The sequence below is a fragment of the Desulfurellaceae bacterium genome (genome assembly GCA_021296095.1).
Taxonomy (GTDB): domain Bacteria; phylum Desulfobacterota; class Binatia; order Bin18; family Bin18; genus JAAXHF01.
Genome location: JAGWBB010000012.1, coordinates 1 through 54,508, shown reverse-complemented (window position 1 = coordinate 54,508; position 54,508 = coordinate 1). Strand labels below are relative to the sequence as shown.

The 54,508-nt window shown below is 62.3% G+C and carries 59 protein-coding genes and 2 pseudogenes; 41 read left to right on the top strand and 20 right to left on the bottom strand.

The window, feature by feature from the left end; all coding sequences use genetic code 11:
* Positions 1 to 448 precede the first annotated feature (448 nt).
* Positions 449 to 646 (top strand): annotated as a pseudogene (locus tag J4F42_04595) (DUF433 domain-containing protein).
* Positions 647 to 678: 32 nt separating this feature from the next.
* Here J4F42_04595 and J4F42_04590 read toward each other — a convergent pair.
* On the bottom strand, positions 679 to 885 hold the full coding sequence (locus J4F42_04590; protein ID MCE2484765.1) for a hypothetical protein: 207 nt from the start codon (positions 883 to 885) through the stop codon (positions 679 to 681).
* A 299-nt stretch (positions 886 to 1,184) separates the two neighbouring features.
* Between J4F42_04590 and J4F42_04585 the strand changes: the two genes are divergently transcribed.
* The 3 genes and pseudogenes from J4F42_04585 (at position 1,185) to J4F42_04575 (ending at position 2,831) form a co-directional block, all read left to right on the top strand.
* Positions 1,185 to 1,607 (top strand): nuclear transport factor 2 family protein, encoded by a 423-nt coding sequence (locus J4F42_04585; GenBank protein MCE2484764.1) that lies wholly within the window; start codon positions 1,185 to 1,187, stop codon positions 1,605 to 1,607.
* Between the two features lie 154 nt (positions 1,608 to 1,761).
* Complete coding sequence (locus tag J4F42_04580; GenBank protein MCE2484763.1) at positions 1,762 to 2,247, top strand: helix-turn-helix domain-containing protein; 486 nt, start codon at positions 1,762 to 1,764, stop codon at positions 2,245 to 2,247.
* Positions 2,205 to 2,831 (top strand): annotated as a pseudogene (locus J4F42_04575) (IS630 family transposase). The gene J4F42_04580 and the pseudogene J4F42_04575 overlap by 43 nt, the downstream one beginning before the upstream one ends.
* Before the next feature lie 272 nt (positions 2,832 to 3,103).
* Here J4F42_04575 and J4F42_04570 read toward each other — a convergent pair.
* From J4F42_04570 to J4F42_04550, 5 genes are all read right to left on the bottom strand, one after another.
* On the bottom strand, positions 3,104 to 4,837 hold the full coding sequence (locus J4F42_04570) for an amidohydrolase family protein (GenBank protein ID MCE2484762.1): 1,734 nt from the start codon (positions 4,835 to 4,837) through the stop codon (positions 3,104 to 3,106).
* A gap of 91 nt (positions 4,838 to 4,928) precedes the next feature.
* Complete coding sequence (locus J4F42_04565) at positions 4,929 to 5,387, bottom strand: hypothetical protein (GenBank protein ID MCE2484761.1); 459 nt, start codon at positions 5,385 to 5,387, stop codon at positions 4,929 to 4,931.
* Positions 5,388 to 5,433: 46 nt separating this feature from the next.
* Complete coding sequence (locus tag J4F42_04560; protein MCE2484760.1) at positions 5,434 to 6,516, bottom strand: serine protease; 1,083 nt, start codon at positions 6,514 to 6,516, stop codon at positions 5,434 to 5,436.
* A 47-nt stretch (positions 6,517 to 6,563) separates the two neighbouring features.
* Positions 6,564 to 7,508: a metallophosphoesterase gene (locus J4F42_04555; GenBank protein ID MCE2484759.1), complete on the bottom strand. Its 945-nt coding sequence runs from the start codon at positions 7,506 to 7,508 to the stop codon at positions 6,564 to 6,566.
* A gap of 52 nt (positions 7,509 to 7,560) precedes the next feature.
* The gene (locus J4F42_04550) at positions 7,561 to 8,073 is read right to left on the bottom strand and encodes an OsmC family protein (protein MCE2484758.1); all 513 of its coding nucleotides are present in this window, start codon (positions 8,071 to 8,073) and stop codon (positions 7,561 to 7,563) included.
* A 133-nt stretch (positions 8,074 to 8,206) separates the two neighbouring features.
* Here J4F42_04550 and J4F42_04545 point away from each other — a divergent pair, with 133 nt between their 5' ends.
* Genes J4F42_04545 through J4F42_04535 form a run of 3 tightly spaced genes read left to right on the top strand, consistent with a single transcriptional unit; the run spans position 8,207 to position 11,415 of the window.
* Positions 8,207 to 9,400 (top strand): CDP-alcohol phosphatidyltransferase family protein, encoded by a 1,194-nt coding sequence (locus J4F42_04545; GenBank protein ID MCE2484757.1) that lies wholly within the window; start codon positions 8,207 to 8,209, stop codon positions 9,398 to 9,400.
* 33 nt (positions 9,401 to 9,433) lie between these two features.
* Positions 9,434 to 10,387: a hypothetical protein gene (locus J4F42_04540; protein ID MCE2484756.1), complete on the top strand. Its 954-nt coding sequence runs from the start codon at positions 9,434 to 9,436 to the stop codon at positions 10,385 to 10,387.
* A gap of 23 nt (positions 10,388 to 10,410) precedes the next feature.
* Complete coding sequence (locus J4F42_04535) at positions 10,411 to 11,415, top strand: hypothetical protein (GenBank protein MCE2484755.1); 1,005 nt, start codon at positions 10,411 to 10,413, stop codon at positions 11,413 to 11,415.
* On the opposite strand, the gene J4F42_04530 is transcribed toward J4F42_04535, so the two are convergent.
* Positions 11,362 to 12,501 carry a fatty acid desaturase gene (locus J4F42_04530; GenBank protein ID MCE2484754.1) on the bottom strand — a complete coding sequence of 380 codons (1,140 nt, stop codon included), beginning with the start codon at positions 12,499 to 12,501 and terminating at the stop codon, positions 11,362 to 11,364. The genes J4F42_04535 and J4F42_04530 overlap by 54 nt on opposite strands.
* Before the next feature lie 192 nt (positions 12,502 to 12,693).
* Between J4F42_04530 and J4F42_04525 the strand changes: the two genes are divergently transcribed.
* From J4F42_04525 to J4F42_04500, 6 genes are all read left to right on the top strand, one after another.
* Positions 12,694 to 13,707: an NAD-dependent epimerase/dehydratase family protein gene (locus tag J4F42_04525; protein ID MCE2484753.1), complete on the top strand. Its 1,014-nt coding sequence runs from the start codon at positions 12,694 to 12,696 to the stop codon at positions 13,705 to 13,707.
* Between the two features lie 91 nt (positions 13,708 to 13,798).
* Entirely contained in the window at positions 13,799 to 14,995 is a 1,197-nt protein-coding gene (locus J4F42_04520) for a pyridoxal phosphate-dependent aminotransferase family protein (protein ID MCE2484752.1), read from the top strand.
* A 17-nt stretch (positions 14,996 to 15,012) separates the two neighbouring features.
* Positions 15,013 to 16,152 carry a hypothetical protein gene (locus J4F42_04515; GenBank protein ID MCE2484751.1) on the top strand — a complete coding sequence of 380 codons (1,140 nt, stop codon included), beginning with the start codon at positions 15,013 to 15,015 and terminating at the stop codon, positions 16,150 to 16,152.
* Between the two features lie 9 nt (positions 16,153 to 16,161).
* On the top strand, positions 16,162 to 16,476 hold the full coding sequence (locus J4F42_04510) for a DUF3179 domain-containing protein (GenBank protein ID MCE2484750.1): 315 nt from the start codon (positions 16,162 to 16,164) through the stop codon (positions 16,474 to 16,476).
* A 21-nt stretch (positions 16,477 to 16,497) separates the two neighbouring features.
* Complete coding sequence (locus tag J4F42_04505) at positions 16,498 to 17,115, top strand: DUF3179 domain-containing protein (protein MCE2484749.1); 618 nt, start codon at positions 16,498 to 16,500, stop codon at positions 17,113 to 17,115.
* A gap of 26 nt (positions 17,116 to 17,141) precedes the next feature.
* A complete protein-coding gene (locus tag J4F42_04500; protein MCE2484748.1) occupies positions 17,142 to 17,615 on the top strand; it encodes a VOC family protein in 474 nt (157 codons plus the stop codon).
* Between the two features lie 17 nt (positions 17,616 to 17,632).
* Here J4F42_04500 and J4F42_04495 read toward each other — a convergent pair whose 3' ends face one another.
* Together J4F42_04495 and J4F42_04490 are read right to left on the bottom strand one after the other, a co-directional pair.
* A complete protein-coding gene (locus J4F42_04495) occupies positions 17,633 to 18,010 on the bottom strand; it encodes an AhpC/TSA family protein (GenBank protein ID MCE2484747.1) in 378 nt (125 codons plus the stop codon).
* 18 nt (positions 18,011 to 18,028) lie between these two features.
* Positions 18,029 to 18,301: a redoxin domain-containing protein gene (locus J4F42_04490; protein ID MCE2484746.1), complete on the bottom strand. Its 273-nt coding sequence runs from the start codon at positions 18,299 to 18,301 to the stop codon at positions 18,029 to 18,031.
* Positions 18,302 to 18,509: 208 nt separating this feature from the next.
* Between J4F42_04490 and J4F42_04485 the strand changes: the two genes are divergently transcribed.
* Both J4F42_04485 and J4F42_04480 read left to right on the top strand, forming a co-directional pair.
* Complete coding sequence (locus J4F42_04485) at positions 18,510 to 20,234, top strand: PQQ-dependent dehydrogenase, methanol/ethanol family (protein ID MCE2484745.1); 1,725 nt, start codon at positions 18,510 to 18,512, stop codon at positions 20,232 to 20,234.
* A 114-nt stretch (positions 20,235 to 20,348) separates the two neighbouring features.
* On the top strand, positions 20,349 to 20,945 hold the full coding sequence (locus J4F42_04480) for an N-acetyltransferase (GenBank protein ID MCE2484744.1): 597 nt from the start codon (positions 20,349 to 20,351) through the stop codon (positions 20,943 to 20,945).
* Between the two features lie 171 nt (positions 20,946 to 21,116).
* Here the strand turns inward: J4F42_04480 and J4F42_04475 are convergent, their stop codons facing one another.
* Entirely contained in the window at positions 21,117 to 22,232 is a 1,116-nt protein-coding gene (locus J4F42_04475) for a glycerol dehydrogenase (GenBank protein MCE2484743.1), read from the bottom strand.
* Between the two features lie 91 nt (positions 22,233 to 22,323).
* On the opposite strand from J4F42_04475, the gene J4F42_04470 reads away from it, so the two are divergent.
* The 13 genes from J4F42_04470 to larC all read left to right on the top strand — a co-directional run bounded on the left by J4F42_04470 (position 22,324) and on the right by larC (position 33,223).
* On the top strand, positions 22,324 to 23,163 hold the full coding sequence (locus tag J4F42_04470) for a hypothetical protein (GenBank protein MCE2484742.1): 840 nt from the start codon (positions 22,324 to 22,326) through the stop codon (positions 23,161 to 23,163).
* Positions 23,164 to 23,300: 137 nt separating this feature from the next.
* Positions 23,301 to 23,885: a hypothetical protein gene (locus J4F42_04465; protein MCE2484741.1), complete on the top strand. Its 585-nt coding sequence runs from the start codon at positions 23,301 to 23,303 to the stop codon at positions 23,883 to 23,885.
* Between the two features lie 48 nt (positions 23,886 to 23,933).
* Complete coding sequence (locus J4F42_04460) at positions 23,934 to 24,767, top strand: hypothetical protein (protein MCE2484740.1); 834 nt, start codon at positions 23,934 to 23,936, stop codon at positions 24,765 to 24,767.
* A gap of 51 nt (positions 24,768 to 24,818) precedes the next feature.
* Positions 24,819 to 25,622, top strand: coding sequence for a hypothetical protein (locus J4F42_04455; protein ID MCE2484739.1), 804 nt, complete (start codon positions 24,819 to 24,821; stop codon positions 25,620 to 25,622).
* A 7-nt stretch (positions 25,623 to 25,629) separates the two neighbouring features.
* Complete coding sequence (locus tag J4F42_04450; protein MCE2484738.1) at positions 25,630 to 25,911, top strand: hypothetical protein; 282 nt, start codon at positions 25,630 to 25,632, stop codon at positions 25,909 to 25,911.
* Positions 25,904 to 27,160, top strand: a complete 1,257-nt coding sequence (locus J4F42_04445) for a hypothetical protein (GenBank protein ID MCE2484737.1) — start codon at positions 25,904 to 25,906, stop codon at positions 27,158 to 27,160. Before J4F42_04450 ends, J4F42_04445 begins: the two co-directional genes overlap by 8 nt.
* A 23-nt stretch (positions 27,161 to 27,183) precedes the next feature.
* Positions 27,184 to 27,741, top strand: a complete 558-nt coding sequence (locus J4F42_04440) for a hypothetical protein (GenBank protein MCE2484736.1) — start codon at positions 27,184 to 27,186, stop codon at positions 27,739 to 27,741.
* 49 nt (positions 27,742 to 27,790) lie between these two features.
* Positions 27,791 to 29,497, top strand: coding sequence for a multicopper oxidase domain-containing protein (locus J4F42_04435; protein MCE2484735.1), 1,707 nt, complete (start codon positions 27,791 to 27,793; stop codon positions 29,495 to 29,497).
* 3 nt (positions 29,498 to 29,500) lie between these two features.
* On the top strand, positions 29,501 to 30,268 hold the full coding sequence (locus J4F42_04430; protein ID MCE2484734.1) for a hypothetical protein: 768 nt from the start codon (positions 29,501 to 29,503) through the stop codon (positions 30,266 to 30,268).
* Positions 30,269 to 30,307: 39 nt separating this feature from the next.
* On the top strand, positions 30,308 to 31,168 hold the full coding sequence (locus tag J4F42_04425; protein ID MCE2484733.1) for an LLM class F420-dependent oxidoreductase: 861 nt from the start codon (positions 30,308 to 30,310) through the stop codon (positions 31,166 to 31,168).
* 146 nt (positions 31,169 to 31,314) lie between these two features.
* A complete protein-coding gene (locus tag J4F42_04420; protein ID MCE2484732.1) occupies positions 31,315 to 31,629 on the top strand; it encodes an NIPSNAP family protein in 315 nt (104 codons plus the stop codon).
* Between the two features lie 71 nt (positions 31,630 to 31,700).
* Complete coding sequence (locus J4F42_04415) at positions 31,701 to 32,063, top strand: copper-binding protein (protein ID MCE2484731.1); 363 nt, start codon at positions 31,701 to 31,703, stop codon at positions 32,061 to 32,063.
* Positions 32,060 to 33,223: a nickel pincer cofactor biosynthesis protein LarC gene (gene larC / locus J4F42_04410; protein ID MCE2484730.1), complete on the top strand. Its 1,164-nt coding sequence runs from the start codon at positions 32,060 to 32,062 to the stop codon at positions 33,221 to 33,223. Before J4F42_04415 ends, larC begins: the two co-directional genes overlap by 4 nt.
* Positions 33,224 to 33,478: 255 nt before the next feature.
* On the opposite strand, the gene J4F42_04405 is transcribed toward larC, so the two are convergent.
* Genes J4F42_04405 through J4F42_04395 form a run of 3 tightly spaced genes read right to left on the bottom strand, consistent with a single transcriptional unit; the run spans position 33,479 to position 35,897 of the window.
* A complete protein-coding gene (locus tag J4F42_04405) occupies positions 33,479 to 33,754 on the bottom strand; it encodes a redoxin domain-containing protein (GenBank protein MCE2484729.1) in 276 nt (91 codons plus the stop codon).
* Positions 33,755 to 33,790: 36 nt separating this feature from the next.
* A complete protein-coding gene (locus tag J4F42_04400; protein MCE2484728.1) occupies positions 33,791 to 33,928 on the bottom strand; it encodes a redoxin domain-containing protein in 138 nt (45 codons plus the stop codon).
* Positions 33,929 to 33,977: 49 nt separating this feature from the next.
* A complete protein-coding gene (locus tag J4F42_04395; protein MCE2484727.1) occupies positions 33,978 to 35,897 on the bottom strand; it encodes a SurA N-terminal domain-containing protein in 1,920 nt (639 codons plus the stop codon).
* Positions 35,898 to 36,120: 223 nt separating this feature from the next.
* On the opposite strand from J4F42_04395, the gene J4F42_04390 reads away from it, so the two are divergent.
* From J4F42_04390 to rodA, 5 genes are read left to right on the top strand one after another with little or no spacing between them, the layout of a single operon-like run.
* On the top strand, positions 36,121 to 37,149 hold the full coding sequence (locus tag J4F42_04390) for a rod shape-determining protein (GenBank protein ID MCE2484726.1): 1,029 nt from the start codon (positions 36,121 to 36,123) through the stop codon (positions 37,147 to 37,149).
* A gap of 47 nt (positions 37,150 to 37,196) precedes the next feature.
* Complete coding sequence (gene mreC / locus J4F42_04385) at positions 37,197 to 38,030, top strand: rod shape-determining protein MreC (protein ID MCE2484725.1); 834 nt, start codon at positions 37,197 to 37,199, stop codon at positions 38,028 to 38,030.
* A 34-nt stretch (positions 38,031 to 38,064) separates the two neighbouring features.
* Positions 38,065 to 38,520 carry a rod shape-determining protein MreD gene (gene mreD, locus J4F42_04380; protein ID MCE2484724.1) on the top strand — a complete coding sequence of 152 codons (456 nt, stop codon included), beginning with the start codon at positions 38,065 to 38,067 and terminating at the stop codon, positions 38,518 to 38,520.
* Between the two features lie 48 nt (positions 38,521 to 38,568).
* Positions 38,569 to 40,392 (top strand): penicillin-binding protein 2, encoded by a 1,824-nt coding sequence (gene mrdA, locus J4F42_04375; GenBank protein MCE2484723.1) that lies wholly within the window; start codon positions 38,569 to 38,571, stop codon positions 40,390 to 40,392.
* Entirely contained in the window at positions 40,361 to 41,461 is a 1,101-nt protein-coding gene (gene rodA / locus J4F42_04370) for a rod shape-determining protein RodA (protein MCE2484722.1), read from the top strand. The genes mrdA and rodA overlap by 32 nt, the downstream gene beginning before the upstream one ends.
* On the opposite strand, the gene trxA is transcribed toward rodA, so the two are convergent.
* The gene (trxA, locus tag J4F42_04365) at positions 41,462 to 41,785 is read right to left on the bottom strand and encodes a thioredoxin (GenBank protein ID MCE2484721.1); all 324 of its coding nucleotides are present in this window, start codon (positions 41,783 to 41,785) and stop codon (positions 41,462 to 41,464) included. It abuts the gene before it with no gap.
* A gap of 211 nt (positions 41,786 to 41,996) precedes the next feature.
* On the opposite strand from trxA, the gene J4F42_04360 reads away from it, so the two are divergent.
* The 4 genes from J4F42_04360 to J4F42_04345 all read left to right on the top strand — a co-directional run bounded on the left by J4F42_04360 (position 41,997) and on the right by J4F42_04345 (position 45,717).
* Positions 41,997 to 42,512 carry a hypothetical protein gene (locus J4F42_04360; protein MCE2484720.1) on the top strand — a complete coding sequence of 172 codons (516 nt, stop codon included), beginning with the start codon at positions 41,997 to 41,999 and terminating at the stop codon, positions 42,510 to 42,512.
* A gap of 49 nt (positions 42,513 to 42,561) precedes the next feature.
* Positions 42,562 to 43,566: an NAD-dependent epimerase/dehydratase family protein gene (locus J4F42_04355; GenBank protein ID MCE2484719.1), complete on the top strand. Its 1,005-nt coding sequence runs from the start codon at positions 42,562 to 42,564 to the stop codon at positions 43,564 to 43,566.
* Between the two features lie 10 nt (positions 43,567 to 43,576).
* Positions 43,577 to 44,803, top strand: a complete 1,227-nt coding sequence (locus J4F42_04350; protein ID MCE2484718.1) for a glycosyltransferase — start codon at positions 43,577 to 43,579, stop codon at positions 44,801 to 44,803.
* Between the two features lie 158 nt (positions 44,804 to 44,961).
* Entirely contained in the window at positions 44,962 to 45,717 is a 756-nt protein-coding gene (locus J4F42_04345) for a hypothetical protein (GenBank protein MCE2484717.1), read from the top strand.
* A 37-nt stretch (positions 45,718 to 45,754) separates the two neighbouring features.
* Here the strand turns inward: J4F42_04345 and J4F42_04340 are convergent, their stop codons facing one another.
* A complete protein-coding gene (locus J4F42_04340; GenBank protein ID MCE2484716.1) occupies positions 45,755 to 46,534 on the bottom strand; it encodes a tetratricopeptide repeat protein in 780 nt (259 codons plus the stop codon).
* 149 nt (positions 46,535 to 46,683) lie between these two features.
* On the opposite strand from J4F42_04340, the gene J4F42_04335 reads away from it, so the two are divergent.
* Positions 46,684 to 46,902 (top strand): hypothetical protein, encoded by a 219-nt coding sequence (locus tag J4F42_04335; GenBank protein ID MCE2484715.1) that lies wholly within the window; start codon positions 46,684 to 46,686, stop codon positions 46,900 to 46,902.
* Complete coding sequence (locus J4F42_04330) at positions 46,880 to 47,095, top strand: hypothetical protein (protein MCE2484714.1); 216 nt, start codon at positions 46,880 to 46,882, stop codon at positions 47,093 to 47,095. Before J4F42_04335 ends, J4F42_04330 begins: the two co-directional genes overlap by 23 nt.
* Positions 47,096 to 47,118: 23 nt before the next feature.
* On the opposite strand, the gene J4F42_04325 is transcribed toward J4F42_04330, so the two are convergent.
* Positions 47,119 to 48,573 (bottom strand): FAD-binding oxidoreductase, encoded by a 1,455-nt coding sequence (locus J4F42_04325; GenBank protein MCE2484713.1) that lies wholly within the window; start codon positions 48,571 to 48,573, stop codon positions 47,119 to 47,121.
* 75 nt (positions 48,574 to 48,648) lie between these two features.
* Here J4F42_04325 and hpt point away from each other — a divergent pair, with 75 nt between their 5' ends.
* Positions 48,649 to 49,212, top strand: a complete 564-nt coding sequence (gene hpt / locus J4F42_04320) for a hypoxanthine phosphoribosyltransferase (protein ID MCE2484712.1) — start codon at positions 48,649 to 48,651, stop codon at positions 49,210 to 49,212.
* 21 nt (positions 49,213 to 49,233) lie between these two features.
* Here hpt and J4F42_04315 read toward each other — a convergent pair whose 3' ends face one another.
* The 4 genes from J4F42_04315 to J4F42_04300 all read right to left on the bottom strand — a co-directional run bounded on the left by J4F42_04315 (position 49,234) and on the right by J4F42_04300 (position 53,790).
* Positions 49,234 to 49,695 (bottom strand): nitroreductase family deazaflavin-dependent oxidoreductase, encoded by a 462-nt coding sequence (locus J4F42_04315; GenBank protein ID MCE2484711.1) that lies wholly within the window; start codon positions 49,693 to 49,695, stop codon positions 49,234 to 49,236.
* A 13-nt stretch (positions 49,696 to 49,708) separates the two neighbouring features.
* The gene (locus J4F42_04310) at positions 49,709 to 50,431 is read right to left on the bottom strand and encodes an alpha/beta hydrolase (protein ID MCE2484710.1); all 723 of its coding nucleotides are present in this window, start codon (positions 50,429 to 50,431) and stop codon (positions 49,709 to 49,711) included.
* A gap of 75 nt (positions 50,432 to 50,506) precedes the next feature.
* Positions 50,507 to 50,776 carry a YgiT-type zinc finger protein gene (locus tag J4F42_04305; protein ID MCE2484709.1) on the bottom strand — a complete coding sequence of 90 codons (270 nt, stop codon included), beginning with the start codon at positions 50,774 to 50,776 and terminating at the stop codon, positions 50,507 to 50,509.
* Between the two features lie 182 nt (positions 50,777 to 50,958).
* A complete protein-coding gene (locus tag J4F42_04300) occupies positions 50,959 to 53,790 on the bottom strand; it encodes a vitamin B12-dependent ribonucleotide reductase (protein ID MCE2484708.1) in 2,832 nt (943 codons plus the stop codon).
* Positions 53,791 to 53,939: 149 nt separating this feature from the next.
* On the opposite strand from J4F42_04300, the gene J4F42_04295 reads away from it, so the two are divergent.
* A complete protein-coding gene (locus J4F42_04295; protein MCE2484707.1) occupies positions 53,940 to 54,413 on the top strand; it encodes a DUF721 domain-containing protein in 474 nt (157 codons plus the stop codon).
* Positions 54,414 to 54,508 lie beyond the last annotated feature (95 nt).

The following is a 54,508-nucleotide window of genomic DNA, read 5'->3' as shown; positions in this document are numbered from 1 at the left end:
GTGCGTACGTTGCCATGATCGCACTCCCTTCTCGACCCTGCTTGGGTCGGCAGGTCCTTCGTGGCTGTATGCTATCCACCCGGTTTCGCTGACATTCGCTTGAGACAACCAGAGCCAGGAGGGGAAAGACGAGGTAGAGGAAAAGCCCTCCGGCCGGTTTCGCTGGGCCGGGGAGGCGGCAAACACACCGTGGGAAGGTGCAGTTTGGGAGGAAATGAGGGGAAATCACGGGGAAAAGGCTGGAGCGAGGAACCCAGGACCAAGGCGCTCCGTCCGCTCTCTCAAAGGTAACACTTTGGGCGTACTCGGACGCAGCTGACGGAGCGGCCGCGCACGGGCGCAGGAAAATCCGCGCCTTCCAGCGCCACGGTCCCACCACCACGAAGGAACTTGCGGTCAGGCGGTCTCCTCCGCTATGCAGAGGAGGAGGTGAGCCTGCCCGGCCGTCGAACGCGAGCCGGGCACGTGTGGCGGGGCCTGGGTCTTTCGCGACACCCGGGTGCCGGTCACCGCGCTGTTCGAGAATCTCAAAGACGGGGCGACGCTGGACCAGTTCCTCGCGTGGTTCCCCGGCGTGGCGAGCTGGCAAGCCGCCGCCGTCCTGGAGCATGCGGCCCAGTCGCTGACGGCTTCCGGCCCGGCATGAAAGTCCTGTTTGACCAGGGCACGCCGGTTCCCCTACGGCGGAGTCTGTCCGGGCACACCGTCGACACGGCCTTCGAGCTGGGGTGGGCAACGCTCCGCAATGGGGACCTGCTGGATCGTGCCGAAGCCGAGGGCTACGACCTGCTCATCACCACGGACCAACAGCTGCGTCATCAACAGAATCTGTTCGGGCGGCGCTTGGCCCATCCTGGTGCTGCGCTCGACGTCCTGGCCCCGCATCCAGGCCCATGTCACCACGATTCGCGAGACGATCAGCCGGATGCAGCCGGGGGAGTACCAGGAGATAGCGGTCTGACCGCGCCCCTGCTCGGGTCCGCAGGGGTGGTGTGCAGTGGTAGTTGACAGAGTGGTAGTTGACAGATGGGACCTTCTCGGACGTAAGATGTGGAGCGGGCACTGTTCGAGCAACCGCTTGATAGTAGAAAGAGAAAGGCGTACGCATGAAAAAAGGACCGAGAGTTGGCGCTGTGCTCTTCAGTTTCTTCTTTCTCACCACACCAACGGCAGGGAGTCTCCCCATGACCCCTATAGACGTCGCTCAGGCGTATTACCGCGCCTTGTATGGTAAAGAGTTTGAGAAGGTGCGGGCAGTAGCTGCGCCGGATATGGTGTTTGAAGACCCGACAGCTCTTGCTGGGAGTGGTCTCTCCTCTCACCTGGATTCGCTCGCTTCCTTTTTAGACTATATGGCGCCCTCTCTCAGGGAGGACACCACGGTCCGTATCGTGAAGAGTTTTGCGTCGAACGACCGCGTGGTGCTGTATGTTGAAATCACAGGCACCGCGCCCGCCCAGTATTTTGGCGGTCCCGAAAATGAGACGGTGGAGATCAAAGCCGAAGGACTCACCGTGTTGCAGATCCAAAAGGGGCGGGTGATTCGCCATACCGATTACTTTGATTATCCCTCTTTGAACGCCTTTGTCGCTGCCCAACTTCGGTGACAACACCGCCGCGACCAGCGGTCGGGCCAAGGTGGACACTTTGCGCGTTCTCAGACGCAAGGTCTGGATCGGAGGGGAGCGAGATCAGGAAAATCAGGGACTTATATTATTTCTGTTTGACAGGTATCCATTAGGAGGGGCACGATGGCGGGCTATGAACAAAGCCCTCCCTGTGATTACCGAAAGCCCCCAGCAACTCCAAAGGCGGGTGAGAGCGGAGCCCGAGGCCCGCAAGCGCCAACGCTTACAAGCGCTGTATCTGCTGGCGAGTGGCCAAGCGGCATCCCGCGTCGCTCTGGCTGCCCTCCTCGCTGTCCATCGCCATACCATCCGGGCGTGGTTAACCCAGTATGAAGCGGGCGGGCTTCGCGCGCTGCTGACCATCAAGACAGCGCCCGGGAAACGGAGCACTCTCCCCCCGGCGGTCCTGGCACACCTCCACCAGCGCTTAGCGCAGCCTCGGGGCTTTACCAGCTACGGCGAGATTCAGCGCTATCTGGCCCAGGAGCACCACGTGCACCTCTGCTACAGTACCGTCCACGGGCTGGTCCGCTATAAGCTGGGCGCCAAGCCCAAAGCACCGCGGCGGGCGCATCCCAAAAAAACGCTGCTGAGGTCGCCCGCTTCCGCCGGACCCTAGCGCAGCACCTCCGCCACCGGGTGCGCCAGGCCCGGCGCGCCGGCTATACGCAGTGCCGGGTGTGGGCCCAGGATGAAAGTCGGTGTGGCTTGCTGCCTATCGTGCGCCGCCGGATCACCGCCCGGGGCCTGCAGCCCGTGGTCCCGGCTGCCTATCGGTTCGAGAGTCTCTATCTGTATGGGGCCGTGGAACCGACGACGGGCCAGAGCTTCTTTCTGGAGTTGCCCGCGCTGACCAGCTCTCTCTTTCAGCTCTTCCTGGAGCAGTTGGCTGCCACGGCGCCGGCCCACTTCCATCTCCTCGTCCTCGATAATGGCGCCTTTCACAAGGCCCGTTCCCTGCGCCTGCCCCCCAATGTCGGCCTCCTCTTCCTCCCGCCCTATGCCCCGGAGTTGAATCCGATCGAACGCCTCTGGCGCGATCTCAAAGATTGGCTCGCCCCTCGGCAGCCCACCTCCTTAGATGCCTTATCGACCTTCCTGACGACCCGCCTCCGGCACTACACCGCCGCTCGGGTCCGCTCCCTGACCGGCTTCCCCTACTTCGTCGCGGCTGCTCACCTCGCTAATGGATACTCCTCATGAAGAATCCGTATTACGGGCTCGGTCGCCTGGCCGCCACCTGAGCGGTTTTAGGCAAAACGGCCGGGCGGCCGAAGAATGTTCAGTGTGGGGCTTCGGGGCGGTCTGGCGGATGAGGCAGCCCTCCTCAATGCACTGCGCTCGGGCAGAGTGCGGGCGACGGGAGGCGATACGGCTCAGGCTGTAGTGTGATAGAGCGGCCAGCCGCCCTCGGCTGGCCGGATGAGGAACGGGCCGCAGGGCTGCGGCCCCAGGCCCAGAGTGTAGTGTCGGGCTTAAGCGTGGCCGTGGCGCAGCAACTTACCCGAGGTGTTGCCCGTGCACTGGCCGTCTTCAAAGGTGGTCTGGCCGTTGACGATAATCGCCCGGTAGCCTTTGGCCCGCTGTACGCGCCGCCACTCGCCACCCGGGAAGTCGTAGGTGATTTCCCCAATCCAGTCCGGCTCAATGTCCAGCTCGTCCAGGTTGTAGACCACCACGTCAGCCGCAGCGCCCTCGCGCAGCGTGCCGCGGTCGCGGAAGCCGGCCGCGTGGGCGGGCAGGGCCGACAGCCGATAGTGGGCTTCTTCGAGGCTGACCTTCTGCTCGTCGCGGACCAGCCAGCGCAGAAAATCGGTCGTGAAGGCGCCGCCGGTGAAGAACTTGGTGTGCGCTCCACCGTCGGACGCGCCGGGAACGGTGAACCGGGAATCGTTAATCATCTCGGCCGTGTAGTCGGCGTTAAAGCCGCGGTTGGGGCCCAGGAATTCGACGTTCAGGTCGCCGGCGATCGACAGGTCGAGCATGGTGTCAATCGGATTTTTGCCCTGCTCCTGGGCGATCTGGCCGATTGATTTGCCGACGTACTGCTCCAGATCGGTCTGGTTGTTGGCGCTCTGGACGATCAGGGTCGGGATGGCGCCGCCAACGCCGGCCTGAATGACTTGCAGCTTGCGGTCGGCCTCTTCGGTTTCGCGCTTGACCGCCTCACGCAGGGCCGGGTTTTTCATTTTGGCCAGCTTTTCCTGCTTGGTGCCGGTCGTCAGCTCCCGCCAGGCCGGGCTGGCATCGTACAGGTTCCAGTGCTCCAGGGTGAAGGCAAAGCCGGTCCGGTGGGTTCCGGTCTGGCCGAAGATCGGCAGACCCTGCTCCCGGCAGCGCTCCAGCCAGTCCAGGCTGCGGCGGTGGACCTTGGGGTCTTTGCGGGCCGCGACAATGACGTTATGCAGGATCGGGCGCTGGGCGACCTCGGCCAGTTTTTCCAGAAAGTTGAGGTCTTGTTTGATGGTGCCGGTCGATTGGGTGATCTGGATAAAGCCCTCGTCGCGTCGGCGCAGCACCTCGGCCAGGTTCAGAATGTCGGCGTCATCCATGATATCGGTGACCATCGGCGAGCCGTCGTAATCGGCCTGGGTCGAGTCCGGACCCAGACGCTGGATGGAAAAGCCGCACAGGCCGGCATCCATGCCCTGGTCGAGCAGCCGCTGCATTTCCTGACGCTCGGCTGCGGTCGCCGGGCGGCTCTTGGCCGCGTCAAGGCCCATGACGTAGGTCATCAGCGAGGCGGTCGGCATGTACTGGATGCAGTTCACGCCCTTGGCGGAGCGGTCGAGCGAGTCGAGATACTCCGGAATGGTCTCCCAGTCCCAGTCCATGCCGGCTTTCATCGCGTCATACGGAATGGCTTCGGTGCGGGTCATGGTCAGCATCGAGCGTTCCCGGAAATCGGGCTTGACCGGCGCAAAGCCGAAGCCGCAGTTGCCCAGCACGACCGAGGTCACCCCGTGCCAGCCCGAGATTGTGCAGTACGGGTCCCAACGGATCTGGGCGTCGTAATGGGTGTGCAGATCGACAAAACCGGGCGCGACGATCAGGCCGTCGGCGTCGATCACCCGTTTGGCCGACCCCGGCGCCTGCCCACCGATCTGGGCGATTTTTCCGTCCTTGATCCACACGTCGGCCCGGTAGCGCGGCACCCGGGTGCCGTCAACAACAGTGCCGTCCTTGAGCTGGATATCGTATGTCGCCATGTATACTCCCTCCTCCGATTGTTGCGTCGTGATTGAATCGCTTCCCTGTATAAAGCATGCCCACCCGGCAGGGCAAGAGCCGTCGCGCGGCTCACTCCATGCCTGGCACTGTCACGTCCGTCAGCCGCAGGCGCTGGCGGTTCTGTTCAAACAGGCCGACGATCTTGAGCGGCGTGCCGGGCGGCGACTGGGCGATTTTGGACAGCAGGGCTCTGGGGCCGATCAGGTTGAAGTCGATGCCCCGCTGGCCGACTTTCTGGAGAATCATTCTGGTGCTCATTTGGGGATAGTTGGGCGCCGCAATATCCATGATCTCGTACTGGTACTGTTCGCCAAAGGAGCTGATGCCGAGGGTGACGACCTCGATATTGCCCTCCTCGGGCTTGGTGTTCAGAAAACCGCTCATCGTGATTTCAAACGGGGTTCTGGAGTTGTCGTCCCAGGGGTTGCTGCCCGAGCCGACTCCGTAACCCGAGCCGCCCTGTCCGTAGACGCTAGCGGTGAGGGCCAGGCTGAGAGTCAAGCCGAAGGCTGCGGCTGTGACGGACAAGCGTGTCTTCCTGCAGATCGTACTCGCTTCTGGTCTCGCACGTGTCCTAACCGCTCCAGGGCGCGGACCAGGGCTGGGGCCGGACTTTCGCGGAGCGGGCTTCGGGATTGCGGGGCTGCGGAGCCTGCTCGGTCTGAAAATATTGGTCGCGGTCCAGCGAGCGTACCGGCAGGGTCTGGATGGCAGACTCGCGCAGAATCTGGAGCGGGACCTCGACCCCGGCCTCGCCCTGGGCCCACACTGCGCGGTAGAATTCGGATCGACCGCTGACCGTCCGGTCCCCGACCCCGACGATGATATCGCCCGGTCTCAGGCCGGCCTGGGCTGACGGTCCCTCGGGAATGGTGCCGGAAATGAACAGGTGACCGCCGATCTCTTCGGTAAACAGACCCAGCCACGGACGGGGCGGCTTGGGCGTCCGGCCGGTGGCCAGCAGAGCCGGCAGGATGGGTTTCAGCCGGTCGATCGGAATGAACATATTGCCGGGCAGACGCTGCTCGCTGGGCTCGCCCTGGAGGGCGTCGCCGACAAACAGCGAGCCGATACCGAGCAGATGGCCGCTCGGTCCGATCAGCGCCGCCCCGGCCCAATTGGGGTGTGGGGGAGCGGTAAAAATCGCGTTTTCCAGCAGATATTCCCAGTAGCCGGTAAACTCCCGTCGGGCGGTGACGAGGGCCGGGCGGACGGCTTCCAGGGCGCCGTAGCTGGCCACCAGGACCTCGGTCTGCTCGGCCAACTCGGCCGACAGGCCGAGCGGGATAGGCGGGACGGGCAGGGGCTGGGCGGTCCGTAACAGGCCAAAGCCGGTGTCATAATCATTGCCGATGAGGGTGGCTTCGACCGACCGGCCGTCCAGGCTGGTGACGGCAACGCTTTCGGCTTCAAGCACGATATAGCCGATGGTCAGGATCAGACCCTCGGCGTCAATGACAATGCCGCTGGCTTCGCGCTGGGTGCCGAGGAAACGCGCCGTGCGGGCGGTCGGCGGGATTTCGGCGCGAATATGAACGACCGCAGACAGGGCGGTGTGGATGGGGTCGTCATCGCCCGGGCTTGGGGTGGGCACGACCAGGAGGGCGACAAGGAACAGGAGAGACGCTGACCGAGGCAGCCGTTGAGTGAGCGGCATGAGAGAATTCCTCCTTATTCCTGTCGTTCCACGCTGCTCGTCCCTTTTTACGCTGAAATGACCGAAAATACATCAGTCGGCAGGCTATTTTTTTCAAGCGGGGTGAGCCGATAGGGACCGAGCTGGTGAAAACCGCCAGAGGTCGGGTCGTAGGCGCGAATGCGGAGACTGATCTGCACGCCGTCGGGCTGGCCGGGGCTCAGGCTGTACAGGTGGTACTGGGCGCTGCGTCTGGGCTTATGACCCAGAGCTGAGGCGGAGCGTACCCCAACGACCGGAATTGCCGCCCGGTGTGGTACCGGAATGCGGGTCAAGGTAGTGGTATGGGTGTGGCCGTGCAGTACCAGCTCGGCGCCCGACTCGGCAAGGACGCGCTGGAGGGCCTGGGCGTCGTGTAAACGCCGTCGCTGCGGCAGACCGGCCCGGGTCGGCGGGTGGTGCATCAGGACAACCCGGCAGACCTGACCGAGGCTCTGGAGCAGGCGCCCGAGCCGCGCTTGCTGGTCCGGCTCGACCCGACCGGCAGCCGACAACAGACCGGTCGGGCCGACGCTCGACACGCCGAGCAGGGCGACCGGTCCGCGTCGCCGCAGGCTGGGAAACAGGAGGTCGGCCTCCGAGGTATCGGAGCCCAGATAGGCTCGCCAGTGGGCCTGCAGGCTGGCGGCTGAGGCCGGCGTATAGGCGTCGTGATTGCCGGGAATGAGGGTGACCTGCCGGGGGTCGCCCAGCCGCTCAAGCCAGCCCAGGGCTGCGCGCAGCTCGGTCTCGAGGCCGAGGTTGGTCAGGTCTCCGGTGACCACTGTGTGGTCCGGGCGCTGGCCGTGCAGGTCGGCGATGAGCGCCTCCAGGATTTCGGGACGGTACTCGTGGCGACGCTGCGCACGCCATTTGAGCCAGCCAATCGTCTGTTTGTTGAGCCGCCACGGCAGGCAGCCGAAGCGCACCGGAGTGACGTGCAGGTCTGACAGATGGGCCAGGGTAAACGACACAGGCTGCCGACCTTTCTGCGGCCGCCGCCAGTATGCGCCTGTCCGCTGCGGCTCAGCGCTGCTCGTGCGTACTTGAGACCGATAAGGCGGGGCTGCCGGACAGGGTCTGGTAGACCACGCAGTAGCGCTCGGTCAGTTTGAGCAGGGTCGCCAGCTGCTCGGGCTCAGCGTCGGAATCGATAGCAAAGCTGAGCCGGATACTGCTGAAACCGACCGGAGCGTCTTTTGCCACGGCCAGGGTACCGCGGAAATCCAGGTCTCCCTCGGCTCGGATCGTCGCGTCGCGCAGGTGTACGCCAATCGACGTTGCCACCGCCCCGAGCGTGACCCCGGCACATGCGGTCAGGGCTTCCAGTAGCATGTCGCCCGAGCAGGCCGACAGACCGTCACCGCCCGTCGCCGGATGCAGCCCGGCCTCAACCAAAGCCTGGCCGGTTTCAACCTTGCAGGTGATGCCCTGGCCGAGTCGGGCCTGGGCTTTGAGGGTGATCCGGGCCGAGTCGGGCCGGTCTGTATACCGCTGCTTTAAGGGCGCTTGCAGGTTTCTCAGTTCTTGTCCGGTCATGTGTTCCTCCAGATTGTGGCGATGGTGGGTGGTCGGAGCGCAGCCCGCTCGTCAGGCCGGTCCATGTCTCATCGGTCTGCCTATACCACATCCGCCGGCTATGATAAGACCGCCGGGAGGCACATCCAAGGCTATGGCCAAGGCGACGAGTGGGCTGCAAACCACCATCTGGATACTCACCGATCCGGACCAACCCGAGCTCAAAATCTGGGGCATCTCGGGCGCAGAGCGTCTGCGGCGGGTGCTGGTGGCGGCCGGCATCCGGGCCGACCGGATCGGCGGCGGTCCGCTGGCCGCGCTTCAGGTGCAGGGCGGGGAGGTGCTTATCGTGCGGGCCGATTACGTGTTTGACGAACGTCTGATCCGCGCCCTGCTCGACTCACCCGCCGCCCACAACAGCGTCCTGTTCGTCCCGGGCAGCCCGCAGCGAGCCGTTGCCGCCCGGGTCGAGGCCCGAAACCGTGAGGCTGCCCTGGCCCTCTTGTCGGGCGCCGAAACCTTCCAGGATAACGATTCCCAGGCTGGTTTGCGTGGCCTTGCCCCGGGCGAGCTGGTGCCGGCCTACAACCCCGCCCTCCGAAAATCCGCCGTCCCCTATGTGCTGCCCATTCAGCCGCAGCGGCTCCGCGAGATCGAAGCCCATCTCTTCCGGGCCTCCTACAAGGGCATTACCGATGCGGTCACCAAGTGGGTCTGGCCTCGCCCGGCCCAGGCCGTTGTGCGTATCCTGGCCCGGGCCGGCGTGCGGCCGAACGCGGTCACCGGCCTGAGTTGGCTGCTGGTGATTGGGGCCACGTGGCTGTTCAGCCTTGGTGCTTTTGGCCTCGGCCTGCTGGCGGCGTGGCTGATGACCTTTCTGGATACGGTCGATGGCAAGCTGGCGCGGCTCAGCCTTACCACGAGCAAACTCGGCCATGTCCTCGACCACGGGCTCGATCTGATCCACCCGCCTTTCTGGTACCTGGCCTGGGCTGCGGGGCTGCCCGGCAGCGCGGTCTGGTTGGGGCCGGCGCTCGTCATTACCCTGCTTGGGTACGTGTTGGGACGTCTGCTTGAGGGCGTTTTTCTGCTGCTGTTCAAGATGGAAATACACAGCTGGCGGCCGATTGACGCCTGGTTTCGGACGATCACGGCCCGCCGCAATCCGAATCTCATCCTGCTGTCCGTGGCCAGCCTGGGTGGCCGACCGGACTGGGGTTTGGTGGCGGTGGCGGTGTGGACGCTGTGTTCGCTCGCCTTTCATAGTGTGCGTTTGCTGCAAGCGTGCGGCCAACGCTGGCGTGGTCAGCCCCTCCAGACCTGGCAGGAATCGGAGCCCGTGGGCTGAGGTCTGGTCCAGCCCAGGCGTGGCTCGCGTATCATGCGCATCGGCGTTTTGAGCAATCCTCGGGCTGGCCGACAGCCTGGCCGTGTGGCCCGGTTGCGGGCGCTGTGCGAGCGGCAGCCCGATGTCGTGTATGTTGAGACCGGGCCGCAGCGGGGGGTTGAAGACGCGGTCGCAGACTTGGCCGACCGCGACATCGGGGTGTTGGCCGTATGTGGCGGAGACGGCACTCTGCAGCGCGTGCTGACTGCAACGCTGCGCAGTTCGGCGTTTGCCCGTCTGCCCCTGATTGCGCCGCTCAAGGGCGGACGAACCAACGCCGGGGCGCTCGATATCGGAAGCCATCCCAACCCGCTCCGGGCCTTGTCCGGCCTGATGAAAGCCGTCCGTCAGGACAGCCTTGCCCAGGCTGTGGTGGAGCGGCCAGTGTTACGCGTCGAGTTGGGGCCGGACGAGGCTGTGCAGTACGGCTTCTTCTTTGGGCTGGGGGTGATCTATCGAACCACGGAACTGAAACACCGCCTGCTGCCCAAGCACTATTTTCAGGGGCCGCTGACGTCCGGGGCGATCATCGGGCTGGTGGCGCTGCGGGCGCTGCTGGGCTCCTGCCGTGGGGTGCTGAGCCGCGACCGCCTGGACATCCGGCTTGACGGCTGCCCGCTCGCCCCGGGTTCGTTTTTGCTCGCGTTTGCCACCACCCTCGACTCGGTGCTGGGGCTGCGTCCGTTCTGGGGCCGGGAGGAGGCGCCTATTCGCTGCACCGCAGTTGCCGAGGGGGCGTCGCGACGGCTGCTCGCCCCGCTCCGTATTGTCCGAGGCCGTCCGCCCCAGCCCGACGGATCGCTGGCCGGCTATGTGAGTCGCAATGTTCATCAGCTCCAGTTCCGGCTTGACTGTGGGCTCGTCATCGACGGAGAGTTGTTCGGGCCGAAGGCGGGCCGGGTGGTCCGCCTCGCAGCCGACCGGCGGCTCCGATTCGTCCGGACCTGAAAAAGAGCACCGGGGTACGCCCGATGAGCGCCTTGTACGACATCGTGGACCAGGAACTCGGCCAGCCGACGCTTACGGCGGCGCGAACCGTTGCCGACGAAATCCGCCGCCGTCACGGCCCGGCTGTTGCCGCAGTCGTATTCTACGGCTCGTGTCTGCGCCGACGCACGGACCAGGGGGTGTTGGATTTCTATGTCCTGGTCGATAACTACCGGGCCGTCTTTGCCTCACGGGTGTTGGCCGTGTTGAACGCCGTGCTGCCACCGAATGTCTTGTATCTGGAGGTCGGCGACGAGCCACACACGCTGCGGGCCAAGTACGCGGTGATTTCGATGCGCGATTTCGTGTCTGGCGCCTCTGCCCGCAGTGTACACGCGATTATCTGGGCACGCTTCTGCCAGCCGGCCCGGCTGGTCTATAGCCGTGACCAGGCCAGCCGGAGCCGGGTTGTCGGCGCGTGTGCGGAGGCTGTCCTGACCCTGGTCGGGCGGATGGCAGCCCTGTTGCCGGCTCGCTTTCAGACTGCTGAGCTGTGGCAGCGTGGCTTCCGGGAAACCTACCGGACAGAGCTGCGGGCCGAACAGCCCGGCACCGTTCAGGCTCTCTATCGCAGCGCGGTTGAGCGCTACAGCCAGGTTGCCGAACACGCCCTGTCCGAGTTGCGGGACCGTGGGCAATTGGTTCGAGTCGTGCCCGAACCGGGCCAGGCCGCGAAGGGGAACGATGATGACCGCCTCATCAGGAAGAGATCAGCGTTCCCCTTTGAGTGGCAGGTGACGATCTCCGACCGCCAGCGCCGCCGGCTGCGCTGGGACTGGAAGGTCCGGCGTGCCCTGGCCAAGGGCCGCTACGCGCTGTGGCTGCTCAAATCCGGGCTGACGTTCGATGACTGGCTGCCGTATGTGGCGTGGAAGATCAGCCGCCATGCCGGGTTTGCCTGGCAACCGACCGACCGCCAGCGTCGCCATCCTTTCTTATTGGGCGGCCCGGCGATTCTCAGACTGCTGGTCCGGCGTCACCTGCGCTGAGCCGTACCGGATGAGGGCCGAGATGGCCGATCCAATACCGTTCCGGTAGGTCTGCCGATAGGGCGAGTCCTGCCTCAGTTCGGCCTCGAGCCGCCGGTGGAGGAGACCCAGGCTGTGGTAGGGGACGGTCGGCAGAAAGTGGTGCAGGGCGTGGTAGCGGAGACCGACCGGGGCGGCCGCAGCGGTCAGCAGGCTGAACGCGGACGTGATGGAGCGGTCTCCATTGTTTTTCTCGGACGGGCAGCCTCGGAGCGTGATCGAGTCCAGGACCTGCTCAACCGTAGTGATGGCTTGGCCCTGGTTGTGGTAGCCATGGGCGGCCAGGGTACGGATCTGGTTGATGACCAGGATGCCGGCTCCAGTCAACCACCACTGCAGCAGCCAGGCGGGTGGAATCCAGCCCAGACAGCAGCCCAGTCCCACCCCCCAACACATGACACCGGCTGTGGCGTCCTGGGCGGCAAAACGAGTCCGCTGCCGTTTTGAGGGCAGCGCCCGACAATAGCGGGGGTTGATGACCAGGCTGGAGGCGTGGCGGATGACCCACCGGCGCAGCTGCGGCAGACACGCCGCGAGCGGGCCGATGACACCCCAGCGCACGACCAGCAAGACCGGCACAAGGCTGACCTGGACGACAAACCATACCAGCCCGAGCGGGTGGCTGTGGGCCAGGGGCAGATATTCGGGGTCGTTCGGGGTGCCAAAGCTTGCCTGGCGATGATGATCGCCGTGCGTATCGTACATGATGCTGGGAACCATGAGCGGAAAACCGATCAGCAGCAGCCAGGCGGTTTCAAAACCGGGCAGGGCACGGCGCTTGAGGTGGGCGAGTTCGTGGATGAACAGGACGGCCCGGAGTAGGGCCAGGACGGCGACGGCGCTGCACCCCAGATAGACCACGGAACCGAACGGCACGGACAGGCTTAGACCAAAAACCCCCCAGCCCAGGCCGGCCGAGACCAGCAGGTCGGCCCAATACTTCCACGGCTGGGGCTGGAAAGCGCTGGCAAACCGGCGTCTATAATCGGCCGCACTGAACGAGGTGGCGGTAGCCGCTGGCAGGCTGACAGGGGGAGGCTCAGACATGCGGTTGGGTATCCTGTTTGCGGGGGGCAATCGGAGATTGACGCTGGGGAAAGACTAAATGGCTCTGTGTGAGAGTGTCAAGGGTCGGGCGGCGCGGACGGGAGGTGTTTTGCACCTGGGTCAATGCTACTTGGTAAATAGCCTGAAATCTGGTATCTAGCGACGGATTATGTCGAATTTCTGGATACATGGGTGAGGCAAACACAGCGGACAGCTCCGGCTCCGGGCAGCCGGGTTCTGGTCACGGGTGGGACAGGTTTTGTGGGGTCCCACCTGCTCGAAACCCTCGCCCCACAGCCCTTCCAGCTGCGAGCTCTGGTCCGTAAGGCGGAGGATGTGGCGCAGCTTGAGGCGCGCGGTGTGGAGTGCATCCGGGGCGATCTGTGCGACCCTGCGGCCCTGACTCGGGCTGTTGCCGATGTCGATGTGGTCTTGCATGTCGCGGCGGTCACGAAAGCCCGCCCTGAGGCCGTCTATGAGCGGGTCAATGGCCAGGGAACATGGGCGCTGGTTGCGGCGATCCGGGCCGCTCCGTCACGTCCGCGCCGGTTTGTCTATCTCAGCTCTCTGGCTGCGGTTGGCCCGGCCCGCAACGGCCAACCGGTGTGTGTGGACGATCCGCCCCGGCCATTGACGGCCTACGGGCGCAGCAAATTGGCCGGAGAACTGGCCTGCCGCTCGCTGATGGAGGAGACCGAGGTCGTGATTCTACGTGCGCCGGTGGTGTACGGGCCGCGCGACCGCGACTTTTTTCTGCTGTTTCAACTGGCTATGCAGGGGATCTTTCTCATGCCCAAAGGAGCCGAGGGGCTCCTTCAGTTCGTCCATGTCCACGATCTGGTCGACGCCTTTAGTCGAGCTGCAACCCTTGCCAAGGTGGCGGGAATCTATCATATTGCCGAAGCGCGGTCCTACTCGCGGGGGGATATTGTGACCGGGCTTGCCCACGCGCTCGGGCGGCGGGTCCGCACGGTGCGTGTACCCCACTGGCTGGTGCGACTGGCCGCTGGCTGCAGCGAGTTGGGCGCGGCGATGATGGGGCGGACGACGATTTTTAATCGGGATAAAGTTCAGGAGTTGCTGGCCCCTGGATGGTTGTGTGAAACCGCAGCAGCCCGACAGGACTTGTGTTTTGAAGCCCGCATACCACTGTCTGAAGGCTTGACGCGTACAGCCGCGTGGTATCGAGAACAGGGCTGGCTGTAGGAGAAAATATGAATCGAGGGAAGGGGCGAAGCCGTCCGATATGGCTCCCTGTTGGAAATCTTGAGCCTGTGACCGGAGAGAGGGGGGCTGGATGAAACTATTGGACAAATGCGCTCGCTTTACACGGGCCCGGGAGGCGCAAGCCGGGGGATATTATCCTTTCTTCATCCCTATTGAAGCTTCTGATGGGACACAGGTAAGGGTCAATGGCGAATCCATGATCATGATGGGTTCGAACAACTACCTGGGGCTGACCCATCACCCCAAGGTTATTGAAGCGGCGGCCGAGACCTTGCAGCGCTACGGGAGTGGCTGTACTGGCAGCCGTTTTCTGAACGGTACGCTTGACCTGCACGAACAACTCGAGGACCGTTTGGCCCGCTTCCTCAACAAAGAAGCCGCCCTGGTGTTCAGCACCGGCTACCAGACCAACCTGGGTGTGGTGGCCGGCCTGATCGGACGCGGCGACTATTTGTACCTCGATAAGCTCAACCACGCGAGCCTGGTTGACAGTGCCCGCCTGGCCTACGGAACGGTGTGTCGCTATCCACACGAGGATTTGAGTATCTTGGAGCAGCAGCTGGCCCAGAGCCAGGGCAACGCTGGAAAACTCATTGTCACAGACGGGGTCTTCTCCATGGACGGCGACATTGTCGAGCTGCCGGAACTGGTCCGTCTGTCCGAGCAGTATGAGGCCGACATCCTGGTTGATGACGCCCACGGTTTTGGCGTACTGGGCGAACGGGGCGCCGGGACGGCCGAGCACTACCGGCTCGAAGACCAGGTCATGCTGATTGTGGCCACCTTTTCAAAATCCCTGGCTTCCATTGGGGGAGTGGTAGCCGGACCCGAGCCGGTGATTCATTACCTCAAACATCACGCCCGCTCCTTGATTTTCAGCGCCAGTATGCCGCCGGCTTCAGTTGCGACCGTCTTGGCCGCGCTCGACGTGATTGAGGCCGAGCCCGAGCGACGGACAGCCCTGTGGCGGAACACCCGCCGGATGCAGGACGGGCTGAAGAGCCTGGGCTACAATATCGGAGTCAGCGAAACCCCGATCATTCCTGTTGTCACCGGCCAGCCGATTGAGACTTGGCTGCTGTGGAAATCGCTCTACGATGGCGGGATTTTTACCAATCCGGTCATCCCGCCGGCGGTCCCCGACCATTCCTGTCGGGTACGAATTTCCATGATGGCGACGCATACCGACGAACAGATCGACTTCGTGCTCGACGCCTTCGAGCGCGGCCGTCATCATTTGGGCATTCGCAGCCAGGTGGCGGTCTAAACGGCCTGGGCAGAGTCGTGGGCGGTCGGGACCAGCAGGCCGTGCGGGTGGTCCCGGTTCGGCGCCGCTCGGCGCTGCGGGCTTTTCTGCGCCTGCCCGAGCGTCTGTACCGCCATGAGCCAGCCTGGGTTCCTCCCCTGCTGCTGGACCTCAAGGCGCAGCTGAACCCTAACAGACACCCTTTCCATCAACACGCGACGGTCGAGTATTTTCTTGCCCTACGGGCTGGGCAGGTGGTTGGCCGCATAGCGGCTATTGTCAACCACCGATACGTCTCGTTTCACAAGCGGCCGGTCGGCTTTTTCGGGTTCTTCGAGAGCGTCGATGATCCGGCCGTTGCCTCGGCTCTCCTCGGTGTGGCCGAGCGCTGGCTCGCCGAACGGAGGATGACCCATGTCCAGGGTCCGATGAATTTTTCGACCAACGAGATGTGTGGGCTGTTGGTTGACGGCTTTGAACACCCGCCGATGTTGATGATGCCCTACAACCTGGCCTACTACGCGGCGCTGATCGAAGCCGCCGGCTACCAGCAGGCCAAAGACTTACTCGCCTATCTGATCGATGTCCGTGCCGATGCGACCCCGCCCGCCCGTCTGGTGCGCGGGGTCGAGCGTTTGCAGCGGGCCCAGGGGGTGACCATCCGCCCAATTGACCGCCGCCGTTTTGAGACCGAGATCCGCGAGCTGTTCGCCATCTACCAGCAGGCCTGGCAGCATAACTGGGGCTTTGTGCCGGTGACCGAGGCCGAGCTCGAGCATTTTGTCAAACAGGTGCGCTGGATTGCCGACCCACGGCTGTGTCTGATTGCTGAGGTTGAGGGGCAGGCGGTTGGGTTTGCCCTGGCTCTGCCGGATTATAATCAGGTGTTACGGCGGACGAACGGGCGGCTGCTGCCGTGTGGCTGGCTGAAGCTGGTGTGGCATCGGCGTGCGGTGAATGCGACTCGAATTTTGTTATTAGGACTCAAGCCGGGCGTGCGGCTCAGGGGGTTGGATGCCATGCTGTATCTGAGACTGTGGCACGAAGCGCCCGAGAACGGCTATCCGTATGTGGAATGCTCGTGGATTCTTGAGGACAACTGGCCGATGATCCGCGGCCTGGAGCGAATGGGAGCGGTGCGCTATAAGACGTATCGGGTGTACGAGAAGGCTTTGTGAGCAGCTGTGATGAGAAGCAAGACACGTGGACTGTGGCTGATCAGCCTGGTTGTGCTCAGCCCGTGGCTGGGCGGTTTTGAGCTGAGCCGGCACAGCATTGACGTGGACCACATTGTTGACACTGGCTTAGACAAGGACGATATTCCGGCCCTGCTGGCTCCCCGCTTTGTCCCGGCCGCCGAGGCCAGCTGGCTGGGGGCTGGGGATGAACTGATCGGTGTGGTCGAGGGTGGCGTGGCCAAGGCTTACCCTGTGCGCATTCTGAGCTGGCACGAGGTGGTCAACGATACGCTTGGCGACAGACCCATCGCCGTCACCTATTGACCGCTGACCGCCAGCGGCGTCGTGTACGACCGCACCGTCAAGGACCGGCCCGTTTCTTTTGGTGTGTCGGGCAAACTGTACGAGAGCAACGTCTTGCTGTACGACCACCAGACCGAGAGTTTGTGGTCGCAGCTCCAGGCTGCGGCAGTTACCGGAGAGCTGACCGGAACCCCGCTTATTCCCATCGCATCGCTGACCACGACGTGGCAGGCGTGGCGGGAACAATATCCTGAAATCCTGGTCTTATCGACCCACACCGGCTTTCGGCGCGACTACGGCCGCCTGCCCTATCGCCAGTATGCGAGTAGCCCACGTTTGATGTTCCCGGTCCGGCACGCGGACTTTCGGCTCGGGCCGAAAGACAAAGTATTGGGCGTAACAATAGCCGGGCGGCACGAAGCCTACTCCTTGGCGGTGTTGCACAAGCGGGCGGTTCCGATACAGGACCAGCTTGGACACAAAAAGATTACGGCCGTGTACGACCCGATCGCCAACAGCGCTCAGGTCGTCGATGCCGAGTCGGGCGAGCTGCTGCCGTCCGTCGTCGCCTATTGGTTTGCCTGGGTGAGCTTCCATCGGGAGACGGCTGTGTATGGAAGTCCACAGGCTCGCCCTCGAATGCCGGAGGGCAGTCACTGAATACACACAAAACAGGAGGGCTGGGTATGGAAGAATTGGATCGCTATCAGGCGCGCCGAGAGGATCTCAAACAGCGCTATTTGCCGCACGGAGAACCCTCGGCTGGAACTGTCCCGACGGCTGGGGTCGATCATCTGGCCCTGATCTGTTCAGACCTGGAGGCCACGATTGAGTTTTATACCACGGTGTTGGGCATGCAGCTGACCAAGATCATGACCAACCGGGACGAGCCGAGCTCGACCCATATCTTTTTGGATATGGGTGGCGGCAATCAGCTGGCCTTTTTTGACTTTCCGAAAAAGGGGCCGGCCCCGACTGTCCGGGGGGTAGGCAGTATGCATCACGTGGCGCTGAAGGCCAGTCGCGAGCAGTACCGCCAGATTGTGGCCGGTCTGAAAGCCAGGGGGCTGGCCCATTCGCTGCACGGCTCGGAAGAGACCGGCTCGGTCTATGTGCGCGACCCCGACCAGATTCTGGTCGAGGTCACGACCGGATATTAAGTCAGACTTGGCGCCGTCTACAGGGCGGCCAGGCTATCGATGATGTCTACCGGCTCAAGCCGGTGGGTGTAATCGGCATCCACATAGGCCAGCCGAATGACCCCGTCCTGGCCGATGACATAGGTGGCCGGAATGGGCAGTTCGTAGGAGCTGTCGCCGTTGAAATCCGACAGCTTGGCCCCAATCTGATCGTACAGCGGGCGCAGCTCGTCGACCAGGGCAAAAACCAGTCCGAACTGGCGCGCGACCCGGTTGCCGACATCGCTCAAGACCTCAAACGGCAGCTCGTTTTTTTCGGCCATGGTCAACGAGTTGTCCGGCGTCTGGGGAGAGATGGCCAGGACGGCGGCGCCATGGGCCTGCATGGCGGCGAGGTGTTTTTTGTAGGCCTGCAACTGCAGGTTGCAGTAGGGTCACCAGTTGCCCCGGTAGAAGGCCAGGACGACCGGTCCCTCGCTCAGCAGGCTGGACAACCTGACCTGTTCGCCACCGACGTTGGGCAGGCTGAAATCGGGAGCCGTATCACCAACTGTCAGGGCGCGGTCGGCAATGCCGGTTTTGACCAGATCCTCGGTGGTGCGCTGGAGTGTAGTCCGAATTTCGGCCGGGATTTTGGGTAGCATTTCTTGCTGAAATGCCTCAATAGCCTGTTTGAGTTCCTGGTTAAGTCCGCTCTGGTCACTCATGGGTCAATCCTCCTGTCGTACTCACGCGATAGCGCACCTATACGTCCTGGTCGGGACCAAAGCAAGCCGGGTCAGGGCGGGGGCGGCGTTGAGGGGCTCCGTTCACCTTGCTTGACCAAACGAGCCAAGCAGGTATCAATACGGGGACAGGCGAACGCTGATCTCTGGCGTCCGCCTGTGTGGACAACGTATACGGAGGAGAGAGGCTATGCAGGATGTTTTGACGCGGTGGGTTTGTCGAGCCAGTCTGGCGGTCGCGCTGTTGGTGGCGCTCGGGGTCGGGGTTCGGGCCGACCAGCACGCCGGAGCGGGTGAGAGCCTGCCGGCCGTGACCAACGAGCGGCTGCTCCAGGGGACGACGAATGTCAGCGACTGGCTGATGTACGGCGGGAACTATGAGAGCTGGCGGTTCAGCCCACTGACCGATATTGACCGCCACAACGTCAAGAAGCTGCAGGCCGCCTGGGTCTTTCAGACGGGTATTCCGGCCCAGCTGCAAGCCTCTCCTGTGGTGGCCGACGGGGTGCTGTACCTGACCGCAGCCTTTAACAGCCTGTTTGCCATAGACGCGGTCAGTGGCGAGATGCTGTGGCGGTATGACCATCCGCTGCCCAAGGACATGCGGATCTGCTGCGGGCCGGGCAACCGGGGACCGGCCATTGCCGGCGATCTGCTCTACATGGGCACCCTCGACGCCCGGGTGGTGGCGCTGAATCGCAAGACCGGCGAGGTAGTGTGGAATACCGAGGTGGATAATTACCGCAACGGTTTCAGCGTGACCGCCGCTCCGCTGGTCGTCAAAGACAAGGTCATTATCGGCATTGCCGGCGGCGAGTATGGCATTCGGGGCTATCTGGACGCCTACGATGCCAAGACGGGCGAGCGGGTATGGCGCCGCTACACCATTCCCAATATGGGCGAGGCGGGTAACGAGACCTGGGAGGGCGATTCCTGGAAGCAGGGCGGTGGGCCGACCTGGGTGACCGGTTCCTACGATCCGGAAGCCGACGTGCTGTACTGGGCGACCGGCAACCCGGCGCCGGACTGGAATGGAGACAACCGCGAGGGCGATAATCTGTACACCAACTGTGTGCTAGCCCTGGACCCGGATACCGGCGAGCTGAAGTGGTATTTCCAGTTCACACCGCACGACATCTGGGATTATGACGGCAACACCGGCATGTTCCTGCTCGATGTGCAGCGCGGCGGGGCAACCGTCAAGGCTCTGGCCCAGCCAAACCGCAATGGCTTTCTGTACGTCCTTGACCGCCACAGCGGAAAATTTCTGCACGGCACCTCGTACGTCGAGCAGCTGAACTGGGCCAAGGGGCTCGACGAGAACGGACGCCCGCAGGCTGACCCCAAATACGTGCCGATGAAGGGCGGCAATCCTGAACTGATCTGCCCCGGCAATGTCGGCGGTCAAAACGGTTCCTATGCGGCCGCCTATAGCCCCACGGCTCACGCGATCTTTGTGCCGACGATCGAGAGCTGCGGCAAGATGGAAAAAGCCACCTCGATGTTTATCCAGGGCGTTCCGTTCTGGGGCGGTGGTCCGGGCGAGACCCAGGGCGATCTGGGAACGGCCTATGGCCACGTGTCGGCCATCGATCCGACCAGCGGTGAGGTCAAGTGGCGCTACAAAGACAAATATCCGCTGGTCGGCGGCGCACTGGCAACCGCCGGTGGTGTGGTGTTCACCGGCAATCAGCAGGGCTATGCCCTGGCCTTGGACGACACGACCGGGGAGCTGCTGTGGAAGTTCCAGACCGGCTCGACGGTACGCGGACAGCCCATCACGTATAAGGTCGGCGGGCGCCAATATGTGGCCATCCCGAGCGGGGCTGGCGGTCTGGTCGTCAGCATTGTGGGCGAGAACCCGAATATCAGCAAGGGCAGCGCGCTGCTGGTGTTCGCCCTGCCCCAGGACTGAGCCCGAGAGGGGAGGAGGCCGGTCCGCCGTTTAAGCCATCATTGGCCCGGCGCGAGGTCGGTATTCTATGATTGACGCGATGAAGTCCCGCCAGGCGGCCGGGCCAGAGGTATTATGGCCGGCCTGCTGAGACTGGCTACCGAAGACGACGCCGAGGGCATGCTGGAAATCTACGCCCAGGTTGTTGAGGAAACGGTCATCTCATTCGAAGAACAGCCGCCCTCGCCCCAGGAGTTCCGAAGCCGCATTCGCACGGTGCTGGACCGGTTGCCCTGGCTGGTCTGCGTCTTCGGCGACGACTTGGCGGGATACGCCTACGCTACACCCTTCAGGTCTCGGGCGGGCTATCGTTGGTCGGTAGAACTCACAGTTTACGTGCATCCCAACTACCATCGCCGCGGAGTGGCCCGCTCCCTCTACACCGCGCTACTGCGCTGCCTGGAAGCCCAAGGATATCACACGGCCGTCGCGCTAATTGCCCTCCCCAATCAGGCCAGCACTGCTCTGCACGCGGCCATGGGCTTCCGGCGCACTGGTGTCCTCGAAAGCATCGGCTACAAGCATGGCAGATGGATCAACGACGACGTATGGCAACTGACGATCCAGCCCGCTCCCGGCGCTCCTTCTGAACCCATCCCCTTGAGCCAGTTCATTGGCACGCGTGAATGGCAGGAGGCCCTAGACAGCGGCACGGCGCTACTGAAGACCTGACACCCGCCGCCGTCCTTATTCCTGGCAATGCCCATTGGTCTGTCCCTACGGAATCAGCAGCACCTTTCCCCCTCGCGCAAGCATTTCTAGCAATTTCAGGCGAGCGCTACCCAGCCGGTTCTCTACACCGAGTTGGTCGGCGTTGTGCGTTTATGCGGGGACGGCCGTCAATCAGTCCGCTGCGGCGGCGTGCCAGGCGCGGCCCATCGCGTCGGCGGCCAGAATCGCGTCCGCGACTATATCGGGGCTGACCTCAAACGGCTCGTTGTGGATCGTCTCACCTTCGGCCGTGGCGCGGGCGGCAACCTGCTCGAGCTGCTGGCGCGACATGTCGGCCGAAAGGCCGATCTCGGCCAGGGTGATCGGCAGCCCGACCTGGGTGCAGAAGTGGAGAACGGGATCGATCACCGTGCGTGGTTTGCCCTCCATCACCAGCTGGGTTATCAGCCCGTAGGCGACCTTTTCGCCGTGGTAGTAGGGGTGGGTCTGAGCGGCTTCGGTCAGGCCGTTATGCACGGCGTGAGCGGCCGCCAGGCCAGACGACTCAAAGCCCAGACCGGACAGCAGGGTGTTGGCCTCGACGAGGCGCTCCAGGGCCGGGTTGACGACATTGTTCTCGACCGCCCGCAGGGCGTCCGGTCCGTCTTCGACCAGGATGGTGTAACACAGCTCGGCCAGCTTCTCGGCACTGCGGGTGGACGCGCCGCCACGCATGTTCTGAATATGGCCCTCGACACAGGTCTTGGCCTCGAACCAGGTGGCCAGAGCATCCCCCATGCCGGCGACCAGCAGACGGGGAGGCGCCTGGGCTACCACGTGCGTATCAACCAGCACCAGGTCCGGGTTCTTGCGGTAAAAACGGTATTCCTGAAAAACGCCTTGGTCGGTGTAAATGACCGACAGCGCGCTGCACGGTGCGTCGCTCGAGGCGATGGTCGGACAGTTGACGACCGGCAGGTTGAGGTCATCGGCCGCCGCCCGCGCGGCATCCAGGACTTTTCCGCCACCCGCTCCGATCACCACCCCGCTTGTGTTGTCCCGGGCGGTCTGCTTGATCCGCTCAATCTCGGGATACGAGCATTCGCCGCCAAACTGGTGCACGGCGTGACGAATCCCCGCCTGGCTCAAATGCTGCTGCCAGACTTCGGACAGCAGACGAATCGCGCTCTTACCGGCAACAATCAGGGCCGGACCCTCAAGCCCAATCCGTTTCATCTCGGTGCCCAGTTGGGCGGTGGCGTTTTTCCCCTGAACGTAGTGGCTCGGTGCCGAAAAAACCGAAAGCATAGCCGCCTCCTTGGTGCGAGTGCGAATCGGAGGCAGTATAGACAAAGACCGGCTCGTGCGGCAAGCGAGCAAGAAAGGAAGACGAACTCGCATGCACATCCGAGGCGACATGGTCCGCTGGCTGTGGTGTGCCGTCTGGCTCCTTGCCAGCGCGTGCCAGCCCGCCCCTCCCCAACTCGGCAGCCATGCCTATGAGCGGCGGAGCCTCGACTGTGGGCCGGGAACCCGCCCGGGGCTGGCCGGCGTATGGGACGACGAACGGTCGGCTACGGGTATCCGTTACAGTGTCCGCACCCCGGCCAACTACGACCCGCGCTTTGCCCATCCCCTGCTTATGGTCTATGCCCCGGCCGGGCTCAACCGGTTCGGCAGCGAGTCCTTGACCGGCCTGACCACGGACGCCACCCGGGCCGGTTTCATTGTTGCCTATGCCAGTCACCGCCGTCTGTCGCTCGATGTCATCGAAGAGCTGGGTACGCTGCCCGGTCTGATTGCCGAAAAATGGTGTGTGAACCCGGACCGCATTTTCTTCACCGGTCACTCCGACGGAGGGACGGTGGCGGTCGCCCTGGCCGTCCTGGAACACACGCGGCACATCCCGACCGCAATCGCGCCGAGCGCGGCCGGATTCACGGCCCAGGACTTGGCCGCCTTTGCCTGTCCGGCTCCGCTGTCGGTGATGGTCATGCATGGCGCCGAAGACCGGCATTTCTCCGGCTATGGTCAACAGATTGCCGACTGGTGGGCGACCTGTAACCGGTGCGGGAAGCCGGCGAGCCCACCCCGGGCCGATGGCTGTCGCAGCTACCCCGAGTGCGCCGACGGGGTGAGAACGCTGTACTGCGAGGGAGCAGGCTCCCACCTGGAGTGGCCCGACCTCAATCCGCAGCTCCTGGCCTTTTTCTCCGGGCTCGGTCCCTACCGCCCATAAATCGCTGCAATATCAGAGATTTTTCACTGCTTGACAGCAACTCGGGTTTCGTTCCATATAGGGAAGGCCTATGCCGGGTTTGGCCTGGAGCTGTTGGCGAATCAAGAGCCGACAGTCTGAGTGGCAGATACAACTGGATGAACGGGACGAAAAAGACGTGGCGGGTCGGAACAACGCTGGCGGTGATCGGTGCTACCCTGCTGCTGAGCGGCATGCGGGCCGAGGCACATCGGGATCGCGGGCCAAACGATGCGTGTCGGCGGGAGATCGGGACCTCACTGTTACATATCACGCTGTATCAGACCCAGTTCGATCCGGTCGCCGAGTACTGCGAAGAAGTCCCCCGGGCGGGCAGGGCGCTCATGGTTGTTGATGTGACTCCGGGGCAACTGCGGGCGGTGCCGCTGGGACTGGAAATAATCGCCACCACCGAATCGGGTCAGTCGCAGGCCGTAGTGTCGCTCCCACCCCGGATATATGAGCGTGGCGTGGTGAATACCGAGGTGGTGTTTGCCAAGGACAAGGAGTATGTGGCCCGGGTGATGGTCGAGCTGGAAGAGGGTCAGACGCCACAATTACTGGCCTTTCCCATTCAGGTGGCGGCGTGGTATAAGGCGATGATGGTGCCGGGGCTGATTATCGGCGGAGTGCTCGCGGGTGTTGTCATCTCCGCCATCCGCTACGCGGTTGTTTCCCGGCAGGACGGTCAGGCGTTGGCATAAAACACGGACACCTTAGCAGAGCGCATCAGCAAGGACAGGAGGAATACCATGGCTCAGGCATTGTCGGCATCAAGTGGCTCCGGCGAGACGGCAACGATCAACCCAACCGACTGGTCGGTCGGCTGGAAGCCGCTGTTCTGGGGCTGCGGATTGGTCATGGCGGCCAACGTTTTTCTGTGGTTCTGGAACTACTGGTATATGTTCACGGCCGGGCTGAATTCCGCCAGCTGGGAGTTCACCCTGTACTACCGCTCGCTGTTCTGGGCCGAGTTGATCATTATCGGCGCGTTTGCCGGAATCTGGCTGGGCTGGTTGATCCGCACCGGTCGGGAACTGGAGGGCCAGCCGGTTGCGCGGTCTGAACAGGTCCGGCGGGTTGCCATCCTGTGGAGCCTGGTCGGTGTGACCAGCCTGGCGGTTTATCTGGAGGCCAGCTTCTGGCCGAACTGGGACGGCTCGTGGCACCAGACCATGGTGCGCGATACCGCCCTCACCCCGACCCACATTCCGATGTTTTATTTCTTTTTCCCGCTGACGGTTGTTCTGGCCGTGGGAACCTATCTGTACGGGCGCTACCGCATTCCGAGGCTCTATGGTCGGGACAAGGGGTTTCCGTGGTCGTTTGCCCTGCTGATTGCCGCAGCGGCGCTGGAATGCATGGCGGTTGCGGCCAACGAGTGGGGTCACAGTCTGTGGATCTCCGAAGAGATCTTCTCGGTGCCTTTTCACTGGCCGTTTGTGATTTACGGCTGGCTGGCCGCCGGGATGTTCGCCGTGTGGGGAGAAACCATCGTCCATCTGTTCGAGATTGAGAAGGAAGAGGAAGATGCCGTGGACGACGCCCCGTCCCAGCCGGCAGAGCAGCCCGTGTCTGCTGACTGATCACCGAGTCCGCAGTAGCTTCATCAGACCCTGCATGGAGAGGCGGCACGCATGGCAGACGCATCAGCCCCAGTAGCAGACTTGGCGGCCGAGGCCGAACGGCAAAAACGGCTCGAGCTCAAGGCCCTGGTGGAAAAAAAGTATAAGTGGATCGACTGGAAGTGGGACCTGATATTCTGGACCACGGCCATCTTTGTCGTTGCCGGAGCGGGGGACATCACCAAGCAGCTGTTTGCCGGGGACTGGGACTTCTGGACCGACTGGAAAGACCCCCAGTGGTGGCCGGTGGTGACCGCTTTTGCCACGATCATCATTCCGTCCGCCCTGCAGTACATCCAGTGGGTGGCGTGGCGCTTCCCGACCGGAGCAACCTATACCGCGTGCTGCATGTTCCTGGCGGCTTGGGTGGGGCGCTACTTCCAGTGGGACATCGCCCAAACCTACCCCATGAACTTTGTGTGGCCGATCTCTATTGTCGGGGCCGGCATCCTGATGGACTGGACCCTGATGAAAACCAAGAGTTTCATCCTCACCTCCCTGATTGGCGCCCACGTCTGGGCTGTTGCGGTGTGGGCCTATAACTACGTGCCCTTGGCGCCCTTTCTGCAACCCGCCCATTTCATGGATCATGTGGTAACGGTCTCTGATGTGCAGGGCATCGCCTATATCCGGTCGCAGACGCCGGAATATCTGCGTATGATCGAGCGCGGCGCGCTGCGCAGCTTCCTGGGTGAAACCCAGTACGTGTCTCTGATCTTTGGCGGCACGGTCGCTTTTATCGGGTATTGGATCGGCCAGTTCATCGGCCGCTATCTGGCGGTTTGGCCGATCAGACGCTACTTGAAAACGCTGTGAGATCGCTATGCGAAGGACAAGCCAATGGAGCACGGTCGGCTGGGCCAGCCTGGCGATTCTGCTCACAACACCCGCACTCGGCCACGCCCACGGCATAGGCTTGGACGAGATGGCCCCTCCGGTGGTGACCGCCATCCTGCTCGGTCTGGGGTGCTACTGGCTGATTGTGCTGTGGCCCGCCAGCCGAACTCCCAAGCTCCCGGCGTTTGAGCCGACCGAGCCGGACACTATTCGGATTAAGCAGAAACCGCGCCTGCGCGTGATAGAGAGGAGACTGGTCGATGACTAAGCGGACCGGACAGGTCTTGCTCAGCCTTGCGCTTATCGGCTGGGCGGTTGTGATCGGTGTTCCTCGGGCGTTTGCGCATGGTGAGGCTGCGGATGAACCGTTCCTGAAGAATATGACGACCGCATTTTTCGACGTGTCGGTGTCGCCGACCGAAATCCAGGTCGGCGACCCGGTCACCATCACCGGCAGGGTCAAGATCCTGGAGACTTGGCCGCACACCCTCTACACCCCGGAGATCGCTTCCATCATCCCGGTGGTTCCCGGACCGGTGTTTATGCTCAAGGAGCGGACGGTCAACGGCGAAGCCTCGATCGGCTCATTCTTTGTCGAAAAGGGTGGGATCTACGAGTTCCGCATGGTGATCATTGGCAAGGAACCCGGCGACTGGCACGTCCATCCCGGGATCGCCATCCACGGAACAGGGACTCTCATCGGCCCGGCCGAATGGGTCAGCGTGGCGCCAAGCCCCACGCCGCTCGAATTTCCGGTCACCCTGATGAGCGGCGAGACTATCGAGCTGGGGAGTTATGGCGGGAGCTTTGTCGTCTGGTGGTCGTTTCTCGGCTTCGGGCTGGGTTTGGTCTGGATGTTCTACTGGACCCTGACCAAAAGGACGGTCACCAATCTGGCGGTGACCCTCCAGATTCCGCCCAACGATGACGCGCCCGACCTGGGGCTGATCACACCGCGTGACCATATGTGGATGAATGTGATTGCCGGGGCCGCGCTTATCATGCTGGTGGCGGGCTGGACGTATGCCGCGACCAGTTATCCAGTCAGATGGCCCCAACAGACCGACTGGTTCACGCCGGCGTTCATCTCGTCGGGGCCGAAAATGGCCGAAGTGCGGGCCAGCGGGGCGACGTTTGACGAGGGGACCGAGACGCTGGAGATGGATGTCCGGGTCACCAACGTTGCCGACAGCCCGATCAGGCTAAAGAAATATACGATGGCGATGGCCAGCTTCGTCAACGGCGGCGAACAGGAACAGGCTACTGCCGGCCCGCGCGATTTTGTCGGTCCGCTTGATGTCGACCCCGATGTGGCAATCGGACCGGGCGAAAGCCAAGACCTGCGGCTCACTATCTCAAGCACCATATTCGGGGTCGAACGCCTGATTCCGCTCAGCGCCCCGCAGCAGTATATCGCCGGAGTGATCCAGTTTGAGAATGCGACCGGCGAGCAGGAGTTGGTCACGGTCCGTTCAAGCGTGATCCCCACCCGCTTCACCCCCCGGTATCTGCCATAGGTCCTTGGTCGGAGAGGCGGTGTATGGTGGGGCGGATCGGCATTGTCCTGTCGTTCGTCTGGCCGGCCACCGCGCTGCTCATGCCGCTTTCGCTGTGGGCGCACGGTGGGGTCGGGATTGAGCAGGATTCCTGTGTCGAGCGGGCCGGTCCGTCGTTGATTCATTTTGTCGCCTATCAACCCGAGTTCAGTCCAAGCCAGGAGTTCTGTACCCGCCTGCCCCAGGTTGGCAGCACCATCCTTGTGTTTGATCTGATTGACGAGGTCGTCCGCAAGCGCCCGGCGAGCCTGCGAGTGGTGGAAACCGGCACCACGGCCGAGCCCCGTACCCTGCTCCACATCCCGGCTCAGACATATCTGAACGGAGTGCTGAACGCCGAACTCACCTTTGGTACGCCGGGCCGCTACGCGGCGGTTGTGACCTTGGAGAACCCGCATCAGCAGATCACGTTTGCGTTTCGCGTTGGACGCTGGTCGGCTCAGCTCCTGTTGGCGCTGGGTGGCCTGTGTGTTGGCGCGCTAGGCGGCTATTTCTTATTCCTGAATAAAAGGAAGCCGCCGCTCACGCTGCTGAAAGGCTGAGGCTGCCCCCCTTTCCTCCGTCGTCATCTCCCCGTACATATGAGTTGCTATGTCTCGGCTTCGCCTCCTGACGGTATCCGTGCTGATACTGGTCTTTCTCGGCAGCGTGATTTTTGTGCTGCCGCGTTCCTGGTTACCCCAGACTGTTCAAGACTGGCTGTATGCTTCTTTCGGAGAATCCTCCTATCGGCGGCCGCCGGACACCACAGACGTAGCTCTCGGCCCGGTCGAGCCCTTCTGCCCCACCCCCCGCCCGGACTGGCGTCCACAACAAGTCGTGGCCGGCGTGACGGTTGAGGAGTCGCTGGTGTGTGAGCCGGACAATCCGGCCGAGGTGGCCGCCTTTGTCAGAGGAACTAATAATGTGCCGATGGCCGTCCTGATGCAGACCCGGCTGACTCCGACGACGGTGGTCAAAGACGAGGACCGGGACGGAGACGGAGACCCGGATGTGATTCACGTCCGGCTTGAGGTGGCCGAACTCAACGGCCGTTCGCCGGATGTGCCAGGGCCCTTTCCGCGCTATGCCATCGCTCCCGGGGTGCAGCCCGGACTATGGGTCTTCGCCCCCAAGACACGCGGCATGGCGACCGAAAACTTTGACACCGATGTGGCCCATCCCAGCCTGCGCGCCCCGGCCCCGGTCATCCGGGTGGAACAGGGCGACCGACTGCGGCTGACCCTGGAAAACACCCACTATCTGCCCCATACGATTCATCTCCACGGGGTTGACCACCCGTTTGTGGACAGCGCTGGAGAGGGGAACGACGGCGTGCCCATCGCCAGTGAGCTGCCGGTGCTGCCGGGCCAGAGCCGGACCTATGATCTGACTCCGCGCCAGACCGGGACCATGTTCTATCACTGTCACGTGCAACCCAACGTCCATATTTTGATGGGCCTGCAGGGTATGTTTGTGGTTGAGGAAAACCAGCCTGACAACTGGGTGCAGACGCTCAACCCGGGCGCCGGGCAGGTGCGCTTTTCGTCGCGTGCTGTTCGCCAGACCTATGACCGCGAGTACGACCTGCACTATCAGGATCTGGACCGTAGCCTGCACGAGCTGATTCAAACGGCCAACGATCCTCGGTTAGTGGCCGAGGCGACCAACCGCCGTTACGATATTACCGATCAGACGCCTGATTATTTTGTTCTCAACGGCCGTTCGTTTCCGTACACCATACGAGAGTCGCTGGTCGTCGTCAGGCCCGACCAGGACGTGAAGCTGCGTGTGCTGAACGGGGGAGCCGAGGGGATCGCGCTGCATACCCACGGCCACAAGGTGCGGATTACCCATTACGACGGCGTCGAGCATAATCCGGCCGCCCAGATTACCCGCGATGTTGTCTGGCTGGGACCCGCCCAACGGCTCGACCTCCACCTGCGGACGGTCAATGACGGGCTCCACAACTACGGGCCGGGTGTGTGGTTATTGCACGACCACAAGGAGAAGGGCGTGACCACCAACGGCATTAATCCGGGCGGCAATATCAGCGCGATTGTGTACGAATCCTTCCTGACCGAATCCGGCTGGCCAAAAACGCAGGGCATGGACTGGACACCGTTCTTCAGCCCGGCCTACTACCAGAAGAACATCCCGATTTGGGGCGCTCTCGACGACGCGGGTTTGCTCGGCCAGGCCGGCAGCCAGCGTCTGGGCTGGGTCTACGCGGCGCTGCTCGGGCTGGTGGGTGGACTCCTGCTCGGCGGTGTGGCGGCCGGGGCGCGCGCTGTCTTTCGGCGTCCACGGAGAGGCTAGTCGATGGGGATCTTTTTCCTGACCGTGCTTGTGGTGTGCATGTTTCCGGCACTGGCGGTGAGTCAAGAAACCACCTCGCCCGCCCAGGCGCCTCAGTCCCACGCCGACCACCAGATGGATACGGCCTCCCATGCCGACCACCAGCCTCACGCCGGCTCCGGGATGGATGCGCCGTCTCACTCGGGGCACCAGATGCATACCCACCACGCTATGCACCTGGACGCCTCCGGCATGGTCATGAACGAGAATACCGACGAGCTGCCCCGGGGCTGTCCCCGTATCGCGGGTGAACACCACATTCGCGTCAGCGCCGGCAGGGAATTTGCCCGGGATTTTAGGGGTACGATGTTCGCCTATGACCAGCGGGAGTGGACGGTCGAGCCGTGCACCCGACTGACCGTCAGCCTGATCAATACCGATGAGGTTCGCCACCAGTGGATGGTGCACGGCCTGCCCCGCTATCTGTATGACCAGGGGATGTTTACCCTGGAGGTGGCGGCAAAAGGTCAGAAAACCGCCAGCTTTATTGTCCCGCCGGGGAGCAAGACGTATCTGGTCCACTGTGACGTGCCCCACCACATGGAAAAAGGGATGAAAGCCCAGTTGAAAGTTGGTGGAGGGGACGGCGATTTGCCGAGCATTGCGGGGATTAGCGGGTCCCGCCTGGACGATCCCTATCCGTTTGAGTGGGGGTGGGCAGGAGCTGGGCTGACGCTTCTTGGCGGGCTGTGTGGTCTGGCTCTAGCCGGCAGAGGACTGGGTCTGCTATGACAGCGGCACCAGCAACCCGAACATGTAAAGGAGGCCGTTATGAAGATAGGAATCTTTGAGTTTGCCATCGACCGTTCTGTTGATCCGGCGATTGTGGCCAAGCGGACTGAGGAGCTGGGCTTTGACTCGTACTGGGTGCCCGAGCATCCGATTATTCCGATCCAGACCACCTCGCCCTATCCGGGTGCCGATGACGGGATTATTCCGGACGAGTACGGCCGGATTCTGGACCCCTTTGTGGCCCTGGCCAGAGCCTCGGCCGTGACCAGCACGATCGAGTTGGGAACCGGCATTTGCCTCATTCCGGAGCGCAACCCGTTGATGCTGGCCAAAGAAGTGGCGACCCTGGATAAACTGTCGGGCGGCCGTTTTATTCTGGGGATTGGCGCCGGCTGGCTCAGGGAAGAAACCGAAATCATGGGCGGGGATTTTGAGCATCGCTGGGGCCAGACCAAGGACGGGGTGCTGGCCATGAAAGAGCTGTGGACCCAGAACGAAGCCGAGTATCACGGCAAGTTCTATGACTTTCCGGCCGTGCGGTCTTTCCCCAAGCCGGTTCGGAAACCGCACCCGCCGGTGTATATGGGCGGATCGTCGAAGTATGTGTTCAAGCGGGTGGTCGAGTGGGGCGACGGCTGGATGCCGGTCCTGTCTCCGCTCGAAGACATCAAGGCCGGTCGGCAACGCTTGAATGAGATGGCCGAGCAGGCGGGCCGCGATCCCAAGTCGATCCAGGTCCTGGCTTTTGGTTTTCCCGGCAAATACCGTACCCGCCAGGAACTGGCCGAACTCCAGGACGCGGGCGTTGATCATGTCACCATCTGGATGCAGGAGTGTGATAATGGGGAAGCCGCCGCCCTGGCCGAGCTGGACGCTCTGGCCAAGGAGGCCCTGGCCTAGCCAAGCCCGAGTTCGGATGTCGTACGGGGCAGCCCGCGGGCTGCCCTTTTTGCTGTGCGGCCTGTATTTGACAAGCACCTTTCTTTCAGCCGATAATCGCGCCGACTCGTGAGCGGGGATTCCGAGGCGGAGAAGGAGGAATCAACATGATCTATGAACTGCGGACCTATCAGCTCGCCTTTGGCGGGCTGCCGGAATATCTGGAAGTGGCCAAGACCATGATTCTGCCCGGCGTTGCTGAGCACGGACTCAAGCCGGTCGGATTCTGGTATACCGAGGTCGGCCAACTCAACGAGGTGTGCCACCTGTGGGCCTATCAGGATCTGAACGAACGCCAGGAGAAGTGGGCCAAATGGGCGCGCGACCCGCGGCGGGCCGAGGTCGGTAAACGCCTGCGGGGTGTTATTCTCAGCCAGACCAATAAGATCTTATCTCCGACCGAGTTTTCGGCTCTGCAATAATCCTGAAGATGGGATTCCGCCCTGTACTAGGAGAGCGCCGGAGCGCCTCGGGTCTGCGGAGCATCCGGCGTTTGGCTTCGCTTTTGTCCCTGCTTGTCGGCTTGGCCTGCCAGCCCCCGCCTCCGCCCGACGTGTTTATCGGCTATGGAGAGGTGAAACAGGTTGTCCGTCACGATCAGCGGGTGGTCATTGCGCATGAAGCAATCCCCGATTTTTTCCCGGCAAAAACGAGCAGCTTCGCCCTCCGAGCTCCGGCCCTGGCCGACGCCTGTGTGCCCGGCCAGCGCGTCCGCTTTACGCTGGAGCGCACCTCGCAGACCCTCTACCTGGTGGCGGTGCAAAATGTATCCCCGGCCGAACCGGGGAGGCGTCCCGCTCGGTCCGAGACGGCTGGCGATGCACGGCGGGATGCCGGCCACGAACCAATACCATGAAAATTGCCTATTTTGACGCCTTCTCCGGGATCAGCGGTGATATGACGCTCGGCGCCTTTCTACAGCTCGGCGTGTCGCTCGACGCCCTCCGCCACGAGCTGAACGGGCTCGAGCTGAGCGGCTATCGGCTCCGGCAGACCATCCGCCAACGCAGCGGTATTCAGGCAACGAAATTCGAGGTTGAGGTCCATGAACCGCAGGTCGAATGCAGCGCGCGATCTATTGCCGACATGCTCCGGGCGAGCGCGTTGATCCCCCAGGTCAAAGAGACGACAGTGCGTATTTTTCAGGTCTTGGCCCAGGCCGAGGGCCACATCCACGGCGTTCCACCCGAAGACGTCCATTTTCATGAGGTTGGGGCGGTTGACTCCATTGTCGATATTGTCGGCACCGCCTTCTGTTTGCACACGCTGGGCGTCGAGCGGGTGTACGTCTCGCCCCTGCCACTGGGCAGCGGGGTGGTGTCGTCGCGGCACGGCATCCTGCCCGTACCCGGACCGGCCACGCTCGAACTCCTTAAGGGCTTCCCGGTGTGTTTGGCTGACGGCCAGAGCGAGCTGGTGACGCCGACCGGGGCGGCAATCCTGGCCGCGGTCGCTCAGCCCGGGAGCGTGCCCGCCGTGCGGGTTGAGGCCGTCGGCTATGGGGCGGGGGAGCGGGAGCTGAATGATCGTCCAAATCTGCTGCGGGTGATCCTCGGCCACAGCCAGGAGCCGCCCCGGACCGACCAGCTCCTGGTCTTGGAAACGAATATCGACGATCTCAACCCCGAGTTCTATGAGCATGTCATGGAGCGTGTGCTCGAGGCCGGAGCGCGTGACGTCTTTTTATGTCCGATTCACATGAAGAAGAATCGTCCCGGGGTTCTGGTGTGGGTGCTGTGTGAAGCGACGGATCGGGAACGCCTGAGCGGCCTGCTGTTTGCCGAGACCTCGACCCTGGGCATTCGTGTCTATCCGGTCGAGCGCATGGCCCTGCGGCGTGAACACCGGGCGCTTGAGACGCCCTACGGCAAAGTCGGTATCAAGCTGGCCCATCAACCGGATGGGCGTATCCACGTCGCTCCTGAATACGAAGACTGTAAACGCTGCGCTCGTGAACGCAACGTGCCGCTCAAAGTGGTGTATGAAGCGGCCTTGCAGGCGGCGCGGGAGGGGTAGGGAGGAATCATCTGTTCAGAGTTCTTGCTCCCTTACCTCGTCCCCCGAGGCTCGGGACTGCCAGCGCAAGATCTCAACGAGACTGTTCAAAGTTTCGATCAAGAACGCCGTCGTTTCCTCGCTGGTGAAATCGGCTCAAACAAGTGAGGTCGGAGCCCCGCAGGAACTCCGTAGAGAAACCCGATATACAGGATTCGGGGATAGTCGCCCAGCCTTGTCGAGGTAGCCAACACCGCCCTACGCCCCACCAGGCTGTTATGAAATCAGATCGGCCAGGACTTCGGCCGGGTGCGAGCCAGCCTGCACGCTGGCGTAGACGCGCTCAACCTGTCCCGTCTCGTCAATCAGATAGCTGATCCGTTTGGCATAGCCGGCCGTGGCGTTCTCACACGCGCCGTAGGCCAGCCCAAGTTCGCGTTCGGTATCGCATAACAGCAGGAACGGAAAGTCGAACTTCTGGGCGAAGGCGGCGTTGTCGGCCACGCTGTCAAAGCTCACCCCCAGGACCTCGACATTTTGCTCCTGAAACATCGCGTACTGGTCGCGGAACCCGCGACCCTCGATGGTTCAACCGGGTGTGTCGGCCTTGGGGTAGAACCACAACAACACCTTTTTGCCGCGCAGGCTGGCCAAGCTGAGTTCCTCGCCGCGGTGGGTCGGGACGCTAAAACCTGGGGCGCTGTCGCCGGGCTGTAACAGGGGCATGTAAGACCTCCTTTGGGAGAGCGGAACGGAAAATCACTCGGAGTTTTGCCTATGAGGAGAGGCGGAGCAGGGCCGCCTGGTTCATCTCGATGGTGGCGTGTTTTTTGAGATGGCGCAGAAAAGCCTGACCCGCCTCGACCCGCTTACGGTCGGTGAGTTCTTGACGCAGGCTGTCTTTTTCTTGCTCGAACTCCGCCGCGCTGGCAGGGCGGTGTTCGACGAGCTGTGCCACAAACGCGTTGCCGCCCCACACATAAACGTCGGGCACGATCGGCTTTTCCTCGGTCAGCCGAAAGGCCGCCTTTTTCAGGGCAGGGAGGCTGCCGATCTTGGGAATATACGTCCCCTGACGGGTAAATTCTCCGGTCTCCTCTATTTCCAGGGCTTCTTCTTCTGCCAGCGGGTCCAGGGACTTGTCCTGGGTGGCACGTGCTACCCAGTCCTCGGCCTTGTGTCTGGCAAGAGCCTCGGCCTGTTCGGCCTTGTAGCGGCCCTCGACCTCGTCTCGCACCTCGCTAAAGTCTGGAATTTGTGACGGCCGCCGCTCGTGGGGCAGGACGAGATAGCTCGTTTCGCCGATCTCGACGGGCGCGCTGAGCTGGTCGAGATCGGTGCTGAAAGCGGCTTGCAGGAGTTGGGGTTGCCGGCCCAGGTCGGGCAGCGTCTCGTCCCGGCTGACCAACGGGCTTCCGGTCACTTCCAGCCCACGGGATTCGGCCAGCTCGGGTAGCGTGACGCGCGTCCCAAACTCTTGGTGATCTTCCTGGGCGGCTTGCCGGGCCCGCTCTTGAGCGCGCTGCCCGGTGAGCTCGTCCTCAATCTCCTCGCGTACTTCGTTGAGCGGGCGCGGCTGGGCGGGCTGCTTGTCCTCCAACCGGATCAGGTGGAGGCCAAACGAGGTTTCGACCGGCTCGCTGAGCTCACCAACTGAGAGTTCAAACGCCGCGTCCTCGAACGGTTTGACCATCGCGCCGCGGCTGAAGAAGCCCAGGTCGCCGCCCTTGGCGCCGGTGGCCGTATCCTCGGAGTGTTCCTGAGCCAGGGCGGCGAAGTCCGCGCCATCGCGAATCTGCTCCAGCAGCGCGGCGGCCGCTATCCGGACCACGTCCTTGTCCGCTTCGCTCGCGTTCGGATCAAGACGTAACAAGATATGCCGTGCCCTGATCCGTTCCGGTGTGGTGAAGCGGGTATCCTTGTCCCGCTGATACACGGCTTCGATATCTTGGTCCGACGCCGTGTCGTCCGGCGTAAAGTGCTCGGCTGGGTACGCGATATACGAAAAGCGCACCCGCTCCGGTTGGCGAAAAGACTCTCTATGCGTTTCGTAATACGTCTGGAGGGCATCCGCCTCGACCGCCACCTCGTCAAGCAGCGTGGCCGAGGCGATTTTGACGAAGCGCAGGTTGACCGTGTCCTGGCGCGAGGCGAAGACGTCCCGCAGTTCGCTGTCCGAGACCTCGACCGTGCCGAGAATAAAGTCTCGGAATTTTGCGGTCAACAGCTGGGTCCGCTGGTCGTCTTCGAACTCACGGGGGGTCATGCGGAACGAGCGCAACACCCGTCGGTAGCGCTCAGGGCTGAACGAGCCGTAAGCCTGAAAGGCCGGCAGCTCGGTAATCGAGGCGCGGACCTCGTCGTCGCTGACCGTCATCCCGACCCGCCGCGCCTCGGCCGCCATGAGTCGCATGTCAATCAACTGCTCGAGGGTCTGGTCTTTGAGGTTCAGGGTCTGGATCAACTCCGGGTTCCAGTTCTCCTTATAGATATTGCGGTAGGCGGCTTGGACATTTTCGTAGGCGCGCTGAAAGTCTCGGGCCGATATCGGGCGATCATCGACCGTGGCGACCGCGTCAATGGCCTGCCCCTCATTCTGGCCTCCGACTCCCCAAAAGATGAAAACGAGGGCAATGATCCCAAACAGGATTTTAACCCCGATCGAACGGGTCCGTCGTCGCATGAAATCCAGCATTCCCGTTTGTCTCCTTTGTGTCCTGGATATTTTACATATAATACGGCGTTATGATTTGTCTATGCGCAGCCAAGCGTATCGGTCTGACGAGCCGGGCTCTGAAAAGACTTCTTGTAGAAAAAAGCCTTATGTGAGGCGGACTTGCTCTCGCCAAGCAATTTTGATAGTACTCCGTGTGTGGACTCCCTGCTGCACGGAAGTTCACTGTTTAAGGAAATAAAACATGGTTCTTAATTCCTTATGGGGGTGGCTGTCCGACGACTTGGCGATTGACCTGGGAACGGCAAATACTCTGATCTACGTCAGGGGACAGGGGATCGTGTGTAATGAGTCTTCGGTCGTTGCTGTGCAAAAAGACTCCCGTGGCTCTCGTCGAGTTCTCGCCGTTGGCCTTGAGGCCAAAAAAATGTTGGGCCGTACCCCGGGCCACATCGTTGCCATCCGACCGCTTAAGGACGGTGTAATCGCCGATTTTGAGACGACCGAGGCCATGCTTCGCTATTTTATTCAGAAGGTCCATAATCGACCCTGGGTGCGGCCCCGCATTGTCATCTGTGTGCCCAACGGTATCACCGAGGTCGAGAAACGGGCGGTCAAGGAGTCGGCCGAATCGGCTGGGGCGCGTGAGGTCTATCTGATGGAAGAGCCCATGGCCGCGGCAATCGGGGCGGGCTTGCCGGTGTCGGAGCCGGTTGGGAATATGATTGTGGATATTGGGGGGGGAACCACCGAGGTGGCGGTCATTGCCCTGGCGGGGGTGGTCTTCTCGAGATCGGTACGGGTTGGCGGCGACAAAATGGATGAGGCGATCAGCCAGTACATCAAGCGCAAGTATAATGTCCTGATTGGTGAACGGACCTCGGAGCTGATCAAGATTACGATCGGTTCGGCCTATCCGAGCGACGAGATCCAGACCATGGAGATCAAGGGCCGGGATATGGTGGCCGGTATCCCCAAATCGGTTGAGTTGTCTGACGAGGAGATTCGGGACTGTCTGTTGGATCCGATCAACCAAATTGTCGAAGCCGTCCGAGTGGCACTCGAGCGAACTCCGCCCGAGTTGGCCTCGGATATTGTGGAGAAAGGGATTATCTTGGCTGGCGGAGGGGCTTTGCTGCGGAACCTCGACATCCTGCTGCGCGAGGAAACCGGTTTGCCCGTTGCGCTGGCTGATGATCCGTTAACTGCGGTGGTGAAGGGGGCGGGGAAGGCTCTGGATGAATTATCTCTGCTACGCGAGGTTGCTATCTAATCAATGCCAGAGCTAGACACAGAACCCGGTCTACTGAGGGACTCGCTATGTATGCTTGGCTCCGTCAGCACAAGGTCGTTCTGTCGTGTGGATTCTTTTTAGTCATCTCTACAGGGTTAGCTGTACTGAATGCTCGGGCTCCGTCTCGGCCAGATCCGGCCGGTGCGCTCTTACTCGAGGCAATGCTCCCGCTCCAGCTTGGCGCGACAGTGGTCGGCCAGGGTGTTGAGCAGGTCTGGGATCAGTATTTCGATCTCCGCTCTGTCCGTCGAGAGAACGATACGCTCCGGCAACAGGTGGGGGAGCTCGAAAAGCGGGTTCAGCAGCTGGTCGAAATGGGCTTGGCCAACCAGCGTCTTCAGCGTCTGCTCGACCTCCAGGCTCAAATCGAGGCTCCAACGGTTGCGGCGCGGATCGTTGGCCGGAGCCCTGGGCTGTGGGCCGACCGTCTTGTCCTTGATAAAGGCACCCAAAATGGTATGGGCAAGGGCTCGGCGGTGCTGATGCCCGCAGGGATAGTGGGGCGTATCGTCTTTACCACTGCCCATACCGCACGGGTTATGCTGGCCTCTGATCCGAGCAGCGGGATTGACGCCTTCGTGCAGCGGACACGCGAGCGAGGTATCGTCGCCGGGACTGGGAATGGGCGGGCAAGACTCAAATATGTGCCGAAGGGAGCCGATGTAAGAGTCGGTGATGTGTTGCTGGCCTCTGGTCAGGAGGGCATATTTCCCAAAGGCCATCCCCTTGGCAGTGTCTTCCGGATTGGGACGATGGGTGGAGAGATGTTTGAAGATGTGGAGGTCCGGCTGAATGTTGAATTCGCCAAGCTGGAAGAGGTTCTGGTCACCACCGGCGGTCCCCAGTACGCCCAGCAGTGAAGCTCGGCTTCCCGCCCGTCCTCTTGGGATCTTGGTGCTGACTGGCTTGGGCGTTGTGGTATTGCAGACCAGTGTTTTCTCTCGCCTGCTGCTCGCTCCTGATCTGCTCTTAATTCTGTGCGTCTATATTGGCATTTCCTATCCTTCGGTTAGCGGCGCGGCCGTCGTCTTCTTCCTAGGCTATCTGTTCGACTGCGGTTCGGGCACGCTGGGGGGAGACCACGCCTGCGCCCTGAGCGTGGTGTTTGCGGCTGTTGCCCTCCTCTCTCGGCGTCTGTGGCTGAATAATCCCGTGTCTGTGTTGGGCTTGGTTGCCGTGGCGGTTGGTTTGAAAACCCTCACACTGTTTGGCCTCAGCCGGCTGGGACAGGTCGCCTCCGAAACACCGAGGCTGGTGCTCGGTTCGGTGATGTGGGATATGGCACTGGCCATGCTGCTGACCCCGCTTGTTTTTACCCTGTTGCACCACAGCCAGGTACCCGACAGGTAAGGTGCGATGTCCCGGCCCCCCCTCCTGCTTGGTACGCCAAACACACCGATGTCTCGCTTAGGCACGCTGGGCATCGTCATGTGCGGCGTGCTGGTGCTGCTGATCTCTCGTCTGTGGTTTCTCCAGCTTGAGGAGGGGCCGAGCTTCCGGGAGCGGTCTGAGCGTAACCGCCTGCGCTTCCAGCGTGTCCCTGCGCCTCGGGGCAAGCTGTATGACCGCATGGGGCGGACGCTGGTCGATAACCTGCCCTCTTTCAATGTCGTATTCAGACCCGAATATATACCCGACCTGGACCAGACCGTGTCAGAACTGGCCCGCCATCTGCCCAACATTCAGGTCGTGCCGACCGAGGGCCCGTTTTTACCCGACCCGCGTCGTCCTGTCGATGCGGGGATTGTCGTGGCGCGGGACGTTGATTGGTCGACTGTTTTAGCGGTCGAATTCTCCCACCACGATTTCCCCGGGGTCAGTATTGAGGCGCGTTCCAAGCGCGCCTATCACATGGATAATCTGGCCGCCCATCTCTTGGGCTATGTCGGTGAGGTCAGTCAGCGTGAGTTAGATCAGTCGGCTGGTTATCGTCATGGCGATATCGTCGGGAAATTCGGAATAGAAAAGATATGGGACGATGCCTTGCGGGGACGGAACGGCGGACGGCAGATTGAGGTCGATGCCAGCGGTAAACATTTAGCTATTATTGAAGAGCTGCCCAGCCAGTCTGGGCACAGCCTCGTCCTCACCATCGACATTGACCTGCAAAAACAAGCTGAAGACGCCTTGGGAGGCAGACCCGGCGCGGTGGTCGTTTTAGACGTGTCGAACGGTGAGGTGCTCGCCCTGGCGAGTGCCCCGACGTTCGATCCCCATGTTTTTTCTCTTGGGATTAGCGCCAAAGCGTGGCGCGCCTTACGCGACGATCCGCTCCACCCCATGACAAACCGGGCGATTCAAGGCCAGTATCCACCGGCGTCCACTTTCAAGATCATTAGTGCGCTTGCCGCACTCGCCGAGGGCGTCGTTACCCCCGACACGCGTGCCTACTGCCCAGGCTATATGCAGATGGGGAGGCGGCGGGTCCGTTGCTGGCGAGAACGCGGACACGGCAGTGTGGATCTCCGTCGAGCGCTGGCCGAGTCGTGCGATGTCTATTTCTATAAGCTCAGCCGCCGTCTCGGCATTCAGGCGATCGCCACTTACGCGCGCCTGTTTGGTCTGGATGAGCCGCTCGGGATCGGCCTTCCCTATGAAGCCGGGGGGATTATTCCGGATCAAGGCTGGAAGCAAAGACAGATTGGTGAACCGTGGTATCGGGGCGAGACCGTTTCAGCCGTTATCGGACAGGGGTATGTCACCGCAACGCCGTTACAGATGGCTGCGGTTGCCGCAGCCGTGGCCAACGGGGGAACCGTCTACCGTCCCCGCGTCGTGAAACAGGTCATTGCGACAGATGGAGCGGTGGTCAAGACTCAGACGCCGGAGGTGGTGAGTCGGACCGGCATAGACGTCGAGTATTTACGGGTAATCACCGAAGGGATGATTGAGGTTGTCCACGAAGTCCATGGAACCGGCAGGCGGGCTCAGGTCGCGGATGTCCGTGTGGCCGGAAAAACGGGGACAGCCCAGGTCATCAGCGGGCGTGGCGGGAGTAGTCAGCAGGTCGCCCGCCACCTTCGGGACCACGCCTGGTTTGTTGCCTTCGCGCCTGCTGACGTGCCCAAAATAGCAGTAGCCTGCCTGCTCGAACACGCCGCCCACGGAGGAGGGAGGGTTGCCGCACCCGTGGTGCAGAAAGTCCTCGCGGCCTATTTCTCCTTGGTCCGACAGCGGAAGGAGGAGGCAGGTGTTCGACCGGCGGCTGATCACCCATTTTGAGTGGCCGCTGTTCCTGTTGACGCTGACGCTGCTCGGTGTTGGCGTGATGGCTGTCTACAGTGCTACCTATACCGGCGGGCCACGGCTCAACCCCACCCTCGTCCGTCAATTGATCTGGATCGGGATAGGCAGCCTTGGCATGGCGCTGGCCTTCGGGATTGACTATCACCGCTTCGAGAACTGGGCCTACCCCCTGTACCTGTGCACCTTCCTCCTGCTGCTGCTCGTTCCCTTGATCGGTTCTGTCGGGGGTGGGGCGCGGCGCTGGATCGTGTTTGGGCCGCTCTCTCTTCAGCCGTCCGAGTTCGCCAAGATTAGCCTGTTGCTGGTCCTCGCCCGGTTTTTCCACCGCTATACGCCACAGGACGGCTACGGTCTGCTGGATCTGGTCTACCCCACTGTTCTGGTTCTTATCCCGGCCGCGCTGGTCCTACTTCAGCCCAACCTCGGCACGGCCGTATCGTTCGGGTTGCTGTTTGTCTGCCTGACTTTTGCCGCCGGCCTGCGCTGGGGCTCGTTCGCGCTCCTGGGCGTGATCTCGGGCGGTATCCTGTCGCTCCTGTGGTTCTTCGTGATGGAGCCATATCAGAAAGAGCGGGTTCTGTCGTTTCTCGATCCGGGCCGTGATCCGCTGGGGACGGGCTACCATGTGGTGCAGTCCAAGATTTCGGTCGGCTCGGGCATGTTGTGGGGCAAAGGCTTTTTGCAGAGTACCCAGAGTCGGCTCGACTTTCTGCCCGAGACCCATACCGATTTTGTGTTCGCCGTGTTTGCCGAGGAGTGGGGCTTTGTCGGAGCAGCCGGCCTGTTAGTCCTGTACGGGCTGATATTGACACGGCTGCTGGTTATCGCCTGGCGGGCCCGAGAGCGGTTCGGCGCTTTGCTCGCGGTTGGAGCGGCGGCGCTCGTGTTTTGGCCGACCTTGTTCAATATTGGTATGAATATCGGGGTTCTGCCGGTGGTCGGCATTCCGCTGCCCCTGGTCAGCTATGGCGGGTCATCGCTGTTGACGGTCATGCTTGTGATGGGCCTGGCACTCAATGTGAGTACCAGGCGAGCGATCTTTTGATCAGATGAGGTTTTTGATCGCCGCTTCGAGTTTGGCCCGAGGGACGGCTCCGACAATCTGTTCCTGGACCTCCCCGCCTTTGAACAGGATCAGATTGGGAATGCCCCGGACATTATAGTTGGCCGGGGTTTTTGGGTTGTCGTCCACATTCAGCTTGACGACTTTGAGCTGCCCGTCGTACTCACCGGCCAGAGCTTCGACGGTCGGCGCAATGGCTTTGCACGGCCCGCACCAGGGGGCCCACAGATCGAGCAGAACCGGCAGCTCGGATTGCAAAACTTCGGCATCAAAATTCTCGTCGGACACGTTCGTCACATCAGCCATGGGCTTCCTCCTTCGGGTTGAGTCGTCGCTTTCCAATACCAAAAAATATATGCTGAACCTAGCCCAGAGACTGAGAAAGTTGGGGGCTGAGACAGAAGCAGGAAAACGCCCTACCTGATCGCTCATGGACGGGAGAGCAGGGACTATGCAGTTGTGGCAGGTCTTACCTCGTGTTTCACTTCAACATGCCGGAGATATGTCTCGGAGGTTTGTGGCACAAGACATCTTTACCTACCGTGATGCCGGCCGCTATGTGCATCACCTCCCGTACCGCCGGAATTCTGATCGGGCCAACTATCGTCTGGTGCTGGACGAGGGACGGGGCACGTGCAGTACCAAGCATGCCCTGTTGGCTCAGCTCGCCCGAGAGCAAGGGCTCGCGCTTACTCTGACCCTCGGCATCTACCACATGACCGAGGTCAATACCCCCGGTGTCGGACCGGTGTTGGACCGCTATGGTCTGGACAGTATCCCCGAAGCCCACTGTTATCTGCGCTACGCCCGCCACCGCCTCGACGTCACCCGTGCCGGACTGCCATCTGCCCGGTCCGCACCGGACTTTGTCACAGAAGTGGTCATCCTTCCCGAACAGATCGGCCGCTTCAAGCTTTCCTGGCATCAGCAGTTCTTGCGGGTTTGGAGAGCGGCCGACGCCTCGGCACGGCGCTTCGGCTTCGAGGATATCTGGAAGATCCGGGAGCAGTGTATCGCCGCACTCGCCCGGTAAATCCCATGCCTCTTGACTCCCCGCTCGAAGCCCTCTAGGGGAGGGGGCTATGCAGGTATTGGTGACCGGCGCGACCGGCTTTGTGGGCGGCATTGTCGCCCGCGCCCTGGTCCAGGCTGGACACGAGGTCCGGGCGCTGGTCCGGCCTCAGGCTGACCGCCGTCTGCTGGCCGATTTGCCGCTTGAGATCGTTGTCGGTGACCTGCGTGACTTCGAGTCGGTCCGGCGGGCGCTGGCCGGCTGCGCCCAGGTATACCATGTGGCGGCGCTCTATAAGCTGTGGGTACGCCGTCGCCGAGACATGTATGAGAGCAATGTGACCGGAACCGAAAACGTTCTGCGAGCGGCCGAGGCCCTTGGCGTGGAGAAGGTCGTTTATACCAGTTCGGTGGCGACCCTGGGCTGTGCCGGAGATGGCCGCCTGGGCCGGGAGGATACGCCGGTGTCTGTGACCGATATGCTTGGCCACTATAAGCGTAGCAAATTTCTGGCCGAGCAAGTCGCACTCACCTACGTCCGTCGGGGACTTCCGGTGGTGGTCGTCAACCCGAGTACACCGGTCGGTATTGGCGACCTCAAACCCACCCCGACCGGACAAATGATTGTCGATTTTGTGAACGGTCGCATGCCGGGCTATGTCGATACCGGTCTCAACCTCGTCGATGTCGAAGACGTTGCCCAGGGCCATCTGTTGGCGGCTCAGAAAGGCCAGATTGGCGAAAAATATATTCTGGGCCACGAGAATCTGACGCTCCAGCAGCTCTTTGGGCTGCTGTCCGAGCTGACCGGTCAAACCGTGCCCAGATTCAAGGTCCCGTATGCCTTGGCCCTCGGAGCAGCCTACGGCGATGCGGTGCTGGCGCGTCTTATTCCCGGCCGCGAGCCCTCGATTCCGCCGGTCGGGGTAAAATTGAGTAAGAAAAAGATGTTTTTTGATGTCACCAAGGCTGTCCGGGAGCTGGGTCTACCACAAACTCCGGTCCGTGAGGCGCTGCGCAAAGCGGTGTCCTGGTTTCGACAGTTCGGGTATATCCAAAAAGAGGTTCGGACCTAGAGGTCACGCTTTGGATATGCTCCTTGTGCTGGGTGCTGCGTCGGTGCTGGTGTGGCTCGGCATTCTCTTCCATCCCGCCCGGGCCTGGGATTTTCGGCCGGTCGGCGAGGATGAGCCGACCGATTTTGAGGCCGGGCCGGCGGGCCGTTGGCCGTCCGTCTGTGTGCTGGTGCCGGCTCGGAATGAAGCCGAGGTCTTACCCCACACCCTGCCTGCCCTGCTGCAACAGAACTACCCCGGTCAGCTGACGGTCGTGCTCGTTGATGATCGCTCGCACGACGCCAGCGGCCAGATCGCCCGTCAGACCGGTCAGCGGCTGAGCGCCTCTCACCGGCTGATCGTCCTGTCCGGCGCTCCGCTCCCGCCCAGCTGGGTCGGCAAAGTCTGGGCGCTTGAGCAGGCTGCGGCCGCCTGTGGTCTCGCCAGTCCCGGAATCGTCCATCCCCGGCAGCGAGACTGCCTGCCGCGTCCCCAGTATGTGTTGTTGACCGATGCCGATATCCGGCACGCGCCGCGTTCTGTCTGGCGGCTGGTCGCAGAGAGCGAGCGGAAACAGCTGGTCCTCAACAGCCGTATGGCCCGTTTGCGGTGTGTGTCCGGCGCCGAACGCCTGCTGATTCCGCCCTTTGTCTTTTTCTTCAGCCTGTTGTATCCCATGCGCTGGGTGAATAATCCCCGCCGCCGGGTTGCGGCTGCGGCAGGCGGGTGTGTCTTGCTGACGGCTGTGGGCTTGGAAAAAATCGGTGGTTTCGCCAGTATCAAGGGTGACATGATCGACGACCTGAATCTGGCTTGGCGGGTTAAGAGCGTGTCCCCGGCGGTGCGCTTGAGCCTGAGTCGGACCGAGGTCAGCAGCGTGCGCGTGTACGATGCGCTAAGTCCGATCTGGACGATGGTACGCCGGACCGCTTTTACCGAGCTGAATCACTCGGCCCTGCGGCTCCTGGGCACCCTGGTCGGCTTAGGGCTGCTCTTCGTGCTGCCCCCGGTGTGGTGCGTGGCCGGGTTGGCCATGGCCCTAGGGGGAGCAGGCGCGATAGCGCTCTTGCTCAGCCTGGAGGGCGGCGCAGCCCTGGTCCTGAGCGCCATCGTCTACTGGCCGGCCGTGCGTTTCTTTGAGCTGCCCCGCCGCTGGGTGTGGACGCTGCCGCTGGCGGGAAGCTTATACGGGGCGATGACGGTCGATTCAGCCCTGCGCTATTGGACCGGCAGACGGATCGGCTGGCGGGATACCTAGAGCGGTTCACGTTAAGCTGTAGCCTTGCCACTCTCGTCGCCGAGCGCCTGGATTCCGGCTTTCGCCGGAATGACGACAAGAACCGGCTGGCTATACGGAATCGTGAAGTGCTCTAGCGGCGTCGTATTGAGCGTACGCGTATCTCCGAGACTCTGTTGATGGACGCTGCTCCTCCCCTGGCCGTTTTTACCGCTCTGTCCTGGGAGAGCGCTGCGGTGCGTGCCGCTCTGCGCCAGCCCAGGCGCGAAGACAAACGGGTATGGCGGGGAATGGCGGGGCGGCGAGAAGTCGTGGTTATGACCGGCGGGATCGGCCCGCGCCGAACACAGTCTGCGCTTGAGCGGTTCCAGGACACGCCTCTGTCGGCCGTGGTGTCCGTCGGCTGCGCCGGCGCCCTGCGGGCAAATCTGATGTCAGGTCAGCTCGTGCTGGCGCCCGATGTGCGGGTATATGCGGCCGACTCACCGACGCAGCTCGAGCGTTTTCCGACCCACCCCGGTTTTTTGAAACAGGCGCGTACCGGCGCAGAACGGGCCGGAATCGGTGTGGCGGACGGACCGCTGTTCAGCAGTCCGCGGGTGTTGCTCAGCAGCCAGGAGAAAGCCTACCACGGCCGACTCACCCAGGCGATTGCGGTAGAGATGGAAAGCGGCGTCCATGCCGCGTTTGCCCGGGCTCGGGGGCTTCCCTTCCTGCCCCTGCGGGTTATTCTCGACCCGCTCGGTATGTCCTTGCCCGCTCTCAAAGGACTGACCACGCCTGAGGGCGATATTCGGCCTCTCAAGGCAGCCTCGCTGATGCTGACCCAGCCCGGTTCGCTGCCCGTCCTGTTCTCCCTGGGCCGGATTCGAACCACCGCTGCCCAGACGATTACCCGGCTGTGCCGGGTGCTGTTGCCCGTTCTGGAGGCGTAGTGCCGTTCGTGCAGAATCGTGGCTGTCTCGGCCGCGTTTATTGTCCGGCCAATTTTTCGGCCATCAGCTTTTTCTGCAGATCAAACGCCGGCCGGGCCAGATCGCGACGTCCGAGCTTCAAATAGCCTTTCCACGATTTCTCCAGGGTGGTGATCGCCTCGTCGTGTTGGCCGAGCTCGCTATACACCACCCCCAGGCCATGATGGGCTTCCGGATCGTCCGGATTCAGGCGGACGACTTCTTCATACTCTTGTCTGGCCTCTTGATACAGGCCCTTCTCGGTGTACACCTTGGCCAGCTGGTTGTGGGCCGCGCTCATGCCCGGCTCAAGCCGAATGGCCGTTCTGTAGGCCCCGATGGCCTCATCCTGCTGGCCCATTTTGGCCAGCTCCTGACCCAGTTCAAAATGGACCGAGGCCGAGTCCTGGTTGTATTGCAGGGCCTGCTGAAACGCCCGGGCGGCCTCAGCCGGTTTATTATTGCGGCGCAGCTCGGCCCCGCGCTTCACATAGTAGCCGGCCAGAGCGGTTCGTGCTCCGGCATGGTCGGGCACGCGTTTCAAGACCTCCCGGTGCCAGTTCAGGGACGTGTCAATAGCGCCCAGCTTCTCATACACGACGCCCAGACGGTAGCGCGCCTCGACGTGCTCGGGCTCTTCCGTGAGCAGCGTGGTATACTCAGAGACCGCCTCACTCCAGCTCATGCTTTCTTCATAGCCCAGACCTCGAGTCATCCGATCCGGTCCCTCGGCCTGCGCCAGCACCGAGAGTCCCAGACCAAGACCCAGCCCGCTCAGCCGCCAATACCATTTTCGCACGGTGTCCTCCAGTTTCGCTATTCTGTTTCTCCATGCATATCCAGCTTTGCCGCAGTCTGCAATGTGGCTCATGTCTCTGACAGGCTCTAGGCGGGATCACGCTTGTCAGCTAGAATGCCCGCGCTACAGAGCCCTGAAAGGAGGACGTCATGGCTTCGTGTGAGCATCTTTGGAGTGCGGAAGAGCAGATGCGCGACCTCCTGCGTATGATCAATGACCATCTCAAACAGTATGACCCGGACGAAGACGCCTACGGTTCGCTGCTGGCCGTTGCGCACCATGTGAACGAAGCCTTTCGTGAGCTGAGCTATTTGCTGGATCAGGCTGAGGAAGCAGAGGAACCCTTTGAGAAAGAGGTGGGGCATTAAAGACATGCGAGACAAGCCGCCCCAGCTGCCACAACCGTCCCGACTGCTCACCGCCCGCAACGGTTTTATTTTGCACATCACACCGCACGTCCGGCCCAAACAGATCAAGATGCAGAAATCCTCCGGCCCACATGTGATCTATGCCATCTCGTATATGTATCCGGAGCAGATGGCTCTGACCCGGAGCAACTGAAACGGGTTGGGCGCGGGCGGGCATCACAGCCCAAGTTTGTCGGGATTCATGATGCCGGCCGGATCGAGGCTGGCTTTCAGGCTGCGCAGGACCGCCAGGCCGCTACCCAGTTCACGCTGGATCAGATGGCTGAGACGTACGCCTACGCCATGGACATACTCGATTGAGCCGCCGATGTCCTGGGCCAGCCGCAGAATGGTGTCGGTTGTCTGGCGCATGGTCTGGGCTGCCGCTGGATCGCGAACGGGTGAACAGTACAACACCAGGGAATAGCATTCGGGCCAGATCCAGACCGCTTCCTGGCACAGCTGGACCGGGCTGTTCTGCAAGCGGTCGGCAACCCGGAGGCGAAAGTCGAGCAGTTTGGTGACCGGGATGCTGAGGTGGAGATAGTCCAGCTGGGCTTTGCCGGCCGGGGTGTCGAGCAACGCGCCGTCACGCTGAGTGGGCTCTGCGGCCCAGCGGTCGGCCGCGCTATGACGCGTAGACCAATAGGCGTCGAGGTCGGCGGCCTTGTCTTCCGGTATGCCAGCGTGGCGGAGGGCAATCGCCCGGGCCAGGTCTTGCTGGGCGGCGACCTCTGCCTCTCGGCCGTCAAAAACAAGTACCAGATAGGCCGTGGGGGAAGTCGTTGAGGCTGGAGCGGTGTCGGGTTCCTGGGCTGTCTGGCGTTCCTGAAGTTCAGGCGGCCAGCTATCGACCGACAAATCCATAGAGCTTGGCTGGAGGCCATAGCCCTGCATCTCGAGCAGGGCGCGAAAACCGCTCGGAAAGTCCGCAAAGGTAAAACCGAGCAGAGTCCGGGTCTGGGGTCGGGGAAAGATGCGCAACGTGACCTCGGTCACAATGCCCAGCGTGCCTTCCGCGCCAATAAAGAGCCGGGTCAGATCCGGACCGGTCGAGCGTTTGCGCAGAGCGGGCGTACTGATAACGGTTCCGGTGCCAAGCACGGCCTCAAGCCCGAGCACCTGATCCCCCATCGAGCCGTAGCGTCCGCCGAGATAGCCCAGTCCGTTGGTGCTGAGCGCCCCGCCAACGGTGGCCACGCCAATAGACCACGGATCGTGGCCGAGCAGCAGGTCGTGTTGGTCCAGGTATGCCTCCAGCATCCGCAGGCGCACGCCGCTCTGGACGCGCACGGTCAGCGCCTGGCGGTCGAGGGCCAGGATGCGGTCCAGGCGTCGCAGGTCAACGACGATGCCCGGTCGGACGGACAGGGCTCCCCCCATCAGGCCGCTGCCGCCGCCACGCGGAACCAGCGGCAGCGCGTGGCGGCGCGCAATGGCGACGAGCTCCACCACCTGCTGGGTCGAGCCGGGTTGGACGACCGCTACAGGTGGCTGCTCAAAGTCGGTCATGGCGTGAAAACCCCGGTGTGGGCGCAACGCGTCGCGGCTCAAAGCGGTCCGGACTACGGGAGTAGTCAGCACCGCGTCTGGGCCCAGGGCGGCCCGCAGAGAGGAGACAGCCGGATGCATAGGGCTACACTTTCCTGGCGTGTAGGATAGCATGGCCGGGCCGATGAATATATTCGTTGTCTTGGGAGCACTCCGATGACGCAGACCAGAACCGCCGCCGTTCCCCCAGAGCTGTCCTTAGTCTACACGCCGGCCCAAATTGCGAGCCGGGTGCGGGCCATGGCACGACAGCTGTCTCGGACCTTTGCTGGCCGCGAGCCGCTGGTGGTCGGCATTCTCAAGGGGGCGTTTATTTTTGTGGCCGACCTCGTCCGGGCAATGGATATCCCGGTTCAGGTCTCTTTTGTCCAGGCCGCCAGTTATGGACGGGCGACCAACTCGACAGGCCGTGTGCGGCTGTTGCACGGTCCCGGTCAGGAGTTCCGCGACCAGGATGTCATTCTGGTTGATACCGTTCTCGATACGGGTCTGACGCTTGATACTGTGATAGGCCGACTGGGGCAGGTCGGGCCGCGTTCGCTCACGGTCTGCGTCTTGGTCAAAAAAGAGGGCCGGACCCAGTATGAGGTCAGTGTCGATCAGGTCGGGTTTGTGCGCCCCCAGGGCTTTCTGGTCGGCTATGGTACTGACTGGGCGGAACGCTATCGCCAGCTGGGCGGCTTATACGTGCTCAAGGAGGAGAAGGCGCAGGCTCGCTGACCCGAGCCTGTCGCCCTCGTCCTAGACCTCGCCCTGCGGCTCAAGCACAACCACCGGGATCTCCCGTTCGGTTTTGGCTTGGTACTCATCGTAGGGCGGATAGATCCCGCGCATTTTTTGCCACAGACTGGTCCGCTCTTGTCCGCTGGCGGTGCGGGCGGTGGCTCGAAAACGCTTGTCGCGGACCTGCACCTCGACCTGGGGGGTGGCGGCCAGGTTCAGATACCAGCCGGGATGTTGTGGCGCGCCGCCCTTTGAGGCGACAATGATATAGCTGCCGTCCGCCTCGCCATAAATCAGGGGCATGGTGATGGGCTTGCCCGAGCGTCGTCCGTTCGTTGTCAACAGCAGAGTCGGCAGGAGGCCCGGCCCGCCGACCGGCCCCGAGTCCCACATATGTCCGTCGGCGCCGTTGGTGTCCAGATAGCGTTGCAGGTGGTCGGTGATCCACTGCGGTAGCTGGGGTGCTGTGGCCTCGCTCATCGTGTCCTCCTGTCTAGCGTGGGGTATGCTGGGCCAAAAAGTCCCCGACCGCCTGTTTGGCCGCCGGCTGATCCTGGGGCTCTTTCCAGCGTTCAATCAGCGTGGCGTTTGGGGCCAGCCGCGCGACATCGCGTGAGGTTTCGGATGGATGGTACACATCGTTGCCGAGTAGGACCAGAAGCGGCGTCTGGCACTGGGCGACAAACTCTTGTGACACATTAAACAGAAAGTCTCCGCCGTACATTGACGTTTTGAATGACTCCCAAGCCTCGGCGCTCACTTCGGGGCGGTCCGGCTTGAGGGTGTCAGCCCAGCCGTCGAACATGTCGTAAAAGGCCTGGCGGTTGTCCGACAGACCGATCGTCTGAAACAAGACCGCCGAGGTCACCCGCTGCGGGGCGGTCTGGATCAAGCCCATACAGTACGGGCCGCCTATGCACATGCCGGCGACATGAAAGCGATCAACGCCGAGGTGGTTGAGCAGGGCCAGCTGATCCTCGGTATAGACATGCCAGCTGTCCGTTGCTCTGATCGGGGCGCTGGACTGCCCGGCGTTGCGCTGATCCATGGCAATGACGCGATAGTGGGCGGCGAGCTGCGGAATGGGGTTCCAGGCCGCCTGATCCCAAAAGGACACCGCAGAACGCATCCCGCCCGGGGCGATGAGCAAAATCGGAAACCCCGTGCCGTGCTCTTCATAATACAGGGTGATATCACCGCGTTCGAATATCGGCATACACAGTCCTCCCTCTTTGATTCTCGCCCCTGTCTACAGGCGAGAGCCGTGTTTCAGACTGTTGTAGCACAACTCTCAGAGTCTGGCAGGCTTGTCCTCGGAACAGGCTCCGAACTCCACATGCGTTTTGGCCTTCCACAGGGACGGCAAGGATTGGAGCAGGGCTTGGAGCTGCTCGGCCGTCTCTTCCTCGACAAAGGACTGTCCGCACGCCACGCAGACATTTACCGGAATGCCGTGGACAACAACCTCCGTATGACTGGGCTGGTGGCGAAAACTCCGGGTCACCCGGGCCGGCCGTGGCTGGCCCGGACAGCCGTGGGTACAGCTCAGAAGCTTGACCATATTCCCTTCCTCGCGACACGTCTCTCTCACACCACAGCCCGGAGTCTCGTCCTCCTGTTTTTCCGCGGGGCGCCACACGGGCGCCCCGCCCGGTTGCCCGGCCTCTCCTCCCAAGGGAAGGCCTCCCTCCGGTATCCTCTCCTCACGTCCTTCCCCGTCCCAACACGTGTGACCGTTGTGTCTTACGAGCAGCCGCTCGTCGCTCCACAGTTGAGGCACTTATAACACGACCCGTTGCGGATCATGATCGAGCCGCAGTCGGCACAGCTCGGCGCGTCGGCCTGCGACTGCCAGGTGGTGGCCTGTGGCCGGTCGTCTGAGACCGGGGCTGGCCGGCTGGCCTCCGCCGCCGGAATTCGGACCTCCACCACCGGCTCGACAGTGGTGACCGTGGCCTGATCGGCTGGCGGTAGGGCATCCGGCGTTTCGATCAGACCGATTTCCTCTTTCAACTCGGTTGACAGGAAACGGGTACCCAGAAAACGGAAGATATAGTCGGTTAGCGATTTGGCGTAGGGAATATCCGCGTTTTTGGTAAACCCGGACGGCTCAAAGCGGACATGGCCGAACTTGTTGACCAGGGCTTCGAGCGGGACACCGTACTGCAGGGCTAGAGAGGTCAGGGTCGCAATCGAGTCCATCAGGCCCGAGATGGTGCTGCCCTCCTTGGCCATGCGGATGAAGATTTCTCCAGGTGTCCCGTCTTCATAAAAGCCGACGTGAATATAGCCCTCGTGTCCGGCCACCTCAAATTTATGACAGATGGCGTTGCGATCCATGGGCAGACGGCGCCGTTCCGGTTTACGCTCGACGGGCGCCGGTGTGTCTGCGGCCGGGGCTTGCTTTTGCGTCTCCAGCGGCTGGACCCGTTTACACCCGTCACGATAGATAGCGACGGCCTTGAGACCCAGGCGCCAGGCTTCCATATACGCGTCGACAATATCCTCGACCGCGGCATCGTTGGACAGATTGACCGTTTTGGAGATGGCGCCCGACAGAAAAGGCTGGACCGCGCCCATCATCCGTAGATGTCCGGTATGGTGGATCGCCCGGCTGCCCCGGGCCGGTTTGAAGGCGCAGTCAAATACCGCCAGGTGTGTATCTTTCAGGCCCGGAGCGCCCTCGATTGTTTCCTGCTCGTCGATGTATTCCACAATGGCCTGGACCTCGCGGCTGGTGTAGCCGAGCCGCTTGAGGGCGTGGGGCACCGTGGTATTGACCAGTTTCAGCATCCCGCCGCCGACCAGACGTTTGTATTTGATCAGGGCGATGTCCGGCTCAACCCCGGTCGTATCGCAGTCCATCATGAAGGCGATGGTCCCCGTGGGGGCCAACACGGTGGCTTGCGAGTTGCGGTAGCCGGCCTCGCGGCCCAGCGCCAGGGCTTCGTCCCAGGCTCGGCGCGCCTCGGACAACAGCTCCAGCGGCACCAGGGACGGGTCAAGCTGATGGGCGGCCGCGCGATGTTTGTCGATCACCGCCAGCATGGGCTCACGGTTGCTCGCATAGCCGCCAAACGGACCGAGCTGCTGGGCGATGCGGGCCGATTGGCTGTAGGCCTGGCCGGTCATCAGGGCCGTAATCGCGCCCGCGTACTGCCGGCCGGCCTCGGAATCGTAGGGCAGACCCAGGGACATCAGAACCGCGCCCAGGTTGGCATAGCCCAGACCCAGCTCGCGAAAGGCGCTGGCGTTATCGGTAATCTCGGGTGTGGGATAGCTGGAGTTGTCAACGATGATGTCTTGGGCGGTGATGCTGATATCGACCGCATGCTTAAAGGCTGCGGTGTCAAATCCGCCGTCGTCCTTGAGGAACTTCATCAGGTTGAGCGAGGCCAGGTTGCAGGCGCTGTCGTCCAGGTGCATGTACTCCGAGCACGGGTTGCTGGCGTTAATCCGTCCGCTGTTGGGGCAGGTGTGCCAGGCGTTGATCGTCGTATCGAACTGCATGCCCGGATCGCCGCACTCCCAGGTCGCCTGGGCGATCTGGCGCAGCAGATCCTCGGCCGCAAAACTCTCGTGGTCTTGTCCGCTGGTGACCAGCCGGGTCGACCACGGCTGGCGGTTGACCACCGCGTGCATAAAGGCGTCGGTGACCCGAACCGAGTTGTTGGCGTTCTGAAAAAAGACCGAACTGTAGGCCGCACCGTCAATCGAGCCGTCGTAGCCGGCCTCAATCAGGGTCCAGGCTTTGCGCTCCTCTTCGGCCTTGCACTGGATGAATTCGACAATGTCGGGGTGATCTACGTTCAGGACAACCATCTTGGCCGCCCGGCGCGTCTTGCCGCCCGACTTGATAACCCCCGCCGAGGCGTCGGCCGCCCGCATGAACGACACCGGCCCGGAGGCAGCCCCACCGCTTGACAGGCGCTCTTTGGACGAACGCAGGCGAGACAGGTTGACCCCCGAACCCGAGCCGCCCTTAAAAATCACGCCCTCTTTGCGATACCAGTCGAGGATCGACTCCATCTTGTCGTCCACCGACAGAATAAAACACGCGCTGCACTGCGGGTGGGGTTCGACCCCGACGTTGAACCACACCGGGCTGTTAAAGGCCAGCTTCTGCTTGACCAACAGATGGGTCAGTTCGTCGCTGAAAATCTGGGCGCTGTCGTCGTCGGCAAAATAGCCGTCTTTCTTGCCCCACGCCGTGATGGTATCGACGACCCGGCCAATCAGTTGGCGGACACTGTGTTCCCGTTGGGGAGTGCCCAGCGGACCCCGGAAGTATTTTGAGACAACCACGTTGGTCGCCAGCTGAGACCAGGCTTTGGGAATTTCAACCCCGTGCTGCTCAAACACGACCTCCCCGTTTTCTCCTGAAATCAGCGCGCTGCGCTGCTCCCACTCGATCTGAGAAAAGGGCTGCTCTCCGGCGCGAGTAAAATGCCGGGTGAGGCGAACTCCGTCTGCTGCGGGTGTCGTGCCGCCGGGGCTGTCGGCGATCACCGGGTGTGTCTCCTGCTCGACTGAGGCATCCTCTCCCGTCCACGTCTTCCGTCCCATCTCCGCCATAACCACCTCCTCCTGTGTGCCTTCCGTAGTGTAGAGGGGGCATCATTATACACAACATATGGTGTTGTCAAGGAAAAAAAACGCTAATTGTAGTATGTGGTTGAATCTACTTCTTTTTTTTGTGTTTCCGGCGTATGTTGAAACCGCGTATGAAAAATACCCCACCGCCTCCGGGCTGGAACTCGGCCGCCGACGTGCTGAAGCGCCTGTTGCCAGACCTGCCGATTGCCAGCCGGGTGAGGGACTACCGGGTGTGGGAACTCTGGGAAGAGGTGGTTGGTCGGGCCGTGGCCGCCCGAGCGTGGCCGAGCAAGCTCCAGCACGGCAAGCTGTTTGTGACCGTCTCCCACCCGGCTGTCATCCAGGAGTTACAGTTCCTCAAAGGGCGTCTCGTGCGCAGCCTGAACCAAGCGCTGGCCGAACATGACGCCCCGCCGGTCAAAACGCTTTTTTTCGTTGTGGGCCGTCCCCAGGACATGGCCAGACCGGCCAAAGAGCCGGCCGGTCTGGCGCCGCCGCCTTTTTCCGAACTGCGTGTCCCCGATCTGGGCAAGCCCGAGCTTGAAGCCGCGTTTGCCGCCGTGTTGGCCAAGCGCCGTCAGCGTCTGAGCCAGAAAGGCTGACGCGCTGCCGATGCGCTCCTAGAGCGGTTCACCATTATCTGTAGCCACAATGCTGGAAGTAATGATGGCATTCGCGGGGAGAGAAGCCCGTCAAG

Coding starts and splice junctions, on each gene's coding strand:
- J4F42_04590 (MCE2484765.1), bottom strand. CDS start 885: ATGCGGGGCCAGGACGTCGAGCGCAGCACCAGGATGGGCCAAGCGCCG.
- J4F42_04585 (MCE2484764.1), top strand. CDS start 1,185: ATGACCCCTATAGACGTCGCTCAGGCGTATTACCGCGCCTTGTATGGT.
- J4F42_04580 (MCE2484763.1), top strand. CDS start 1,762: ATGAACAAAGCCCTCCCTGTGATTACCGAAAGCCCCCAGCAACTCCAA.
- J4F42_04570 (MCE2484762.1), bottom strand. CDS start 4,837: ATGGCGACATACGATATCCAGCTCAAGGACGGCACTGTTGTTGACGGC.
- J4F42_04560 (MCE2484760.1), bottom strand. CDS start 6,516: ATGCCGCTCACTCAACGGCTGCCTCGGTCAGCGTCTCTCCTGTTCCTT.
- J4F42_04550 (MCE2484758.1), bottom strand. CDS start 8,073: ATGACCGGACAAGAACTGAGAAACCTGCAAGCGCCCTTAAAGCAGCGG.
- J4F42_04545 (MCE2484757.1), top strand. CDS start 8,207: ATGGCCAAGGCGACGAGTGGGCTGCAAACCACCATCTGGATACTCACC.
- J4F42_04540 (MCE2484756.1), top strand. CDS start 9,434: ATGCGCATCGGCGTTTTGAGCAATCCTCGGGCTGGCCGACAGCCTGGC.
- J4F42_04535 (MCE2484755.1), top strand. CDS start 10,411: ATGAGCGCCTTGTACGACATCGTGGACCAGGAACTCGGCCAGCCGACG.
- J4F42_04530 (MCE2484754.1), bottom strand. CDS start 12,501: ATGTCTGAGCCTCCCCCTGTCAGCCTGCCAGCGGCTACCGCCACCTCG.
- J4F42_04520 (MCE2484752.1), top strand. CDS start 13,799: ATGAAACTATTGGACAAATGCGCTCGCTTTACACGGGCCCGGGAGGCG.
- J4F42_04510 (MCE2484750.1), top strand. CDS start 16,162: ATGAGAAGCAAGACACGTGGACTGTGGCTGATCAGCCTGGTTGTGCTC.
- J4F42_04500 (MCE2484748.1), top strand. CDS start 17,142: ATGGAAGAATTGGATCGCTATCAGGCGCGCCGAGAGGATCTCAAACAG.
- J4F42_04490 (MCE2484746.1), bottom strand. CDS start 18,301: ATGAGTGACCAGAGCGGACTTAACCAGGAACTCAAACAGGCTATTGAG.
- J4F42_04485 (MCE2484745.1), top strand. CDS start 18,510: ATGCAGGATGTTTTGACGCGGTGGGTTTGTCGAGCCAGTCTGGCGGTC.
- J4F42_04480 (MCE2484744.1), top strand. CDS start 20,349: ATGGCCGGCCTGCTGAGACTGGCTACCGAAGACGACGCCGAGGGCATG.
- J4F42_04475 (MCE2484743.1), bottom strand. CDS start 22,232: ATGCTTTCGGTTTTTTCGGCACCGAGCCACTACGTTCAGGGGAAAAAC.
- J4F42_04470 (MCE2484742.1), top strand. CDS start 22,324: ATGCACATCCGAGGCGACATGGTCCGCTGGCTGTGGTGTGCCGTCTGG.
- J4F42_04465 (MCE2484741.1), top strand. CDS start 23,301: ATGAACGGGACGAAAAAGACGTGGCGGGTCGGAACAACGCTGGCGGTG.
- J4F42_04460 (MCE2484740.1), top strand. CDS start 23,934: ATGGCTCAGGCATTGTCGGCATCAAGTGGCTCCGGCGAGACGGCAACG.
- J4F42_04455 (MCE2484739.1), top strand. CDS start 24,819: ATGGCAGACGCATCAGCCCCAGTAGCAGACTTGGCGGCCGAGGCCGAA.
- J4F42_04450 (MCE2484738.1), top strand. CDS start 25,630: ATGCGAAGGACAAGCCAATGGAGCACGGTCGGCTGGGCCAGCCTGGCG.
- J4F42_04445 (MCE2484737.1), top strand. CDS start 25,904: ATGACTAAGCGGACCGGACAGGTCTTGCTCAGCCTTGCGCTTATCGGC.
- J4F42_04440 (MCE2484736.1), top strand. CDS start 27,184: ATGGTGGGGCGGATCGGCATTGTCCTGTCGTTCGTCTGGCCGGCCACC.
- J4F42_04435 (MCE2484735.1), top strand. CDS start 27,791: ATGTCTCGGCTTCGCCTCCTGACGGTATCCGTGCTGATACTGGTCTTT.
- J4F42_04430 (MCE2484734.1), top strand. CDS start 29,501: ATGGGGATCTTTTTCCTGACCGTGCTTGTGGTGTGCATGTTTCCGGCA.
- J4F42_04425 (MCE2484733.1), top strand. CDS start 30,308: ATGAAGATAGGAATCTTTGAGTTTGCCATCGACCGTTCTGTTGATCCG.
- J4F42_04420 (MCE2484732.1), top strand. CDS start 31,315: ATGATCTATGAACTGCGGACCTATCAGCTCGCCTTTGGCGGGCTGCCG.
- larC (MCE2484730.1), top strand. CDS start 32,060: ATGAAAATTGCCTATTTTGACGCCTTCTCCGGGATCAGCGGTGATATG.
- J4F42_04405 (MCE2484729.1), bottom strand. CDS start 33,754: ATGTTTCAGGAGCAAAATGTCGAGGTCCTGGGGGTGAGCTTTGACAGC.
- J4F42_04400 (MCE2484728.1), bottom strand. CDS start 33,928: ATGCCCCTGTTACAGCCCGGCGACAGCGCCCCAGGTTTTAGCGTCCCG.
- J4F42_04395 (MCE2484727.1), bottom strand. CDS start 35,897: ATGCTGGATTTCATGCGACGACGGACCCGTTCGATCGGGGTTAAAATC.
- J4F42_04390 (MCE2484726.1), top strand. CDS start 36,121: ATGGTTCTTAATTCCTTATGGGGGTGGCTGTCCGACGACTTGGCGATT.
- mreC (MCE2484725.1), top strand. CDS start 37,197: ATGTATGCTTGGCTCCGTCAGCACAAGGTCGTTCTGTCGTGTGGATTC.
- mrdA (MCE2484723.1), top strand. CDS start 38,569: ATGTCTCGCTTAGGCACGCTGGGCATCGTCATGTGCGGCGTGCTGGTG.
- trxA (MCE2484721.1), bottom strand. CDS start 41,785: ATGGCTGATGTGACGAACGTGTCCGACGAGAATTTTGATGCCGAAGTT.
- J4F42_04355 (MCE2484719.1), top strand. CDS start 42,562: ATGCAGGTATTGGTGACCGGCGCGACCGGCTTTGTGGGCGGCATTGTC.
- J4F42_04345 (MCE2484717.1), top strand. CDS start 44,962: ATGGACGCTGCTCCTCCCCTGGCCGTTTTTACCGCTCTGTCCTGGGAG.
- J4F42_04335 (MCE2484715.1), top strand. CDS start 46,684: ATGGCTTCGTGTGAGCATCTTTGGAGTGCGGAAGAGCAGATGCGCGAC.
- J4F42_04325 (MCE2484713.1), bottom strand. CDS start 48,573: ATGCATCCGGCTGTCTCCTCTCTGCGGGCCGCCCTGGGCCCAGACGCG.
- hpt (MCE2484712.1), top strand. CDS start 48,649: ATGACGCAGACCAGAACCGCCGCCGTTCCCCCAGAGCTGTCCTTAGTC.
- J4F42_04315 (MCE2484711.1), bottom strand. CDS start 49,695: ATGAGCGAGGCCACAGCACCCCAGCTACCGCAGTGGATCACCGACCAC.
- J4F42_04310 (MCE2484710.1), bottom strand. CDS start 50,431: ATGCCGATATTCGAACGCGGTGATATCACCCTGTATTATGAAGAGCAC.
- J4F42_04305 (MCE2484709.1), bottom strand. CDS start 50,776: ATGGTCAAGCTTCTGAGCTGTACCCACGGCTGTCCGGGCCAGCCACGG.
- J4F42_04300 (MCE2484708.1), bottom strand. CDS start 53,790: ATGGCGGAGATGGGACGGAAGACGTGGACGGGAGAGGATGCCTCAGTC.
- J4F42_04295 (MCE2484707.1), top strand. CDS start 53,940: ATGAAAAATACCCCACCGCCTCCGGGCTGGAACTCGGCCGCCGACGTG.